At 58.1% G+C, this 55,141-nt stretch carries 57 protein-coding genes (1 of these 57 running past the window's edge); 30 read left to right on the top strand and 27 right to left on the bottom strand.

Annotation, left to right across the window (positions count from 1 at the left end; genetic code table 11):
• Nucleotides 1-152: 152 nt before the first annotated feature.
• Both AC2FIS_RS04245 and AC2FIS_RS04240 read left to right on the top strand, forming a co-directional pair.
• Nucleotides 153-1,364: an NADH:flavin oxidoreductase/NADH oxidase family protein gene (locus AC2FIS_RS04245; protein ID WP_496772064.1), complete on the top strand. Its 1,212-nt coding sequence runs from the start codon at nt 153-155 to the stop codon at nt 1,362-1,364.
• A 271-nt stretch (nt 1,365-1,635) separates the two neighbouring features.
• Entirely contained in the window at nt 1,636-2,682 is a 1,047-nt protein-coding gene (locus AC2FIS_RS04240) for an aldo/keto reductase (protein WP_496772063.1), read from the top strand.
• Between the two features lie 69 nt (nt 2,683-2,751).
• Here the strand turns inward: AC2FIS_RS04240 and AC2FIS_RS04235 are convergent, their stop codons facing one another.
• Nucleotides 2,752-3,738: a GlxA family transcriptional regulator gene (locus AC2FIS_RS04235; RefSeq protein ID WP_496772062.1), complete on the bottom strand. Its 987-nt coding sequence runs from the start codon at nt 3,736-3,738 to the stop codon at nt 2,752-2,754.
• 132 nt (nt 3,739-3,870) lie between these two features.
• On the opposite strand from AC2FIS_RS04235, the gene bcoG reads away from it, so the two are divergent.
• The 4 genes from bcoG to AC2FIS_RS04215 all read left to right on the top strand — a co-directional run bounded on the left by bcoG (nt 3,871) and on the right by AC2FIS_RS04215 (nt 7,413).
• On the top strand, nt 3,871-4,785 hold the full coding sequence (gene bcoG / locus AC2FIS_RS04230) for a 3-dehydrocarnitine:acetyl-CoA trimethylamine transferase BcoG (RefSeq protein WP_496772061.1): 915 nt from the start codon (nt 3,871-3,873) through the stop codon (nt 4,783-4,785).
• A 65-nt stretch (nt 4,786-4,850) separates the two neighbouring features.
• Nucleotides 4,851-5,180, top strand: a complete 330-nt coding sequence (locus tag AC2FIS_RS04225; RefSeq protein WP_496772060.1) for a hypothetical protein — start codon at nt 4,851-4,853, stop codon at nt 5,178-5,180.
• Nucleotides 5,181-5,188: 8 nt separating this feature from the next.
• The gene (locus tag AC2FIS_RS04220) at nt 5,189-6,655 is read left to right on the top strand and encodes a carnitine 3-dehydrogenase (RefSeq protein WP_496772059.1); all 1,467 of its coding nucleotides are present in this window, start codon (nt 5,189-5,191) and stop codon (nt 6,653-6,655) included.
• The gene (locus AC2FIS_RS04215) at nt 6,652-7,413 is read left to right on the top strand and encodes an SDR family oxidoreductase (protein ID WP_496772058.1); all 762 of its coding nucleotides are present in this window, start codon (nt 6,652-6,654) and stop codon (nt 7,411-7,413) included. The genes AC2FIS_RS04220 and AC2FIS_RS04215 overlap by 4 nt, the downstream gene beginning before the upstream one ends.
• Here AC2FIS_RS04215 and AC2FIS_RS04210 read toward each other — a convergent pair.
• Complete coding sequence (locus AC2FIS_RS04210; protein WP_058271838.1) at nt 7,410-7,592, bottom strand: hypothetical protein; 183 nt, start codon at nt 7,590-7,592, stop codon at nt 7,410-7,412. The two genes, AC2FIS_RS04215 and AC2FIS_RS04210, sit on opposite strands and share 4 nt — an antisense overlap.
• A gap of 94 nt (nt 7,593-7,686) precedes the next feature.
• Entirely contained in the window at nt 7,687-8,550 is an 864-nt protein-coding gene (locus AC2FIS_RS04205) for a helix-turn-helix domain-containing protein (protein ID WP_058271837.1), read from the bottom strand.
• A gap of 106 nt (nt 8,551-8,656) precedes the next feature.
• On the opposite strand from AC2FIS_RS04205, the gene AC2FIS_RS04200 reads away from it, so the two are divergent.
• The 3 genes from AC2FIS_RS04200 to AC2FIS_RS04190 are packed head-to-tail and all read left to right on the top strand — an operon-like array spanning nt 8,657 to nt 10,661.
• On the top strand, nt 8,657-8,860 hold the full coding sequence (locus tag AC2FIS_RS04200) for a DUF2061 domain-containing protein (protein WP_496772057.1): 204 nt from the start codon (nt 8,657-8,659) through the stop codon (nt 8,858-8,860).
• Nucleotides 8,853-9,737, top strand: a complete 885-nt coding sequence (locus tag AC2FIS_RS04195) for a fatty acid desaturase (protein ID WP_496772056.1) — start codon at nt 8,853-8,855, stop codon at nt 9,735-9,737. Before AC2FIS_RS04200 ends, AC2FIS_RS04195 begins: the two co-directional genes overlap by 8 nt.
• Nucleotides 9,738-9,758: 21 nt before the next feature.
• On the top strand, nt 9,759-10,661 hold the full coding sequence (locus AC2FIS_RS04190; RefSeq protein WP_496772055.1) for an EamA family transporter: 903 nt from the start codon (nt 9,759-9,761) through the stop codon (nt 10,659-10,661).
• Here AC2FIS_RS04190 and AC2FIS_RS04185 read toward each other — a convergent pair.
• The 4 genes from AC2FIS_RS04185 to AC2FIS_RS04170 form a co-directional block, all read right to left on the bottom strand.
• Complete coding sequence (locus tag AC2FIS_RS04185; protein WP_496721663.1) at nt 10,658-12,073, bottom strand: DEAD/DEAH box helicase; 1,416 nt, start codon at nt 12,071-12,073, stop codon at nt 10,658-10,660. The two genes, AC2FIS_RS04190 and AC2FIS_RS04185, sit on opposite strands and share 4 nt — an antisense overlap.
• A gap of 184 nt (nt 12,074-12,257) precedes the next feature.
• Complete coding sequence (locus AC2FIS_RS04180) at nt 12,258-13,187, bottom strand: glycosyltransferase family 2 protein (RefSeq protein ID WP_496772054.1); 930 nt, start codon at nt 13,185-13,187, stop codon at nt 12,258-12,260.
• Nucleotides 13,184-13,939 (bottom strand): hypothetical protein, encoded by a 756-nt coding sequence (locus AC2FIS_RS04175; RefSeq protein WP_496772053.1) that lies wholly within the window; start codon nt 13,937-13,939, stop codon nt 13,184-13,186. The genes AC2FIS_RS04180 and AC2FIS_RS04175 overlap by 4 nt, the downstream gene beginning before the upstream one ends.
• A gap of 21 nt (nt 13,940-13,960) precedes the next feature.
• A complete protein-coding gene (locus AC2FIS_RS04170; RefSeq protein WP_496772052.1) occupies nt 13,961-15,568 on the bottom strand; it encodes a peptide chain release factor 3 in 1,608 nt (535 codons plus the stop codon).
• A 109-nt stretch (nt 15,569-15,677) separates the two neighbouring features.
• Here AC2FIS_RS04170 and AC2FIS_RS04165 point away from each other — a divergent pair, with 109 nt between their 5' ends.
• From AC2FIS_RS04165 to AC2FIS_RS04130, 8 genes are all read left to right on the top strand, one after another.
• Nucleotides 15,678-16,040, top strand: coding sequence for a SnoaL-like domain-containing protein (locus tag AC2FIS_RS04165; RefSeq protein ID WP_496772051.1), 363 nt, complete (start codon nt 15,678-15,680; stop codon nt 16,038-16,040).
• A 68-nt stretch (nt 16,041-16,108) separates the two neighbouring features.
• Nucleotides 16,109-16,888, top strand: coding sequence for an SDR family oxidoreductase (locus AC2FIS_RS04160; RefSeq protein WP_496772050.1), 780 nt, complete (start codon nt 16,109-16,111; stop codon nt 16,886-16,888).
• A gap of 2 nt (nt 16,889-16,890) precedes the next feature.
• Entirely contained in the window at nt 16,891-18,003 is a 1,113-nt protein-coding gene (locus tag AC2FIS_RS04155; protein WP_496772049.1) for a YhaZ family DNA alkylation repair protein, read from the top strand.
• A 105-nt stretch (nt 18,004-18,108) separates the two neighbouring features.
• Nucleotides 18,109-19,155, top strand: a complete 1,047-nt coding sequence (locus tag AC2FIS_RS04150; RefSeq protein WP_496721670.1) for a methyltransferase domain-containing protein — start codon at nt 18,109-18,111, stop codon at nt 19,153-19,155.
• 80 nt (nt 19,156-19,235) lie between these two features.
• Nucleotides 19,236-20,321 (top strand): ABC transporter ATP-binding protein, encoded by a 1,086-nt coding sequence (locus AC2FIS_RS04145; RefSeq protein WP_234416518.1) that lies wholly within the window; start codon nt 19,236-19,238, stop codon nt 20,319-20,321.
• A 120-nt stretch (nt 20,322-20,441) separates the two neighbouring features.
• A complete protein-coding gene (surE, locus tag AC2FIS_RS04140; protein WP_109311890.1) occupies nt 20,442-21,224 on the top strand; it encodes a 5'/3'-nucleotidase SurE in 783 nt (260 codons plus the stop codon).
• Nucleotides 21,221-21,871: a protein-L-isoaspartate(D-aspartate) O-methyltransferase gene (locus tag AC2FIS_RS04135; RefSeq protein ID WP_058271826.1), complete on the top strand. Its 651-nt coding sequence runs from the start codon at nt 21,221-21,223 to the stop codon at nt 21,869-21,871. The genes surE and AC2FIS_RS04135 overlap by 4 nt, the downstream gene beginning before the upstream one ends.
• Nucleotides 21,872-21,934: 63 nt before the next feature.
• On the top strand, nt 21,935-23,104 hold the full coding sequence (locus AC2FIS_RS04130) for a LysM peptidoglycan-binding domain-containing M23 family metallopeptidase (protein ID WP_282118277.1): 1,170 nt from the start codon (nt 21,935-21,937) through the stop codon (nt 23,102-23,104).
• A gap of 61 nt (nt 23,105-23,165) precedes the next feature.
• On the opposite strand, the gene AC2FIS_RS04125 is transcribed toward AC2FIS_RS04130, so the two are convergent.
• Nucleotides 23,166-23,837, bottom strand: coding sequence for a helix-turn-helix transcriptional regulator (locus tag AC2FIS_RS04125; protein WP_108858442.1), 672 nt, complete (start codon nt 23,835-23,837; stop codon nt 23,166-23,168).
• A gap of 15 nt (nt 23,838-23,852) precedes the next feature.
• Entirely contained in the window at nt 23,853-24,161 is a 309-nt protein-coding gene (locus AC2FIS_RS04120) for a hypothetical protein (RefSeq protein WP_496772048.1), read from the bottom strand.
• Nucleotides 24,162-24,378: 217 nt separating this feature from the next.
• Here AC2FIS_RS04120 and AC2FIS_RS04115 point away from each other — a divergent pair, with 217 nt between their 5' ends.
• From AC2FIS_RS04115 to AC2FIS_RS04100, 4 genes are all read left to right on the top strand, one after another.
• Nucleotides 24,379-24,594, top strand: a complete 216-nt coding sequence (locus tag AC2FIS_RS04115) for a twin-arginine translocase TatA/TatE family subunit (RefSeq protein WP_058271822.1) — start codon at nt 24,379-24,381, stop codon at nt 24,592-24,594.
• A 6-nt stretch (nt 24,595-24,600) separates the two neighbouring features.
• Nucleotides 24,601-25,059: a Sec-independent protein translocase protein TatB gene (tatB, locus tag AC2FIS_RS04110; RefSeq protein WP_058271821.1), complete on the top strand. Its 459-nt coding sequence runs from the start codon at nt 24,601-24,603 to the stop codon at nt 25,057-25,059.
• Nucleotides 25,056-25,931, top strand: coding sequence for a twin-arginine translocase subunit TatC (gene tatC / locus AC2FIS_RS04105; RefSeq protein ID WP_108858444.1), 876 nt, complete (start codon nt 25,056-25,058; stop codon nt 25,929-25,931). The genes tatB and tatC overlap by 4 nt, the downstream gene beginning before the upstream one ends.
• 116 nt (nt 25,932-26,047) lie before the next feature.
• The gene (locus AC2FIS_RS04100) at nt 26,048-26,890 is read left to right on the top strand and encodes an ATP-binding protein (protein WP_496772047.1); all 843 of its coding nucleotides are present in this window, start codon (nt 26,048-26,050) and stop codon (nt 26,888-26,890) included.
• Nucleotides 26,891-26,949: 59 nt separating this feature from the next.
• On the opposite strand, the gene AC2FIS_RS04095 is transcribed toward AC2FIS_RS04100, so the two are convergent.
• The 3 genes from AC2FIS_RS04095 to purF form a co-directional block, all read right to left on the bottom strand.
• On the bottom strand, nt 26,950-27,594 hold the full coding sequence (locus AC2FIS_RS04095) for an SDR family NAD(P)-dependent oxidoreductase (protein ID WP_496772046.1): 645 nt from the start codon (nt 27,592-27,594) through the stop codon (nt 26,950-26,952).
• 41 nt (nt 27,595-27,635) lie between these two features.
• Nucleotides 27,636-27,884, bottom strand: coding sequence for a hypothetical protein (locus AC2FIS_RS04090; protein ID WP_058271935.1), 249 nt, complete (start codon nt 27,882-27,884; stop codon nt 27,636-27,638).
• A 268-nt stretch (nt 27,885-28,152) separates the two neighbouring features.
• A complete protein-coding gene (gene purF, locus AC2FIS_RS04085) occupies nt 28,153-29,676 on the bottom strand; it encodes an amidophosphoribosyltransferase (RefSeq protein ID WP_108858447.1) in 1,524 nt (507 codons plus the stop codon).
• 979 nt (nt 29,677-30,655) lie between these two features.
• Here purF and AC2FIS_RS04080 point away from each other — a divergent pair.
• Complete coding sequence (locus AC2FIS_RS04080; RefSeq protein WP_496772045.1) at nt 30,656-30,991, top strand: hypothetical protein; 336 nt, start codon at nt 30,656-30,658, stop codon at nt 30,989-30,991.
• Between the two features lie 204 nt (nt 30,992-31,195).
• On the opposite strand, the gene AC2FIS_RS04075 is transcribed toward AC2FIS_RS04080, so the two are convergent.
• From AC2FIS_RS04075 to alr, 8 genes are all read right to left on the bottom strand, one after another.
• On the bottom strand, nt 31,196-31,795 hold the full coding sequence (locus AC2FIS_RS04075; protein WP_058271814.1) for a CvpA family protein: 600 nt from the start codon (nt 31,793-31,795) through the stop codon (nt 31,196-31,198).
• Nucleotides 31,796-31,834: 39 nt separating this feature from the next.
• On the bottom strand, nt 31,835-33,196 hold the full coding sequence (gene radA / locus AC2FIS_RS04070; RefSeq protein ID WP_496772044.1) for a DNA repair protein RadA: 1,362 nt from the start codon (nt 33,194-33,196) through the stop codon (nt 31,835-31,837).
• 119 nt (nt 33,197-33,315) lie between these two features.
• Nucleotides 33,316-34,098 carry a DNA repair protein gene (locus AC2FIS_RS04065; RefSeq protein ID WP_496772043.1) on the bottom strand — a complete coding sequence of 261 codons (783 nt, stop codon included), beginning with the start codon at nt 34,096-34,098 and terminating at the stop codon, nt 33,316-33,318.
• A gap of 147 nt (nt 34,099-34,245) precedes the next feature.
• Nucleotides 34,246-34,695 (bottom strand): paraquat-inducible protein A, encoded by a 450-nt coding sequence (locus AC2FIS_RS04060; RefSeq protein ID WP_496772042.1) that lies wholly within the window; start codon nt 34,693-34,695, stop codon nt 34,246-34,248.
• 4 nt (nt 34,696-34,699) lie between these two features.
• The gene (locus tag AC2FIS_RS04055) at nt 34,700-35,146 is read right to left on the bottom strand and encodes a hypothetical protein (RefSeq protein WP_496772041.1); all 447 of its coding nucleotides are present in this window, start codon (nt 35,144-35,146) and stop codon (nt 34,700-34,702) included.
• A 2-nt stretch (nt 35,147-35,148) separates the two neighbouring features.
• Complete coding sequence (locus AC2FIS_RS04050) at nt 35,149-35,895, bottom strand: ABC transporter ATP-binding protein (protein ID WP_496772040.1); 747 nt, start codon at nt 35,893-35,895, stop codon at nt 35,149-35,151.
• The gene (locus AC2FIS_RS04045; RefSeq protein WP_472723887.1) at nt 35,892-36,674 is read right to left on the bottom strand and encodes an MlaE family ABC transporter permease; all 783 of its coding nucleotides are present in this window, start codon (nt 36,672-36,674) and stop codon (nt 35,892-35,894) included. Before AC2FIS_RS04045 ends, AC2FIS_RS04050 begins: the two co-directional genes overlap by 4 nt.
• Nucleotides 36,671-37,705, bottom strand: a complete 1,035-nt coding sequence (alr, locus tag AC2FIS_RS04040; RefSeq protein WP_496772039.1) for an alanine racemase — start codon at nt 37,703-37,705, stop codon at nt 36,671-36,673. Before alr ends, AC2FIS_RS04045 begins: the two co-directional genes overlap by 4 nt.
• Before the next feature lie 230 nt (nt 37,706-37,935).
• On the opposite strand from alr, the gene AC2FIS_RS04035 reads away from it, so the two are divergent.
• Nucleotides 37,936-38,475, top strand: coding sequence for a GNAT family N-acetyltransferase (locus AC2FIS_RS04035; RefSeq protein ID WP_496772038.1), 540 nt, complete (start codon nt 37,936-37,938; stop codon nt 38,473-38,475).
• Nucleotides 38,476-38,478: 3 nt separating this feature from the next.
• On the opposite strand, the gene AC2FIS_RS04030 is transcribed toward AC2FIS_RS04035, so the two are convergent.
• The 6 genes from AC2FIS_RS04030 to AC2FIS_RS04005 all read right to left on the bottom strand — a co-directional run bounded on the left by AC2FIS_RS04030 (nt 38,479) and on the right by AC2FIS_RS04005 (nt 44,456).
• On the bottom strand, nt 38,479-39,969 hold the full coding sequence (locus tag AC2FIS_RS04030; RefSeq protein WP_496772037.1) for a replicative DNA helicase: 1,491 nt from the start codon (nt 39,967-39,969) through the stop codon (nt 38,479-38,481).
• A gap of 223 nt (nt 39,970-40,192) precedes the next feature.
• A complete protein-coding gene (locus tag AC2FIS_RS04025) occupies nt 40,193-40,873 on the bottom strand; it encodes an orotate phosphoribosyltransferase (protein WP_496721686.1) in 681 nt (226 codons plus the stop codon).
• A 143-nt stretch (nt 40,874-41,016) separates the two neighbouring features.
• Nucleotides 41,017-42,198 (bottom strand): ammonium transporter, encoded by a 1,182-nt coding sequence (locus tag AC2FIS_RS04020; protein WP_496772036.1) that lies wholly within the window; start codon nt 42,196-42,198, stop codon nt 41,017-41,019.
• A gap of 160 nt (nt 42,199-42,358) precedes the next feature.
• Complete coding sequence (locus AC2FIS_RS04015) at nt 42,359-42,835, bottom strand: CinA family protein (RefSeq protein ID WP_496772035.1); 477 nt, start codon at nt 42,833-42,835, stop codon at nt 42,359-42,361.
• Entirely contained in the window at nt 42,832-43,329 is a 498-nt protein-coding gene (locus AC2FIS_RS04010; protein ID WP_496772034.1) for a phosphatidylglycerophosphatase A family protein, read from the bottom strand. The genes AC2FIS_RS04015 and AC2FIS_RS04010 overlap by 4 nt, the downstream gene beginning before the upstream one ends.
• Nucleotides 43,326-44,456: a bifunctional 2-C-methyl-D-erythritol 4-phosphate cytidylyltransferase/2-C-methyl-D-erythritol 2,4-cyclodiphosphate synthase gene (locus AC2FIS_RS04005; protein WP_496772033.1), complete on the bottom strand. Its 1,131-nt coding sequence runs from the start codon at nt 44,454-44,456 to the stop codon at nt 43,326-43,328. Before AC2FIS_RS04005 ends, AC2FIS_RS04010 begins: the two co-directional genes overlap by 4 nt.
• Before the next feature lie 184 nt (nt 44,457-44,640).
• Between AC2FIS_RS04005 and dusB the strand changes: the two genes are divergently transcribed.
• The 5 genes from dusB to ntrX all read left to right on the top strand — a co-directional run bounded on the left by dusB (nt 44,641) and on the right by ntrX (nt 51,885).
• On the top strand, nt 44,641-45,624 hold the full coding sequence (dusB, locus tag AC2FIS_RS04000) for a tRNA dihydrouridine synthase DusB (protein WP_496772032.1): 984 nt from the start codon (nt 44,641-44,643) through the stop codon (nt 45,622-45,624).
• Nucleotides 45,621-46,685, top strand: a complete 1,065-nt coding sequence (locus tag AC2FIS_RS03995) for a two-component system sensor histidine kinase NtrB (protein ID WP_496772031.1) — start codon at nt 45,621-45,623, stop codon at nt 46,683-46,685. Before dusB ends, AC2FIS_RS03995 begins: the two co-directional genes overlap by 4 nt.
• A gap of 38 nt (nt 46,686-46,723) precedes the next feature.
• The gene (locus tag AC2FIS_RS03990) at nt 46,724-48,091 is read left to right on the top strand and encodes a response regulator (protein WP_496772030.1); all 1,368 of its coding nucleotides are present in this window, start codon (nt 46,724-46,726) and stop codon (nt 48,089-48,091) included.
• 99 nt (nt 48,092-48,190) lie between these two features.
• Nucleotides 48,191-50,479 (top strand): sensor histidine kinase NtrY-like, encoded by a 2,289-nt coding sequence (locus AC2FIS_RS03985; protein WP_496772029.1) that lies wholly within the window; start codon nt 48,191-48,193, stop codon nt 50,477-50,479.
• Nucleotides 50,476-51,885: a nitrogen assimilation response regulator NtrX gene (ntrX, locus tag AC2FIS_RS03980; RefSeq protein WP_113790139.1), complete on the top strand. Its 1,410-nt coding sequence runs from the start codon at nt 50,476-50,478 to the stop codon at nt 51,883-51,885. Before AC2FIS_RS03985 ends, ntrX begins: the two co-directional genes overlap by 4 nt.
• A 12-nt stretch (nt 51,886-51,897) precedes the next feature.
• On the opposite strand, the gene AC2FIS_RS03975 is transcribed toward ntrX, so the two are convergent.
• Nucleotides 51,898-52,380 carry a hypothetical protein gene (locus AC2FIS_RS03975; protein ID WP_113790140.1) on the bottom strand — a complete coding sequence of 161 codons (483 nt, stop codon included), beginning with the start codon at nt 52,378-52,380 and terminating at the stop codon, nt 51,898-51,900.
• Between the two features lie 96 nt (nt 52,381-52,476).
• Here AC2FIS_RS03975 and trkA point away from each other — a divergent pair, with 96 nt between their 5' ends.
• Both trkA and AC2FIS_RS03965 read left to right on the top strand, forming a co-directional pair.
• Complete coding sequence (trkA, locus tag AC2FIS_RS03970) at nt 52,477-53,853, top strand: Trk system potassium transporter TrkA (protein WP_109311769.1); 1,377 nt, start codon at nt 52,477-52,479, stop codon at nt 53,851-53,853.
• Nucleotides 53,853-55,141, top strand: the 5' portion of a protein-coding gene (locus tag AC2FIS_RS03965; RefSeq protein WP_496772028.1) for a TrkH family potassium uptake protein. The gene runs 250 nt beyond the window's last position; 1,289 of the gene's 1,539 nt are visible here — the first part of the coding sequence; the start codon lies at nt 53,853-53,855; its stop codon lies off the right edge, out of view. The genes trkA and AC2FIS_RS03965 overlap by 1 nt, the downstream gene beginning before the upstream one ends.

Genomic DNA, 55,141 nt, shown 5'->3' with positions numbered 1-55,141 from the left:
CCGGAGCCGCTTTCCGGAAGGCGTGGTGGTGATTGCGCAAAGATGTGCGATCAGAAATGCCTCAATGACTGGATTGAAGCCCAAATTGACGGATGCGGTGCAAGGCAAAAATGACTGCTTTCAATTGTTAAGGCAAAAGTTTGAGGAACCAAATGTCCAATAGAACCCAGTCTCTCTTGCGCCAGCCGCTCATTCTGCCCTGCGGCGTAACTCTTAAAAACCGAATTGCTAAATCGGCGATGTCTGACTCGCTTGGTGACGGCAAAGGCAATCCAAGTGATGATCAAATCAAGCTCTATGAGCGTTGGGCAACTGGCGGCCTCGCCCTGTCGATCATTGGCGAAGTGCAGGGCACACCTCATTTTGCAGAGAAGCCCGGCAATTTGGTTTTGAACGATCAATCCGATTTCGCATTTCTAAGAAAACTTGCACAGGCAGGGGCAACCAACGACGCTCATTTGTGGCCGCAACTTGGACATGCAGGTGCGATGGCGGATGCTCCGATCAGCTCGCCGAAAGGTCCGAGTAGACTTGATTTGCCCGGTCTGAAATGCGACGCGCTGTCCTTGGATGAGATCCATGCGCTACCGGCCGAATTTGCACGCACGGCAAACCTTGCCAAGCAGCTCGGGTTCGGTGGCGTTGAGTTGCATGCGGCCCATGGATTCTTACTTAATCAGTTTCTGTCTCCGCTATTCAACAAACGCGAAGATGCCTATGGCGGTTCATTGCAAAACCGGATGAGACTGCTGCTGGAAGTGATTAGCGCCGTGCGCGATGCCGTTGGCCCGGATTTCCCTGTGGGCATTAAATTGAACGCTACAGATCAACTTGAAGGCGGCTTCGCTGAAGATGAATCTCTTGAGGTCATTGCGGCATTAGACAAAACAACAATTGATCTGATTGATGTCAGCGGTGGCACATATTTTCCGGGTGCTGCGTCATCATCGGATCGTGCGGGTTCCGGCGCCTATTTTCTAGATTTTGCTGCGCGTGCGCGTGCGAAAACGAACATTCCCTTTATGGTGACGGGCGGTTTCAAGACGCTTGCACACGCCAAAAGCGCCATTGCAGAGGGAAAAGCCGATCTCGTTGGATTGGCGCGCGCATTGGTCGTTGATCCAGAATTGCCATCATTTTGGCTTTCCGATCAACGCGACGAGCCGCAATTCCCACGTTTCAAAAACCCTCCGGAAGGCGGTGTGACTGCATGGTACACGATGCAAGTCACGCGGATCGCCAGAGGTGAGGACGCGCTTGAACCAGATGATCTAGACGAAGCAATAGCGGCATACGAGGCCAGAGATGAGGTTCGACGAGAGGTTTGGAATTCTCATTTCAGCGGAACCTCACGAGCAACCTAAAGCCGGCATTGGCGCAGCTGCAGTGACCGGAAGCATTGGTCCGCATGGCGGACCAAAACTTTGAAAGGAAAGCGCATTCGCTGGAATCGGCATGGATACCCGTATCACAGGGGGCAGAAACGCCGTGTGCTGCGTTTGGCTTTATTCCGCTTTTTGCAGAGAGGTTTGAATAAGCCCAACCCCTTGTTGCACCGGAATTGATCGCCTGCACCCTTGCTCTGACGGTTCTCTGCTTTAGGGTGCGCGGCGTTGCGAGCAGAAGGATTTTGAGATGAAAAAGAACCCATTGGGGCGCACTGGTATTGAAGTGACGGATCTGTGCCTTGGCACCATGACGTTTGGGACGCAGACCTCTGAAGCGGATGCACACACCCAGATCGACATGGCGCTGGAGGCTGGGATCAATTTCGTTGACGCGGCTGAGATGTACCCGGTGAACCCGGTCTTGAAAGAGACCGTGGGGCGGACCGAAGAAATCCTGGGCAACTGGAACGCGGTGAACCCTGCGCGGCGGGCGGAGTATATTCTGGCGACCAAACACTCCGGTGCAGGTTTCGCGCATGCCCGCGACGGGGCACCAATTTCTGCGCAAACGATTCCCGAAGCGATCGAGGGGTCTCTGCGTCGATTGCAGACGGATTGCATCGATCTGTATCAGTTTCACTGGCCCAATCGCGGCAGCTACATGTTTCGGCAGAACTGGGACTATGCGCCGTCTGGTCATAACACCGATGAGGTACTGGAGAATATGGAGGAGTGCCTTGTCGCTCTGCAACAGCAAGTCGATAAGGGCAATATCCGCGCGTTCGGCCTGTCGAATGAAAGCGCATGGGGCACCACGCAATGGCTGCGGCTGGCCGAACAGATAGGCGCGCCACGGGTCGCTTCGGTCCAGAATGAATATTCTCTGCTGTGCCGCCACTTCGACACCGATATGGCCGAGCTAAGCGTGCACGAGGATGTCGGCCTGATGGCGTTTTCTCCGTTGGCGGCAGGGTTTCTGACGGGCAAATATCAGGGCGGAGCGGTGCCTAAGGGCTCGCGCATGGATCTTGTTCCGACCATGGGTGGGCGAAAGTACGAGCGTGTGTTTGGGGCCGTCGATGCCTATCTGGAGATCGCGCAGCGGCATGGCCTGGATCCGGTGCATATGGCGCTGGCATGGTGCCGGACACGCCCGTTCATGATGTCTGCTATTTTTGGCGCGACCACAATTTCGCAGCTGGCCCATATTCTGGGGGGCACGGAGGTGGTGTTGGCGGATGATGTCCTGGCGGATATCAGTGCCGCGCATCGCGCGCATCCGATGCCGTTCTAGGGGGCTCTGCATCCGTCGCTCTTTGCGCGACTCCGCCGGGATATTTTTAGCCAGATGAAGCGGATCCGGTCAGTGATGTGTGGGCTGGATCCGGTCCTGACGGAGGTCTCTGGCCGACAGACCGTGAGCGGTGCGGAAGGCACGGGCAAAGCTGGATTGTGAGGCAAAGCCTGTGGCGAGTGCCACGTCCATCAGTGGCATGTCGGTGTCGGCAACAAGGCGCCGGGCTTCGGCCAGGCGCAGTTGCAGGTAGTGATCCTGCGGCGTCGTGTTCAGGCGCAGGCGGAACTGCTGTTGCAGGGTACGCGGGCTGGTGCCCAAGGTGTCGGCGATGTCGGCCAGGGGAAGCGGGTCCTCAAGAGACCTTTCCATGAGCGAATTCGCCTTTGCTGTCAGAGCGGTATGGCGATGCGGCGCGCCTGTGCGGCTTTGTGGTTTTGTCGGGCTTGGTGCGCCCTCGTAGAGGAACAGGCCGGACACGCGGGCAGCAAAGCCAGCGCCGTGGCGCGCGGCGATGATGTGCAGCATCATCTCAACCGCCGGGATTGCGCCACCAGAGGTCAGGCGGTTGCCGGAAACAGTGAACCGGTCGGGGCGCACATCGACCTCGGGGAAGCGGGTCGCGAAATTGTCCAGGTCTTCCCAGTGCGTAGTGGCGGAGTGGCCGTTGAGCAGGCCGGCTTCGGCCAATAGCCAGGGGCCGCCATCAATGCCGGCCATGGTGGCCCCGGTGCCTGCAATGCGGCGCAGACCGGCGAGCAGGCTGGGTGTGGCGTGGCGGGCCAGCTGGAATCCCGCGATGACAATCATCAGGTCGCAGCCCTGCAGCCGCGCCAGCGGTGTGCCCGGAACATTTAGGGCACTGGTCAGCATCGCCGGTTCCGCTGTGGCCGTCACATAATCCCAGTCAAAGGCCGGGCGGTCCGCCAGACGGTTGGCGGCGCGCATCGGATCAACGGCCGAGGCAAAGCTGAGCGTGTTGCATTCATCCAGAACCAGCACGGCCGTTTTCAGGGCGCGATGTTCGGGCTGCAATATGTTTTTTGCGGATTTCATCAAGTTCGATTCGCATTCTGGCAAGTTGTTTCCATAAAGCTGCGCCAGAGTCGGGGATGAACGCAAATCGGAATCCGGGGAGAAGCCTGAGGATAACTTAGGTCAAACCGGGTATAAGTTGGGGAAAACACCATGCCACTGGAAATGAACCGCGAAGTCTTCATCACCTGCGCTGTCACCGGCTCGGGCGGAACACAGGATCGCAGCCCGCATGTGCCGCGTTCGCCAAAGCAAATCGCCGAAAGTGCGATCGCCGCGGCCAAGGCCGGGGCGGCCATCGTGCATTGCCACGTGCGCGATCCGGAAACTGGTGCGCCGAGCCGCCGTCTGGATCTGTACCGCGAGGTAACGGACCGCATTCGCGAGGCCGAGGTCGACGTGGTTTTGAACCTGACCGCCGGGATGGGCGGCGACATGATTTTTGGCCCGACTGAATCTCCGCTGCCGCTGAACGAAGATGGCACGGATATGATCGGCGCGGCGGCTCGGGTCGAACATGTGGCTGAATGTCTGCCCGAAATCTGCACCTTGGACTGTGGCACCATGAACTTTGCCGAAGCTGACTATGTCATGACCAACACGCCGGGCATGCTACAGGCGATGGGCCGGATGATGACGCATCTGGGCGTGAAGCCCGAGATCGAGGCCTTTGATACCGGTCACCTGTGGTACGCCAAGCAACTGGTGAAGGACGGCGTTCTGGACAGCCCGGCACTGGTTCAGCTGTGCATGGGCGTGTCGTGGGGTGCTCCGGATGATCTGAACACCTTTATGGCGATGGTGAACAACGTGCCTGATGACTGGACCTTCAGCGCATTCGCGCTGGGACGGAACCAGATGGCATATGCGTCGGCTTCGGTGCTGGCGGGCGGCAATGTGCGCGTTGGGCTTGAGGACAACTTGTTTCTCGACAAAGGCGTTCTGGCCGAAAACTGGCAGTTGGTTGAGCGAGCGAACACTATCGTTTCAAACATGGGTGCGCGGGTGATCGGCGCGCAGGAAGTGCGTGAGAAGTTGGGGTTGGTGAAGCGGGCACCTAAGGGCTGAATTTTCTCCTTGTAGGAAGTTCGCCTTGCCATGACACCGGGGCATCAACTGAGGGAATGAGACTCATGAAAGTGATGTTGCGGTGTCTGGCTGTCGTTGGAGCGGGGCTTATGGCAGCTTGCCTTCCGGCGGATGAAAAGGCGGAGGCGGCTTCTGTGAACAATGGGAGGCAGGCTTGCGAAGCCAAAGGTGGTGTCTACGAGGTTGCAGGCAAGGCCCAGCAATATGTGTGCGTTCTGCCGTTGGCAGATGCGGGCAAGACCTGTGAAAAAGCTTCGGACTGTCAAGGCTTTTGCCTGTCCGAGACCAAACAATGCAGCGCGGTCACGCCGCAGTTCGGGTGCATTCCTCATCTGGATGAGACGGGACGCGAGCTGGTGATCTGTATCGACTAGGAAAAGAAATGACACAAACAGCAGCAATCATCGGTGGTGGTGTAATCGGTGGCGGGTGGGCCGGGCGGTTCTTGCTTAACGGTTGGGACGTTCGGGTTTTTGATCCGGACCCTGAGGCCGAGCGCAAGATTGGCGAGGTGCTCGATAACGCGCGCCGGTCTCTGCCGGGGTTGAGTGATGTGCTTTTGCCGTCTGAGGGCGCGCTTACCTTCCACGATGATCTGACTGACGCCGTGCAAGGCGTCACCTGGATTCAGGAAAGCGTGCCCGAACGGCTGGATCTGAAGCTGAAGGTTTACAAAAGCTTGCAAGAGGCCTGCAATCCGGAGGCGATCATCGGGTCGTCAACCAGCGGGTTCAAACCGTCCGAGCTGCAGGAAGGCGCGTTGCGCCCTGAACAAATCGTGGTGACACACCCGTTCAACCCGGTCTACCTGCTGCCGCTGATCGAACTGGTGCCGACCGACAAAAACACGCCCGAGATGGTCGACCGCGCGAAGGACCTGTTGAAATCGGTGGGTTTCTTCCCTCTGCATGTCAAAAAAGAGATCGACGCGCATATTGCTGACCGGTTCCTTGAAGCCGTCTGGCGCGAGGCGCTGTGGCTGGTCAAGGACGGCATCGCAACGACTGAAGAGATCGACGAAGCAATTCGCATGGGCTTTGGTATTCGCTGGGCACAGATGGGTCTGTTCGAGACCTACCGCGTGGCCGGTGGCGAGGCGGGGATGCGGCATTTTATGGCGCAGTTCGGACCTGCGTTGCAATGGCCCTGGACCAAGCTGATGGATGTGCCCGAGTTCACCGATGAGCTGGTCGACATGATCGCGGATCAGTCTGACGCACAATCGGGCATGCACTCGATCCGAGAATTGGAGCGTATTCGCGACAATAACCTCGTTGGGATGATGCGGGCGCTCAAGGCGCAGGATTATGGGGCCGGTGCTGTTCTGAACCAGCATGACGCGGCGCTGAAACCGGGTGCTTTGCCGACGATGGATCAGGCTGATCTGAGCCAGCCAATTCTGACCATGTCACGCGCGGTGCCGTTGGACTGGACCGACTATAACGGTCACATGAACGAGGCGCGTTACCTTGAGGCCTTCGCCGCGGCGACCGACCGTTTCATGGAGATCATGGGGTGTGATGCGGATTACATCTCCTCGGGCGGCAGTTACTTCACCGCAGAAAACCATATCCGCTATATCGACGAAGTCCACGCGGGTGCCAAGATCGAAGTGCGTACGCAGATGCTGTTGGGGCAGGGCAAGAAACTGCACGTGTTCCATTCCATGTACGAAGGTGACAAGCTTTTGGCCACGGGCGAAAGCTTCCTGCTGCATGTCAGTCTGGAAACCCGTCGCCCGAGCGCACCTTCGGCAGAGATCGAAGACGCTATGGCCCGGATCGCCGAAGCTCAGGCTGGATTGCCTTATCCTGAAGGTGCGGGTGCTGCGATCCGCAAACCGGCATGAGTGGGCGCGTTCTGATAACGGCTGGCGCCTCGGGCGTTGGCCGCGCCATGGCCGAAGCCTTTGACGCAGCTGGTGCGCAGGTCTGGGTGGCTGACGTCAACCCGAAGGCGCTGTCAGATTGTCCGGCCCATTGGCGGCGGTCCGAGGCGAACGTCGCGGACGAGAATGCCGTGGCCACCTTGTTCCAAGACATCGAGGCGGAATGGGGTGGTTTGGACACCCTGTGCGCAAACGCAGGAATCGCGGGACCAACCGCTTCGGTTGAAGACGTTGCCTTGGACGATTGGCGCATGTGCCTTGCAGTAAATCTGGAGGGTGCCTTTCTGTGCGCCAAACACGCCGCTCCAATCCTGAAACGTCAGGGCAGTGGCGCGGTGGTCATTACGTCTTCGACGGCTGGCCAATACGGATACCCAAATCGCGCGCCTTATGCTGCGGCGAAGTGGGGTATGATCGGTCTGGCCAAGACCCTGGCGATGGAGCTTGGCGCGCATGGCGTGCGGTGCAATGTCATCTGCCCTGGCTCAGTAGAAGGCCCACGGATGGAAGGCGTGCTGCAGCGAGAAGCCGACGCCAAGGGCATGACACGTGATCAGGTCTATGAGGGTTATGCCTCCGGCACCTCAATGGGCCGCTTTGTCGAAGGTCACGACATCGCCAATATGGCCGTGTTCCTTGCATCGGATGCGGCGCGGCTGGTGTCGGGGCAGGTGATTGCCGTCGATGGGCACACCGTCAACCCCGACCCGAAAATCTAACCCTGATTGGGTCCGCGAATCTGGCGGATGCTCTGACGAACCGCCTGCCAGTCGCGGGCTTGCTGCATGTTCCCGGCGTCTTTGCATTCGCGCATCTTCTGCGCGGCTTCCGCCTCGGCCTGATCTCCGTGGGCGGAATAAAGCGCCCGTGCGTATTGAGCGGTTTTTAGTGCGTCCATTCCTATGGTCCTCCGTCTGTGATCGGATCGCTCGAAAGTTCGCGCCAAGTGACGATATCACACCTTGGTCGCTTACGCATCTATGAGGCCGTTATCAGGCGGAAATCGTTGATCGCAGTTGTCTGAGATGATCGGGGAAGTCCCGCGCCGTCACATCCGCTTCGCGCACCAACGTATCGAAATGACGGGAAAAAACTTCGATCCTGTCGCGGTCCCGAAAGGCCATATAGTGACTGCCCGCGTAGAACACACACAGCAGCGGGCCAAAAATCGTGACGGGCGCAGAGTAGAGGCGTTTGGCATCAAACAGATAGATGCGCATGCGGGGATAAAGCTGGTCGCTCAGCTCTAACAGGTGGTCGATCTGATCCATCCTGATTTTCGGGCACAGGCCTTCGTAGTATCCGGTCGCGCGGGCAAAACTGTCGATCTCATACAGTGGCATGGCGATCTCATAATCTGATTGCGCGCTGCGCATCCACGTCAGCCGGTCTTCTGACGCGCCGATGGCCTGATCCGCCGTTCGCCCCAGATGCGGGGCGTATTCCCACTCTAGTACGGCGCGGGTTTTCAGCATGTCGGGCAGTGTGGCAGGTACATAGCGAACCTTGTAGCCAGCCGCCTCTTTGTGCCATTCAAAGATGCGCTCATCGACCAGCGCGCGGGGCGCCTTGGTCATACTCAGAGAAAGCGCCAGAAGCTCTGCAGCGCTTTCTGGCCGATCCGATAAGCTCAGCAGCCAGTCAGCCGAAACACCAAGCGCTGTGGCGCAGCTGCCAACGACATGCGCGTTGGGCAGACGCGCACCTTCACCAGTCAAAAGTTGGGATACGGTTGATCGGTCGACACCGATATCCCGGGCCAGCGCGCTTTGGCTGATGTCACGTTCTTCCATCGCGCGGGCAAGGCGTTGGCGAAACTGCGCAGCGCGATCTCGTTTGTCTAATTTATCCGTCATATGATGATTTATATCATGAGTGATGAGTTTTGTTAATCATATTCAGAATTTTCAACTCGGCCGCGATCCGTAATTCTTAAAACATAACAATAATATGGGTGACGGAATGGAAACGCGACGAAGATCGGTCGTGAAGGCTGTGGTGTGGAATGCGATGGGCCTGGTCATGATGACGCTGGTGGGTCTTATCGCGACAGGCTCTGCTGCAGTTGGCGGGACGTTGGCGATTGTGAACACGGGCATCGGCCTGACGATGTACGTGATTTATGAGCGCTTCTGGGCAGGCATCACATGGGGCCGAAATGTCTGAGCGGCCGGGTCCCGAGTGGGGCACCTTTGCCCTGATCATTGTGTGCTATGCGGCGTGGCTGGCGGTGATATTCACACTTCCCGTCTGGCTGGCCATCCCCGCCATGGGCTTGGTCGCAGCGTTGCATTCATCGCTGACCCATGAGGCGCTGCACGGGCACCCGTTCCGTACGCGCTGGGTGAACGAGGCGCTGATGGCGCTGCCTCTGACCTTGTTCATTCCGTACAACCGGTTCCGCGATCTGCATCTGGCGCATCACAGGGATTCGACGCTGACTGACCCCTATGACGACCCCGAGTCGAACTATCTGGACCCGAAGGTTTGGAATACGCTCAAAAGCTGGCAAAAGCGGCTCTTGAGGGCGAACAACACGTTGCTCGGGCGTATGGTGGTAGGCCCGGCGATTGGTCAGTATATCTTCTTCCGGGATGAGTTGCGTGGCGCCAAACGCGGAGACAGAGCCGTACTGTTGGCATGGGGGCTGCACCTGATTGGGGTGGCCGCGGTTTTGTGGGTGGTTAATGGGTCTCCAATGCCTGTATGGGCCTTTGTTCTGTCTGCTTACATTGGTTTGGGCCTGGTCAAGATCCGGACGTTTCTTGAACACCGAGCGCACGAAAACTCCAGTGCCCGAACGGTCATCGTCGAAGATCGAGGGTTATTGGCTTTTTTGTTTCTGAACAACAATCTGCACGTCGTTCATCACATGAATCCCGGCGCTCCGTGGTACCGGTTGCCTGCGCTTTATCGTGCAGGGAAAGACCGCTATCTGGCCAGCAACGATGCTTATGTCTATCGGTCTTACGGGCAGATTTTCCGATCTTATTTCTGGCGTGCTAAGGACCCGGTCGAGCATCCACTCTGGCCAAAGGGTTGATTTGACGACACAAGGGAATCCATGAGTTTGTGGATTCCCATCACCATCGCCGCCGCGGCATTTCAGACCGTGCGGTTCATGCTGCAAAAGTCGCTGAGCACCGTGAAACTTTCGGCAGCCGGCGCGACTTTTGCGCGGTTTGCCTATTCCATGCCACTGGCCGTTCTAGGCCTGTTCATGGCGATGCAGTTGACTGGTTTCAGCCTGCCGACCCTGACGGGGCGTTTCTGGTTGTTTGCAGTGATCGGCGGGACAACGCAGATATTGGCGACCATCTGCGTGGTGGCCTTGTTCAAACAACGCAATTTTGCCGTCGGCATTACATTCAAGAAGACTGAAGTTATCCAAACCGCCATCGTCGGATTTCTGGTCTTGGGCGATCAGGTGTCCTCGGGTGCGTTGTTTGCGATTGTTCTGGGACTGGTGGCTGTCTTGCTGTTGTCGAAAAGTCCTGGTGGAGAAGGGGCTTGGTGGGCACACCTCACCAACCGCGCATCGCGCCTTGGGCTGGGTTCGGGCGTTTTGTTTGCTTTCTCATCCGTCAGCTATCGCGGTGCCTCGTTGGAGCTTGGGGATTTAGACGCCTGGTTCCGGGCGCTGGTCACTTTGGCAGTGGTGGTTTCGTTCCAATTCCTCAGCATGGGGCTGTGGTTGCTGTGGCGCGACCGGGCTGAGCTGCACGCAGTTTGGGACACACGCCGAACGGGCGTTTTTGTCGGGCTAACCAGTCTATGCGGTTCGTTCTGCTGGTTTTTTGCCTTCACGCTGCAAAACGCGGCCTATGTCAAAGCTCTGGGGCAGGTCGAGCTGATCTTCAGCCTGTTCGCCTCGATCTTGTTTTTCCGCGAAAGAATCACCCGGCGCGAGATCGCCGGGATGACGTTGCTTGGTGCCTCGATACTGGCACTGGTGCTTACGATTTAGCCTGCGCGGCGCTCGTCAAAGCTGAGGGCGATGAAGCTGGGCAGGTGATCGCCCATGCCGACAACTGCAGGGCCCCTGTCGTCTCTGCGGCCGCGACCTTTGGACTCTTTGTCCTTACGGGGCTCTCTATCCTTGCGCGGTTCTCTATCCTTACGAGGCTCTCTTTCCGTGCGTGGCTCGCTTTTGCGCCGATCGGACTTTTTGGTGTCCGCCGCTTTGGGCTGATTCTCGGTTTTTGGGGTATCGGCTTTGGAATCATCCGCCTCAATCGGGTTGTTCAGGCGGGGAATTTCCTTCTGAATCAACTTCTCCACCGCCGCCAGCGCCTTTTCATCGCGGGAAGAGCAGATCGTGATCGCCTTGCCCTCACGCCCGGCGCGACCGGTGCGGCCAATGCGGTGGACGTAATCCTCGGGGTGGCCGGGGACGTCGAAATTGATCACATGGCTGACGGATGGCACATCCAATCCGCGCGCGGCCACGTCCGAGGCCACGAGTAGGCGCAAAGACCCGTCCCGGAAGCCGTCGAGTGTTTTCGTGCGCTGGGATTGATCCAGATCGCCGTGGATAGCGGCGGCGTCATAGCCGTATTTCTTGAGAGACTTGGCGCAGATATCCACATCGGTCTTGCGGTTGCAGAAGATGATGGCGTTGGTGCACTTCTCGCCTTCAGCGTCGATCAGCGCCCGCAGGACATTGCGTTTCTGGCTGGCCTCACGATCCCGACGACCGCCTTTGAACATGACAACGCCCTGTTCAATAGTTTCCGAAGCGGTGGCTTGACGCGCAACCTCGACCCGCGTGGGTGCAGACAGGAAGGTGTCGGTGATCCGCTCAATCTCGGGGGCCATAGTGGCCGAGAAGAACAAGGTCTGGCGCGTGAACGGCGTCAGCGAGAAGATGCGTTCGATATCGGGGATGAACCCCATGTCCAGCATCCGGTCAGCTTCGTCGACAACCATGATCTGAACACCGGTCAAAAGAAGCTTGCCGCGTTCGAAATGGTCCAGCAGGCGACCCGGCGTGGCGATCAGGACGTCAACGCCCCGGTCGATCAACGCGTCCTGTTCTTTGAAGCTGACGCCGCCGATCAGCAGCGCTTTGGTCAGTTTCAGGTGCTTGGCGTAGGTGTCGAAATTCTCGGCCACTTGCGCGGCCAGTTCCCGGGTCGGGCACAGCACCAGCGAGCGCGGCATCCGTGCACGGGCGCGCCCACGGGCCAGCAAGGTGATCATCGGCAGCGTAAAGCTGGCCGTCTTGCCGGTACCGGTCTGAGCAATGCCCAGAACATCACGACCTTCAAGGGCAGCGGGTATCGCGCCTTCCTGAATTGGCGTGGGCGTTTCGTATCCGGCTTCCTCAATGGCTTTGAGGACCTTCGGGTTCAGGTTCAGTTCGTTGAATTTTGTCATGTATGTCCGGTTCATGCGGACACTAGACCTAGCCCGCGCGTCAATGGAATGCCGGGCCCGGATGGCCATACGCTGTCGGGCGCATTGCGGCTTTGCGCGGACATAACAAAATCATGGGGCAGGGTCAAATGAAGAGCCCTTAACCTGACGTCGCTAGCGCCCACTGCTGGTTTTCCGCAACAATTCAGCAACTTCCGGGAAAGTGTTTCGCAACTTTCGCGTCCAGATCCAGCGGTCTGTGCCGGATCAACCCATATTCTTCGAGACGTGCGCGCACGTCGGGATCGGCACCGTTGATTTCGTCGTAGAACGCACGCAAGCCGTCCTGGCCCTGTTCTGTCTCGATCCAGTTGAACAGCTCATTCTTGTTCAGACCGCCCAGTTCGCGGGGAACGTTCGGGGACATGCCGGGTTGATAGGACCCGCGCGCCATCCGAAATTGATAGTGGGCAAGCCAGTGGTCCCAATCCGGGGCATGGCGATGACACAGCTCTAACCCCGGCAGTTCAAATTTGCACGGCAAAGGTTCTTTGTTTTGAAATACGTTGTGGATGCGAAAGTTCAGCTTTTCCATGCCTGTGCGGACGAACAGCTTACCTTGAACGTGGCTGAGAAACCCGCCCAGAACAAAGCCGCCATAATTGGGATAGATCGACTGCACCATGGCCGAGCGGTCCGGGCCGCTGGGGATATACGCCTTAAACAGATCCTCGCCGCCTGCCATTTCCTCCATCGGGCGGACGCGAACGGCAGGGGTTTCGGAAGGGACGGATTGCAACTGCTCCCGGATTGGTTTTGAGGACCACAGAAACTCATCCACGTCGATATGGGCCAGCCAGTCCAGTTCGGTGTTGCGATAGGCGAATGTGGCATGAAGCGTCTGGCGAACCTGATGGCGGTCCGGGCGGTCACGTTTGCGATTCTCCCAAAAGGCATCATCACAGATTCGCGCCCTGACTTTCGGGTGTTTCCTCAGCGTCTGGTGCGCCTCATGATTGGGTTCGTCCAGATAGATGTACAGATAGTCCGCACCCAGATCGAGGTGATGGGCCGCGAACCTCAATATGTTTTCGGTCGGCCCGCGGACCATGGACACGATACCCCAGGTCGTCATTCGCGAGCTTTCCTACGCGTTGCACGAGTCTCACTCATCTTGACCAAACGCCGGAACACTGTGCCGGGATCGCAGTTCAAAGCCTTGAACAGATGATCGGCGAGGGGGGCAATCGTGTCGTCCGTCAGCGCCTGCGTCCAGACCGGAGTCAGGATGTTGACTTCCAACCCGCCATTCTCGAGCGAGAAACCGTTCATCTCCAGTGGCAGTTCAGCATTTGCTTTGCGCCTGAATGAATGGGGTTGATTGGGCGAATGGCCGGAAAACAAACGCTCAAATTCGTAAAGTTTCATAAGGCCGAACAGCATACGCATTGCGTGCCCGACTTCACGTTGTGTGGGTGTGGCACCGTGATCGGCAAATGTCTGAATTGACGACACCTGCCAACGCAGATCAAGCTGTTGCAACAGATGATCCGAATGCTCGGCCCACAACCGGCAAAACAAGGCGGGGGCGTGGTTCGGCCAGGATCGCTTTCGCAGGTTCGAGATAAGCTGCGCGTTCAGAAACGCCAGTTCAGATTTTCCGACGAATTCCTGCGCGATGTGTCGGCGTTTGCGCGTCCAGGATGTATCCGCCTGACCGGGTTGCAGCCGTGTTGCGCTTTCAGGAACAATCTGACGCGTCAAATGGGTCAGATCGACATCTTCTGCCGGCAGTACCTCGTCCGAGAAGTCGAAAGGCGCCCGTCGCCTTTCGAACCTGTCTTGCAGGGCGGGCAAGCCACCCGAATACGTTAGATCATCATCCATTCGTGCTTTCGGCCCGTGCCATCACGCCATCATCTCTTTCGTGGCCGTCAGGTTCAGTTCGGGGTAGTCGCGGACGACCCGGTCGATGTCCCACTGCAGGCGCGTCAGATAAACGATATCGCCGTCATGATCATGGGCGATATGCTGCTTGTTGGCGTCGACGAACTTCTCGACCTCGGCCTTGTCGCCGCTGACCCAGCGGGCCGAGGTGAATTGCGACGCCTCAAAGCGCACGGGCAGGCCGTACTCCATCTCAATCCGGCTGGCGAGCACTTCGAATTGCAACGCACCCACGACGCCCACAATAAAGCCCGAACCGATTGAGGGTTTGAACACCTTGGCCGCGCCTTCTTCGGCGAATTGCATAAGCGCCTTTTCCAGATGCTTGGCCTTCATCGGATCGCCTGGGCGCACTGTTTGCAGCAGTTCCGGCGCGAAGGACGGGATGCCGGTCACCCGGATCGCTTCGCCCTCGGTTAGCGTGTCGCCGATGCGCAATTGCCCGTGGTTGGGGATACCGATGATATCACCGGCCCAGGCCTCTTCGGCCAATTCACGGTCGGACGCCAGAAACAGCACAGGGTTCGAAATCGCCATCGGCTTTTTCGACCGCACATGAGTCAACTTCATACCACGCTTGAAATGGCCCGATGCCATACGGACAAAGGCAACGCGGTCGCGGTGCTTTGGGTCCATATTTGCCTGGACCTTGAAGACAAATCCGGCGACCTTCTTTTCATCCGGTGCGATTTGACGCGGTTCGGCAGACTGGATCTGCGGCTGCGGGCCATAAGCGCCGATGCCCTCCATCAGTTCTTTGACACCGAACGAGTTGATGGCCGACCCGAACCAGATCGGGGTCATATGCCCCTCAAGCACCGCCTGCGGGTCCATGGCGGGCAGCAGCTCGCGGGCCATCTCAACCTCTTCAAGGAACTTTTCCAACAGGTGCTCGGGCACGTGTTCGGCCAGTTTCGGGTCGTCCAGCCCGTTGATCTCGATGCTTTCAGCCACCTTGTTACGGTCGGCGCGGTCCATCAATTCCAACCGATCGCGCAGCATGTCATAGCAGCCGATGAAATCGCGGCCCACGCCGATGGGCCAGGCAGCAGGGGTGACGTCGATGGCCAGCATTTCCTGAATTTCGTCGATAATCTCGAACGTATCGCGGCTTTCGCGGTCCATCTTGTTACAGAAGGTCAGGATCGGGAGGTCACGCAGGCGGCAAACCTCGAACAGTTTCTGCGTCTGGCTTTCCACGCCTTTCGCGCCGTCGATCACCATCACGGCGGCGTCCACGGCTGTCAGTGTGCGATAGGTATCCTCGGAAAAGTCTGAGTGACCGGGCGTATCCACCAGATTGAACCTGAAAGTGTCATAGTCAAAGGACATCGCCGATGCGGAAACCGAGATACCGCGATCCTTCTCCATCTGCATAAAGTCGGAACGGGTGCGCCGGGCTTCGCCCTTGGCGCGCACCTGACCGGCCATCTGAATAGCGCCCCCGTACAACAGGAACTTTTCAGTCAGCGTCGTTTTGCCCGCATCCGGGTGCGAGATGATGGCGAATGTCCGGCGCCGGGCGATCTCGGGCGGCAAAACGGGTTGGTTCGAGGCGGTATCAAGCATGAACGCGCGTATATGCGGGGAATTCTGCCGAGGCAAGACAAAGGGGGTGTTCAGAATCGCCTGATAATGGCAAAAAGAACATATAGTGAACAAATGATGGAGAGGTGTGATGAATTTAAAAGAAATCGCAAACGAACTGGTCGCTGGTTGCCGCGAGGGCCGGGCCAAAGCGAATTTGGATAAGCTCTATGCAGACAATGCCGTTTCTGTCGAAGCTGTGGATTACTCGGGTATGGGGCGCGAAGTTGCCGGGCGCGACGCGATCCGCGGCAAACACGAATGGTGGGAAGGCGCACATGATGTAACCGAAGCTTCGGTAAGTGACCCATTTGTGCATGGTGAGGACCGCTTTGCCGTAATTTTCGAAGTGAAGGGTACTGTGGTGGAAAGCGGTGACAGCTTTGATATGCGCGAAGTCGCCATTTACCACGTCGCGGATAGCAAGATCGTGCGCGAAGAGTTCTTTTACTAACGTGTTTTGGTTTCTGGTCTTCCCTGAAAGGCTGGTGCTAGATGTGCGGCAAAGACAGGGAGGATCAGATGGATCTTGGGATCAAAGGTAAACGTGCGCTGGTTTGTGCCAGTAGCAAAGGTTTGGGTCTGGGTTGTGCCGAGGCATTGGCCGCGGCGGGTGTTGATCTGGTGATGAACGCGCGTGGGCCCGAGGCTTTGGAGGAATCGGCTGACCGCATTCGCGCTGAGCATGGCGTACAGGTTCAGACTATCGCCTGCGATGTGACTTCGGCGGAGGGGCAGGCGCAGGTAATCGAAGCCGCGCAGGGTGTTGATATCCTTGTGACAAATGCCGGAGGCCCGCCCCCGGGTTTGTGGTCGGACTGGGATCGCGATGATTTCATCAAAGCGCTGGATTCCAACATGCTGACGCCAATTGCGTTCATGAAGGTTTTGTTGCCTGGGATGATGGACAAAGGCTGGGGCCGGGTGGTGAATATCACCTCGCAATCTGTGCGCGCACCGATCCCCGCACTGGGTCTGTCGAACGCGGCCCGCACCGGATTGACAGGCTATGTTGCCGGAACTGCGCGTCAGGTCGCACCAAAAGGTGTGACGATCAACAACTTGCTGCCGGGCATTCATGCCACTGACCGGGCGGACTCGTTGGATGGTGGCGTGGCTGCGCAAAAAGGAATTTCGATGGACGAGGCGCGCGCTGAACGCGCGGCAACCATCCCGGCACGACGGTATGGAACGCGTGAAGAGTTTGGCGCAGCCTGTGCGTTCCTGTGTTCGCAGAATGCCGGTTTCATTGTCGGGCAGAACATACTGCTGGACGGTGGCGCCACCAACCTGACGATGTGATCATGGCTCAAAATTTCTCGCTTAAAGATCAACTGTTTAATGTCGAAAAGACCCGCTATTTGGCGGGGCTTTTCGCGGGCGCGGACCCTTCCTTTGATGCCGAGGCGTTTGAGGCGCAGGTCATGTCGCGTCTGCTGGATCTGGAGCTGAAAGAGAGGATGGCCTGGATCGCCGAATGTCTGCAACAGGCGGTGCCGGGCGACTTGCCTCAGATCGCACCTACGCTGCTGCGCGCCTTGCCGCCGCCTTTGGATCCCGGCAAAACGGATGATGATTTTGGTGATTTCATCTTTGCTCCGCTGGGTGACTGGGTTGTTGCCGTGGGGCTGGATCATCCGAGGCAGTCATTGGATGTGCTTGAGGAACTGACCCAAAGATTTTCAATGGAATGGGCCATACGTCCGTTCCTCAATACCTATCAGGAACAGGTGCTGGCGCGGATGCAGGAGTGGTGCGCACACGACAGTTACCACGTGCGCCGGTTGGTCAGCGAAGGCACAAGACCGCGTTTGCCTTGGGGGCAAGCGGTGGGACTGTACCTGACCGATCCGCTGCCTCTACTGGACCGGCTGCATGCCGATGAGACGCGCTATGTCACCCGGTCGGTGGCCAACCATCTGAATGACATCACCAAGAAAGACCCCGATCTGGTTTTGGGCCGGTTGCGGGATTGGGGCAGGAACGGGCGGCAGGATCAGGCCGAGATGGACTGGATGACCTCGCACACCTTGCGCGGGCTTGTGAAAGCAGGCCATCCGCGCGCCATGAAAATGCTGGGCTTTGACCCGGATGCGAAGGTTTCGGCCGATGTTACCATAAAGGGTGATGCAAGGATCGGCGGCGCGTTGGAATTCGATGTAATGCTGAGTGGTAACGGTGACCAACCTGTTTTGGTGGATTACATTGTTCATTTTCAAAGGCCTGGGGGTAAAACCTCAGCTAAAGTGCACAAGCTGAAACAGTCCGCTTTGGTAGATGGTGCTCTTACCCTGACCAAAAAGCACAAGCTTAAAGGTGATGCGACCACGTTCAAACTGATCCCCGGTGCGCACCGGCTTGAGATACAGGTGAACGGCAAACTGCGCGCGGGCGTTGATTTCGAACTGTTGGTATAACCCCTACACCCCCTCACGCTTTCGTCAGATTATAAAGGCCCGGATTGCGCCAAGCCCCAGTCTGCATTAGCTGCTATGCTGCCATCAGACAGAAGGATAGCCGCGATGAAGCATGAGGCAGTGCAGAATTACTATGGCGAGGTCCTGCAGGGCAGCTCGGACTTACAGACAAACGCGTGTTGTACGCCCGATGATATGCCGGATCATGTCAAAAAGATCCTGTCGAAAATTCATGACGAAGTTCTGACGCGCTACTATGGCTGCGGTTTGATCGCTCCGCACGACCTTGAGGGGATGAGCATTCTGGATCTCGGCTGTGGTGCGGGACGTGATGTTTATGCCCTGTCTGCCATGGTAGGTGAAAAGGGACGGGTTGTCGGCGTGGACATGACGCCGGAGCAATTGGACGTAGCGCGCGCGCATCAGGATTATCACGCGCAAGCCTTTGGGCATTCTGACAGCAATGTGGAATTCCACCATGGCTATATCGAAAAGCTGGATGAGCTTGACCTGGAACCCGGTTCTTTTGACATTATCGTCTCGAACTGCGTGATCAATCTGGCCACTGATAAAGAGGCTGTTTTGCGTGGGGCGCATCGGTTGCTGAAAGACGGGGGCGAGATGTATTTCTCGGACGTCTACGCCGACCGCCGAGTGCCTAAAGAGATGGCCGAGGATGAGGTCTTGTACGGTGAATGCCTGTCCGGCGCGTTGTATTGGAACGATTTTCTGTCGATGTCGCGCAAAGCGGGCTTTGGCGATCCGCGCCGTGTCACGCATCGTCCGCTGACTATTGAAAACGCGGTGCTCGAAGAGCGTGTTGCGCCTCTTAAATTCCTGTCCGCCACCTACCGTCTGTTCAAGCTGCCCGAGTTGGAACCTGCGTGTGAGGATTATGGCCAGGCCGTGATCTACAAGGGCACCATCCCGAACGCCCCGCATCTGTTCGAACTGGATGATCACCACGCGATCGAGGCAGGCAAGGTCTTTCCTGTCTGCGGCAACACTTGGATGATGTTGAAAGACACCCGTTTTGCCCGGCATTTCGACTTCATTGGCGATTTCTCGACCCATTACGGGATATTCGAAGGCTGCGGTGGTGAAAGCCCGTTTGAAGCCACGGGCGAGGCCCCATCAGGCGGCTGTTGCTGATCTCTTGCACCTGAGGGGCGGGGTTGTTATCCCCGCCTAAGCCCGATGGAATTGATCGGGAAAGGCAACGGGGCCCATCGGTGACAGAAAACGCTACTCCTCCTCGGTTGGAAATCCGAAATCTGATCGCCCGGTATGAGGGGCGGGTCGTTGTGGATGACGTCTCGCTGACGGTGCGGGCGGGGCAGGTGACCTGTCTGTTGGGGCCTTCGGGCTGCGGCAAGTCGACAACCCTGCGCATGATCGCCGGGGTCGAGATGCAGGAATCCGGTGAAATCTATGTCGATGGCAAGTTGATCTGTGACACGGTGTTTCGTGTGCCGCCCGAACGGCGTGAAATAGGGCTGATGTTTCAGGACTTTGCCCTGTTTCCGCATCTCAGCGTTGCCGACAATGTGGCCTTTGGCCTGAAGGGGCATAAGGACGAAAAACGCGCCCGCGTCGAAGCGCTGCTGCGCAAAGTCGACCTGATGCGTTTCGTCGACGACTACCCGCATCATCTGTCAGGTGGCGAGCAGCAACGTGTGGCACTGGCCCGCGCATTGGCCCCACGTCCGCGGATCATGTTGATGGATGAGCCTTTCTCGGGCCTCGACAACCGGTTGCGGGACGGCATTCGGGATGAAACGCTTGCGATCCTCAAGGAAGAGGACGCCGCTGTTGTTCTAGTCACGCATGAGCCGGAAGAAGCGATGCGCATGGCGGATGAAATCGCCCTGATGCGACGCGGTAAAGTCGTGCAACAAGGCGCGCCCTACAACGTCTTTACCCGCCCGGCGGACAAGGCGGCGGTGGCGTTTTTTAGTGATATCAATGTTTTACCATCCAAAGTGAATGGAGCCTTGGCGGAAACGCCATTCGGGCAATTTCTGGCACCCGGCGTTCCGGACAATACAGATGTCGAGATCGTATTCCGCCCGCAGCACGTGCGGCTGGACTTTGACCGTAACGGCAAGGGGCCGCTGCCGACACCGACCGACGGCGTTGCCGCGCGGGGCGTGGTTGAGCGGGCGCGGTTTTTGGGCAACGAAAGCCTTGTTGAATTTCGGATGGACCATGACGGCTCGATCCTGAGGGCGACGGTGCCCAATGTCTTTGTTCCCAGTCCGGGACGGGTCATGTGGCTGACCATCCGCCGTGACAGGTGTTTCGTTTTCCCGGTTTAGGCTGGAAAGTCACAGTTTAGCGCCAAGTGGTGCGCGAAAGCATCAGATTGGACGCGCGCTTTGCTTGCCGCGACGCGGGGGCGGGTCTATCAAGGGCAAAACGCCGGGTGGATGGGGCTTATGCGTATACTTCTGACCAATGATGACGGGATCAATGCCCCGGGGCTGATCGCACTTGAGGCGATTGCCGCCGATCTGGCAGGCCCGGATGGTGAAGTCTGGGTCGTCGCGCCTGCATTCGAACAATCGGGTGTCGGCCACTGCATCAGCTATACCCACCCGATGATGGTCGCCAAGCTGGGCGAACGCCGCTATGCCGCCGAAGGCTCACCCGCTGACTGTGTGTTGGCCGGGCTGCACGACGTCATGAAAGACACGCCGCCCGATCTGGTGTTGTCCGGTGTGAACCGCGGCAACAACTCGGCCGAGAACACGCTGTATTCCGGCACGGTGGGTGGGGCGATGGAAGCCGCCCTGCAGGGTATTCCTGCAATTGCCTTGTCGCAGTATTTCGGGCCGCGCAACCTGGGTCTGGATGATCCTTTTGAGGCTGCAACGCGTTACGGGGCCGACCTTGTGCGGCGAATACTGAAAGCAACGCCTGAAGAGCAGGGCGATTACCGCCTGTTTTACAACGTGAATTTCCCACCCGTGCCGGCGGATGAGGTTCTGGGGACGCGCATCGCGCCGCAGGGTTTTCGCCGGGATACCAATTTCTCGGTTGAACCGCACAGCTCGCCCTCGGGTCGGCGGTTCCTGTGGATCAAGGGCGGCTATCAGCACAATCCGACAGCACCCGGAACCGATGCGGCGGTAAATCTTGGGGGCTACATCTCGGTCACACCGATGCGTGCGGACCTGACGGCCCATGACGTTCTGGAACAACTGAAGTCGATCGAATGAGCGGACTTGATCCAGAAACAACCATGCAGTTCCTCTTTGCCCTGCGGTCGCGCGGAGTAACGGATGCGCGCGTTCTCGCTGCGATGGAACAGGTCGATCGGGGCCGTTTCGTCAAGGGTCTGTTCGCCGAGCGCGCTTATGAGGATACGCCGTTGCCGATTGCCTGCGGTCAGACGATCAGCCAGCCTTCGGTAGTGGGGTTGATGACGCAGGCGCTGGATGTGCGCCCTCGTGACACGGTGCTGGAGGTTGGTACAGGCTCGGGCTATCAGGCCGCGGTTCTGTCCAAGCTGGCGCGCCGGGTCTATACGGTCGAACGTCATAAACGTCTGGTGCGCGAAACCGGCGAGCTGTTTCGAGAATTGGGAATGACCAATGTGACGGCGATGCTGTCGGATGGGTCGTTCGGTTTGTCGGAACAAGCCCCGTTTGATCGTATCATTGTGACGGCCGCTGCCGAGGACCCGCCCGGGCCGCTCTTGGCGCAGCTCAAAATCGGCGGTATCATGGTTTTGCCGGTGGGACAGTCGGATGCGGTTCAGACCCTGATCCGGGTCAGACGCACTGAGACCGGCCTGGACTATGATGAATTGTTGCCCGTTCGGTTCGTGCCCCTGCTAGAAGGGCTTGGCAAAGACGGAGCGTAAAGAAATATTTCGCGATAAGCGCTGGAACCCCGGACAACAGGGGCAGGCGGTGAGGACAGTAAAATGAGAGCAGTTTCCAAATCAGCAGTCGCAGCAGGTGTTGCGTCCTTGGCGTTCCTCGCGGGATGCGAGGGCCCCATAGATTATGACCTGCGAGGCAACGTCGGCGGGTTTTCTACGGCCGATGCGGCGCAGGCGGCCACCGCGAACCGGCCTGCTCCGGATGCGCGTGGCGTGATCACCTATCCCAATTATCAAGTGGCCGTTGCGCGCCGGGGCGACACGGTTGGCGATGTCGCCGCCCGGGTTGGATTACCGGCAGCGGAAGTCGCGCGTTTTAACGGATTGCAAGCTGCAGACCAGCTGCGTGATGGCGAGGTGGTCGCCTTGCCCCGTACCGTCAGCGCGGCCAGCTCTGTCGATATCGCGACAATTGCAGGCACTGCGATTGACGCAGCTCCGGCGGATGGGTCGGTGCGCACATCGACGCTGGAACCGGCACAACCAACCGCCGCGCCTGCTCCGGCCTCTGCGCCGGCGGGACCCGAACCCATTCGCCACAAGGTCAAGCGCGGCGAAACCGCGTATACGATCGCGCGCCTGTATAACGTGCCGGTAGATGCCTTGGCCGAGTGGAACGGGCTGGGGTCTGACTTTACCGTGCGCGAAGGACAGTTTCTGCTGATTCCCATCAAGAACCAGCCTGCGCCCCGTCAGGAGGCGGCCGCCGTGACAACAGTCCCTGCGACTACGATCACCCAACCTGGGCAGGGATCGCCGACACCGACGCCGCCCAGCGCGACGCAACCTCTGCCGGATGAAGTCATCAAGCCCGCCGAGCCCGCACCTGACGTGACCGCCGAAGCGCCGACTACGCAAAGCAATTCTGCGCTTGGACTGCCTGTCACAGGAACGATCATCCGCACCTATAAAAAGGGCTCGAACGAAGGCATCGACATTGCGGCCTCGCCGGGTAGCCCGGTTAACGCTGCCGCTGCGGGCACCGTCGCCGCAATCACGGCCGACGCAGATCAGGTGCCGATCATTGTGGTAAAGCACAACAGCGATCTGTTGACCGTCTACGCGAATGTCGAGAACATCACTGTGAAAAAGGGTGCTCGCGTCAAGCGCGGCCAAAAGATCGCCTCCTTGCGCGGCGGCGACAATGCCTACGTCCATTTCGAGGTGCGTAAAGGGTTCGAATCTGTCGATCCGGAACCCTATCTGCGGTGAGGGTTATGGCCCTGAGCGGGCCGTACCTCCTGCCAGAGTATTTGAGAAAAGATGAAGCCCGTCACGCGTGCGGATCATAATCGCTTAGGCTCTTGCCGGGCTCGTCTGCGAAGACCTCGGGCAGGGGCAAGATTGTTTCGATCAGGTCTATGCGAAAAACACGGAACCCCTGACGTAACTCGCACCATGCCGTCAGGGTCCAGACGCGCCCCCAGTATTCCATGTGCAGCGGGCGTATGACCCGATCAGTCAGAACGCCGTCGATCCGACGGTAAGACAGACGGAGTTTCTGGCGGGATTTGATGGCGGCGCGGATCGGGGCCATATGCGCCAGCCCACGCGCCGCATCGGCAAAGGGATAGACTGCAAATTTCCAACTGTCAGCCTCGGCCACGACCTGCGTGGGCAACACGGCGTCGATCTTGTCGGCCAGCGACGTGGCTGCGGCCTTGAGGTCGGGGTCTGCGGCTTCGGCTACGATGGCCATACCGAGGTTCAACGCCTCAAGCTCGGCAGGGGTCAGATTCAGCGGGGGCAGGGTGATCTGCTCACGCACCATGTAGCCCACACCGCGTTCGCCCTCGACCGGGACGCCCGAGGCAACCAGCGTATCCATGTCGCGATAGATGGTGCGAACCGACACCTCAAGCCGGTCCGCGATGTCCTGCGCACGGTGAAGTTTACCGTCGCGCAGGATCTGGATGATATCGAACAGCCGGTCAGAGCGGCGCATGGGATGTCCTGTGTGTCATGACGCTCCGATGGTCCAATAGATTGCATCATGGCGCATAGTCACCGTGTCCGGCGCGATTGCAGCCATCACCGCGGGGGCAAAATCCTGCTTGGGGAAGGCAACGGCGGCGGATTGAGCGCAATCCATGTCTGTCCAGATGACGGTGTCGGTCCAAAGCCCATCATCCCCTGCGCTGAGGCGCCGAAAGACAAAGCCGTCCGCGTTCCGAACAAAGGATTCGGTGCCTTTCATGATGTTCACGAAATCCTCCTTTGTTACATCGGCTGCGAGTTTGAAGGTTACGGTTTCTGCGATTTGTGTCACGTCATGCTCCTGTTTTGATGAGACAGGGCCTTTCTACGTGCTCTCAACTGACATAAACCTGTCAGTTGAGAATTGCGAGTCCTCAAAAATCGCGTGATCCGTTCATTTTTGGGCACAGAACCGGGCCGACACGCTTTTGCGCTGGACCGCCCGCGCGTAAACACGGTGCCAGATCACATTCCCGGCGCGCGTGCGCCGACTTCAAAGGAGAAGAGACATGCTTAACAATATCGGACTTCCCGGTCTTCTGCTGATTGCCGTTGTGGTGCTGGTGCTGTTTGGCCGCGGCAAAATCAGCTCACTCATGGGCGAAGTGGGCAAAGGCATCACCTCGTTCAAGAAGGGCGTCAAAGAAGGTGCGGACGAGCTGGAGCAGGACGCGTCCGAAGTGGCCAAAGACGTCACGCCCGAGACAGACAAAGACAAGGTCTAAGCGCAGATGTTTGATCTGGGCTGGACCGAGCTTCTGGTCATCGGCGTTGTTGCCCTGATCGTTGTGGGGCCAAAGGATCTGCCGGTATTGTTCCGCAATGTCGGCCGCTGGGTTGGCAAGGCCCGTGGCATGGCGCGCGAGTTCAGCAGCGCCATGAACGAGGCAGCGGATCAGGCGGGAGTGAACGAGATCAAGAAGGGTCTGAATGCGGCTACCAATCCTGTGAACACCGCCATGGACGGCGTCAAAGAAGCCGCACAGGAAATGGCCAAGAGCATGGACCCGACCAAGTTCGACCCCGACAGCGAAACCGGCAAGCTGGCTGCTGAACGTGCCGAGCAGGCCAAGAAGATCCAGGCCTCGACCGCGCGTGCCGCTGCCGAGCGTAAGGCCAAAGAAGCTGCGGATGCGCTAGCCAAGGCTGAAGAGGCCGAAGCCGCGCTGAATACTGAAAGCAAGACATGAGCAATACCGACGAGATCGAAGACAGCTCGGCCCCATTGATCGAGCATCTGGCAGAACTGCGCACGCGGTTGATTCACTGCGTCGTGGCGTTCCTGATCGGGATGATAATCTGTTTCACGGTCGCTACGCCGCTGTTTAACTTCCTGACGAATCCCTTGTGTCAGGTACTTGCTGATCGCGGACAGGATTGTGGGCTGATCTTCATCTCACCGCAGGAAGGTTTCTTCGTCGCCATCAAGGTCTCGCTGCTGGGCGGCTTCATACTGGCGTTCCCCTATATCGGGATGCAGATGTGGCGGTTCGTGGCACCAGGCCTGTACCGGACAGAAAAGAATGCGTTCCTGCCGTTCATGCTGGCGTCGCCGTTCATGTTCCTGCTCGGGGCAAGCTTTGCGTTTTACGTGGTCACGCCACTAGCTTACGACTTTTTCCTGGGTTTCCAGCAGTTCGGAGCGGAAGGCGAGGCAGTGGTTGACGGCACCGCCACAGCGCCGCTGAGCGTGGTCTTCCAGGGCTCGGCACAGGAATACCTGAACCTGACGATCAAATTCATCGTGGCTTTTGGGCTGTGTTTCCAGCTGCCGGTTCTATTGACCCTGATGGGCAAAGCCGGGTTGGTAACTGCCGAAGGTCTGGGGGGCGTGCGCAAATACGCTGTGGTCGCCATTCTGGTTCTGGCCGCGCTGGTGACACCGCCTGACGTGATCACGCAAGTCATCCTGTTCGTGGTTGTCTATGGGCTGTACGAGATTTCGATCTTCCTGGTCGCACGCGTTGAGAAAAAGCGCGAGGAGCAACTGCGCGCCGATGGATACTATGACGACGAAGAAGAAGCGGATGAAGAGATCATTCAGGAAGAAGAAGGCAAGTAATCCTGGTGATCGGTAACAATCAGGCGCGCCCGTCGGGGCGCGCCTTTTTTGTGCGCGGCTCTTGTTGCGCCCGGCGGAACATGGTTTGAAACCAGCAAAACCGACCGGAGGCGCCTATGAACGACCAAGCCCTGAACCGTATCGCTGACGCCTTGGAACGAATGGCACCGGCCCCATTGGCCGCGCCCGACTTCGAAGCTGCCCCGGCTTTTGTCTGGCAAGTCGAGCCGGACCGGCTTGAGCCGGTCAAACAGGTCAACAGTGTCGATCTGGACCTGCTGGTAGGCATTAATCGCTCACGTGATACGCTGCTGGACAACACGCGCCGCTTTGCGGCCGGGTACAAGGCCAACAACGCACTGTTGTGGGGCGCACGGGGCATGGGTAAATCCAGCCTCGTCAAAGCCGTCCACGGTACGTTGCAGGCGGATTTTCCGGACCTCAAACTGGTCGAACTCCAGCGTGAAGACATGGGTTCGGTCGCGCGCCTTCTCAACCATCTGCGCGCAGCCCCACACCGGTTCATCCTGTTCTGCGATGACCTGTCGTTCAGCCACGATGATCAGCATTACAAATCACTCAAGGCGGTGCTGGACGGAGGCATCGAGGGCCGCCCCGAAAACGTTGTTTTCTACGCGACGTCGAACCGCCGTCACCTGATGCCGCGGGACATGATCGAAAACGAACGCTCCAGCGCAATCAATCCGTCAGAGGCGGTCGAGGAAAAAGTCTCGCTCTCTGACCGGTTCGGCCTGTGGCTGGGCTTCCACCCCTGCGATCAGGATGAATATCTTGCGATGATCGATCGGTATTGCGCGGCTCATGGTGTGTCCGTCGACGCCGATATCCTGCGCGCCGAGGCCATCGAATGGCAAGCCACCCGGGGCGGACGTTCGGGTCGCGTGGCGTGGCAGTTCTTTGTCGATCTGGCTGGGCGCAACGGCGTACATATCGCGTAGACCGCCCGCTACATCTGGCCAAAGTATCCCCACCGGAGGCATGGCCTAAAGGGCTATTCCTACAATAGCGTCAGAATTCGGGCCGCCTCATCCGCAGGGCTGGTCAACACATCGCGGTCTTCGCCGGGATGGAACCGGGCGCGCACAGCCGTGGGCATTGGCGCGGGTTCCACGATCGACACGCGCGGACCCGTGCGTTCGGTCTCCACCGCCCAACTGCGGGCAAGCGCCAATTGCGCGGCCTTAGTTGCTCCATAGATGCCATAGAACTTCTCACCTGCTTTGGGGTCGTCAAAAAACACCGCATGGCCGCTGTCGCCCAACAGGGGCGCAATATACGGGATCAGAACCGACGTGGCTGTGGCGTTGATGTTGACCGCCTTCGTCCATTCCTTGGGGTCCACGAAATGCGCAGGCGTCAGGGCCGAGGTGTGGACGGCGGTGTGCATCCACAGATCTACTTTGCCCCATCGGTCATGAATGCCCCGGCACAGGGTCGCCATGGCGTTCGGATCCGCGATGTCCATCGGCGCAAGCGTGGCGGCACCACCCTTGGCTTTGATCCGGTCGTCCAGCTCTTCCAACCCACCAGTAGTGCGGGCGACTGCGACGATGTGATACTCGGGTGCCAAAGCTTCGGCCAGGGCAGCACCCAATCCGCGCGAGGCCCCGGTGATGAGGGCAATTTTGGTCTGATCGGTCATAAGGGCGGTTTGAACCCATGCGCGCAGGGCGTCAAGACAGATTAACTTCCGGGGATTACGATCCGCTTGGTCTGGCCGCTTTGTCGCAGCATGACGCCTTCGTCATCAATGGCAATCACAGTGCCCGAGGACACCCGGCTGCCGGGCTTGACCTCTTTGACCCGGCCTGACGACAGGCGCACCAACGCACGCATGTCAGCTTTTGGACCAAAGACGCCCAGCACAGAGACTGAATTCTTCTTTAGCGCGCCCGTCTGTGTGGCCGCGTTTTTGACGTTGGCGTTTGACATGATTTTCGGCCTGGCCACGTTGGCCTGACCCCTTGTTTTATGAGTGGTTCGGCAAATGCGCTATCAAACGAAGGACAGGAACTAAAGAGGCGGGGATTGCGCGATAGCGCGGCTGAATAGCTGCGTCGCCGAAGTTCCTGCAATTGCGGTTTCTTCATCGAAAAGTTGTGCGCGAAAACCAACCGATCAGGCGTGGCCCATACGTGAAAAGGCCCGCATCGCAATTGCGAAACGGGCCATCACTGCAATCTGATTCGCGTGCTTATTCTTAGCCGGACGCCAGTTTGGCCGCATTCCAGGACCCGCCGGGCACCTGCATGTCCTGTTTTTTCTTACTGACCCGGCTGCTGTTTTCGAGGCTGTCCAAATAGTCTTCGCTGACGCTTCCGGTGATGTAGTTACCGTCAAAGCACGAGCAATCGAAGGATTCGATATCCGGGTTACCTTCTTTGGCGGACCAAATCAGGTCATCGAGATCCTGATAGAACAGGGCGTCTGCGCCCAACTCCTGCCGGATATCCTCAATGTTCTTACCGTTTGCGATCAGCTCATGCTTGGTGGGCATATCGATGCCGTAAACGTTGGGAAATTTCACCGGTGGCGAGGCGCTGGCGATGAACACCTTCTTGGCCCCGGCTTCGCGGCACATCTGAACGATTTTTTTGATCGTGTTTCCGCGTACGATGGAATCGTCGATCAGCAATACGTTGTGACCTTTGAACTCCAACGGAACGGCGTTCAGCTTGCGGCGCACGGATTTCTGCCGCTCTTCCTGACCGGGCATGATGAATGTGCGGCCTACATAGCGGTTCTTGACCAGACCTTCACGGTAAGGAATGCCAGTGGCCTTCGCGACCTCCAGCGCAACAGGGCGCGCGCTGTCCGGCACAGGGATGATGCGGTCGATCTCAAGGCCCGCAGCCTCAATCTGGCGCGCCAGCGTCTGGCCCATACGCATCTGGGTTTTGTAGACCGAAACACCATCCAACAGCGAATCCGGACGGGCCAGGTAGACGTATTCAAAGATACAGGGGGTAAGCTGACCTTCAACCGCCTGGAACGTGTGCATGTTACCGTCGAGGTCAATCAGGATGGCCTCACCCGGTTTCACATCGCGCAGCTTTTCAAATCCGTTGATACCGAAGGCGACATCCTCCGACGCAAAGGCATAATCGTCGCCGTCCCCATCCACATCGCGCTTGGCAACCGACAGGGGGCGAATGCCGTAGGGATCGCGGAACGCCAGCATACCAACGCCGGCCACCAGACAGATCACTGAATAGGCACCCTGAACGCGTTCCATCGTCATCTTCACACCGGCAAAGATATTGCGGATCGGTTCGGCGTTGCCATTGACTTTGATCGCGTCGGCCACTTTGTCCGCCAGAACATTCAGCATAATCTCGGAATCCGACGTGGTGCGCAGGTGGCGGCTGTATTTGGCGGTAACTTTCTCGCGCTGCTCGGCGGTGTTGGTGATATTGCCGTTATGGACCAGATAGATGCCATAGGGCGCGTTGACGAAGAACGGCTGCGCCTCAGCTGCGCTGAGCGATCCGGCCGTAGGGTAGCGCACATGTCCCATACCGACCTGTCCCAGCAGGGTCTCGGCGTCACTGGCGTTAAAGACGTCTTTGACCAACCCGTTGGCTTTCTTCTCACGGAAGAATTCGCCGGTATAGGTCACGATCCCCGAGGCATCCTGACCCCGGTGCTGCAACATCAGCAGTCCGTCATAGATTTCCGCGAAGACATCATGTGTCCTGCTTGCGATCCCTAAAATGCCACACATATACGGGCTCCAATTTCCATGACGTGTTTATGTTGATTAGGTGTGCGGGTCGGACCGCCTGGACAACGGTATCTGTACGCGTTGTCGCCCGGTCGGTTGGCGGCGCACACACGCCAGCGTCGTAAGGGCAAGCGCGTAAGAAAACAGATACAGCAAGATCGGCAGCTCCGATTCCATGTCAGTTCGCCACTCACATAATGCCTAAGCGCGCCTGTGTCATCAAAGGATCACATTCGCGATTTGACGCATGCGGATTTTGCCAAAAACAACATGAAAAGGTGGCAGGGGCCGCAGGCTTGTGCTGTCATGGTCGACATAGTGAGTTTTCGACAATGATAAAGGTTCGATCGGATACCCGCCATGTGGCAGCACAAACAAGGAAACAAGAAAGAAGAACCGGTAAAGCGCCGGTGTCACCGATGCAGGGGCATGGGGCGGGCACCCTGTCAGATCTGCAATGGATCGGGTGAGGTTATCAAAAGCCGCGACATCCACGGAAAGCCGATTTTCAATCGCTGCGACGGCTGTTTCGGTTTGAAGACGATCAGATGCACGGTTTGTGCAGGCGAAGGGTTCGTTTGAGTCCGAAGACTTTCTAAGCAAAAAAACCGACTGTAGCTGCGAACCAGTACCCCTTTCTTGTTGAAACAAGATCTCGAAAACTCTTGAGCTAATTGTTTTTGTACAGGGCTCTGACAAGCGGATATCCGGTGACTTTGGTCAAGCGTCCGGAACGGGACCGGATTAGACGTGAGATCCTTCCACAGTGCGCCATCAGCGTCAGTTTTTGGGGTTTTGATGGCATTATGATACAATCCTAGCGTTGAGACTTTCTGGTAGCTCAACGGGGAAAGTAGTCATTATAATCTCGGATTTGTCGAAAAGGATGTGTTTCATGTCTTACGGACTTTGTAATTTTCAACTCAAAAGTGTGCGTTCAATTCTGGGCATAGCAGTCATTGCAGCAGGCTTTGGAGCCATGACGTCGACAACAGCGTTTGCGCAGGTGTTCATGACTCAGGAAGAGCTTCTTGCCACAATACCTGGCGGCCAGTTGTCTGGCGTCTCTAACAATGACGGAAAGACGCCGTGGGTTCAGGCATACAGCAAGGCAACAAGCAAGAAGAACGGCAAACTCAACGGGCTTTGGGATGGTAAGGACAAATACACGGGGGACTGGTTCGTCAAAGACGATCAGTGGTGTGAGAAAGGGAATTGGGGGCAAAAGTGCTGGAGCGTCGAACGCATCGGCGCAAACGAGTTTCGGATCTACGAAAACGGACAACCGAAAAAGAACACTTGGAAACTCAAGTAGAAGTGCGCTTTTGGGAGGGTTTTAATCGGGATGTGTGGGTTTTTTGAAGATCCATCAAGACACCCAAGAAGTTCTTAATGACAATCGTTCAGCGAAAGATCTTCCAGACAATTACAAAAGCACGGGTACAAACGAATACGAGCCGCCGGCAAAGCGGCGGCTCGTTTCAACAATTGCAGCATGGGTGGGACCCGTGCCAGGCATTTATTCCGTAGTCGTGGGGGCCGTCAGATCCTCGGCCGGTGCGGAACCTTCCGCGCAGCTGGCGACCAGTTCTTCATATTGGCGGGTAACCCAACCAAGAGCCGCCTCGGGGTTCTGTTCTTCGATCTTGTCGCTGAACTGCTCGAACACCTTGGCCGAGCGGCTTTCGTCGACGATCGTGTAGGATTGGCCGGTCATGACCGTGTCGTAGACAAAGAACGCGATGGCAACCAACAGGATGCCGCGGGCGATGCCGAAGAAGAAACCAAGTGCCTGATCCAGACCACCCAGCGCAGATCGCTGGACGATCGACGAAAACAAGGGCGTAAAGATGCTGACAATAATAAGTGCGACTGCGAACACCGCAGCAAAGCCCGTAATGACGGACAATTCGCAGCTGTCGCGCAGGAAATCCCCGACAACCGGGATCTCTTTGACCAGTGGCACCGCTTGTGGTGCAAAAATAAAGGCCAGCACTGCGGCTGCGACCCAGCCTGCGATGGCCAGAACCTCACGTAAGAAGCCGCGCGAATAGGCAAGAATGCCTGAAACGACGACGATCAGGGCAACGACCCCGTCAATTATTGTAAAACCTTCCATGGCCCTCGCCTGTTTTTTTCTGCCCCTCAGGGGGCGACTTTAACCTGCTCCGAAGGTTTCGCCAACAAACCCAACCAAATCAGAGGGTCGGGTGAGTGTCAGACCTGCCACAGTACCGGTTTTGCCGCCCGCCGGAGCGATTGCCGATGTGAAACCAAGTTTTTGGGCTTCTTTCAACCTGTTTTCGGTCTGCGGGGCCGGTCTAAGTGCCCCAGATAACGAGATTTCTCCGAAAACAACGGTATCTGCGGGCAGGGCTGTGTCTTCTCGGGCACTCAGCAGGGCTGCCGCAACGGCCAGATCTGCGGCGGGTTCGCCGATTTTCAATCCGCCTGCGACGTTGAGGTAGACATCGAGACCCGCAAAAGGGATGCCGCAGCGTGCTTCGAGAACGGCGAGGATCATCGCCAACCTGCCACTGTCCCAACCGACAACGGTCCGGCGTGGTTGTGAATGTGGGGACGGGGCCACAAGCGCTTGTAATTCAACCAAAACGGGGCGTGTGCCTTCGATCCCGGCAAATACGGCTGACCCAGGGCTGGGTGTGCCACGCTCGGACAGAAACAAGGCCGAAGGGTTTGTGACCTGTGCCAGCCCTTTGCCCGTCATCTCGAACACGCCAATCTCATCCGCAGGGCCGAAGCGGTTCTTGACCGCCCGCAGGATGCGGAACTGATGGCCGCGCTCGCCTTCGAAGTATAGGACTGTGTCGACCATATGTTCGACCACGCGGGGACCTGCGATTTGGCCTTCTTTGGTGACGTGGCCAACCATGATGATTGAAACACCGTGTCGTTTCGCAAACGTGGTCAATTCATGCGCCGCGGCCCGGACTTGTGACACCGAGCCCGGTGCGCTGTCCACATTGTCGGCCCACATGGTCTGAATCGAGTCGATGATGGCCAGACCGGGTTTCTCTGCCTCAAGCGTCGTCAGAATGTTCCGCAGGTTGGTTTCGGCGGCCAGTTGGACCGGTGCGTCCTCTAGCCCCAGCCGGCGCGCGCGCATGCGCACCTGAGCGCTGGCTTCTTCGCCAGACACGTAAATCGTCTTGACGCCAGCACGTGCAAACCGCGCGGCGGCCTGCAACAGCAACGTCGACTTGCCGATACCTGGATCGCCACCAACAAGCAGGGCCGAGGCCGGGACCAGACCGCCACCCAAAACGCGGTCCAGTTCTTCTACGCCGCACAATGTGCGCGGCGGCGGTGTTTCCTCGGTCGACAGGTCCGTGAGTGTCATGGACTGGCCACGTTTGCCGCCAAGGGATTTCTTTGCAGGGCCAGCCGAAAGAGGCACGTCTTGCGTGATTGTGTTCCATTCACCGCAGCCGTCGCACCGCCCGGACCACCGGGAATGCGTTGCGCCACAGGCCGAGCAGGAGAAAGTTGTCTTTGCCATTCGGCCTTGGTGCCCGAGCGCGGGCAGTTCTTCAAGCCCTAGCAGGGCTTTCATCTCTGCCGGTGGCGCGCCGCGTCCTCAGGCCTATGGGCCATCGTCCCCGGCGGGCGCTGTCGCGCCTATTCCGCGGCGCGGGGCGGCGACATTGCTACGACGCTCGATTTCTTGGGATCGCGGTCGTCGACGGGCGATTGCAGCTGTGCCGACAATTCGGGCAGCAGTTCAAACAGTTCGTCCCGCAAACGTGCCAGCTGCGATTTGGCAATGGATTCTTCCATCTCGATATCGTGGGTCCATTGGCGCAGCTCATGCTGGATGACCTGCGCTTCTTCGATCCGTTTCTGGAACGTTTCGATCTCTTCCTGACGTTGCTGCAGGAACGTGCGGGCACGGCTGACGCGGGCATCGCCATAGGTTTCTGCCAGCTCTTGGCTGACATGGCTCATTTGTGCCGCCAGCTCCAGGATTTCGGGTTCGAGCGATTGCAGGTCGGGGTGGTGGCGCAGGAAGGCCATCCTTTCCTTGACCGCATCGAACTCGGAGGACAGCAGAAACGTTTCGCCGCGATCCGCTGAATGGGCCAGATGGTAGGCCTGAGCCACGTCGTGCATGTTTAGCGAGAACTTACGATGTGACGTTTCAAGCGCCATCATCCGGGCATTAGCGGGCAGATAGAACGCCAGCATGAGAATCAGCACGGTCAGGCCGATCTGGATGTACATGCCCGCGTCCATGGCCGGATCGTTGCCGAAACCGGCCTGCATGGACAGCCAGGGCAGAACCCCCAAAGCGGATAAAAGACAGGCACTGACCAGGAACAATGCCGCAGTGCAAATGAGGAAAAAAGTCAGTCGTAAAAAGGCATTCTGAAATTGCAATGTAATGTTGTGGAGGGCAGTCATCTTAGACGAACTCCTTTTGAAACCGGAACACACCGGCCCAAAGCGGGGAACACCTAAAACACACAGAATGATCCGCTCAGGACCGAAACTACAAAAATTTTCTGCTCGAAATATAAAGATGATACTCAGATAAGCGTTTTCAATCAATTACGTCTGAGGATTTCGTGATCCGCGTGTCATTTCGGTAATGTGACCCAATGCGATCGAGGCCAGAATGCACGCCGTAAACAGATAAAGACCCCACGCGGTCTCAACGGTGGCGTAAGAGATTCCCTTGGCCAGCGAGATGTAAAGCGCGATGAGGAAAATGTCGGCCATGGCCAGTTTCCCGAGGATGTTGAGCGCGGGTTGGACGCGCGGGTCCAGCATGTCCCATTGGATCAGGGCGGTGCCGATTGTTTTGATATACGGCGCAAACAAGGCGAAGATGGTGACGATCAGCGCGAGGAAGATGTCTGATTTCCACAGCGACTGCAGGCCGGTGATGACGCTGATCTCGCTGAGGCCGAAGATCGGCAGAAACCCTGCGCGCATCAGCGGGGCGAACCACGCGATGGGGTAGAGGATCAGGAGTGAGAGGGTGGCGAGGCGTAGCATGAATCTATATTTGGGTAATCAAAATAAACAATCCAACCAGAAAGCTTGCAAAGTCGATTTTCCATGCTTTTCCAGCCCATTTTCGCAAAAACAGTCTGCGGCAGTTAAGCCCTAAAAAGATGCACGTAATTCCCAGAGTGATATTCAGTGCAGGGATTTGTGCATTTTCTGCCCAGCGCAATCCAAAGTAGGCCACCGCGATTAGAACAACTACCGCTATCCAAGTCAGAGCGGTTGCTTTGGCATTGCTCTCGTCTTCGACTAACAGTCCGAAACTCCAGCCGAGCTGTTTTCTTTGAATAAGGGTCTGAGACTCGTCGTATTTGCTGTTCGAAAACTGTGACTTCGCGAAGGCGGGAAAAACGCCGGATGTAGAGATCACAATACCCGCCAAATACGCAAGGCCCAAAAGCCTTATGAAATCTGATAGTTCTATCAGGCTGACGTTCATCTTTATCTTACCGCCTCAATCGGCCCTTCCGCACTCCCACTGATGAACTGCTCGACATAAGGATCACCCGAGGTATCCATCTGGCTGACCGGGCCGGTCCACTGGATGACGCCTCCGTGCAGCATGGCCACGTTGTCGGCAATCGCACGGACCGAGCTCATGTCGTGGGTGATGGTCATCGCGGTGGCGCCCATCTCGGTCACGATTTCGCGGATCAGGTCGTTGATGACGCCAGACATGATCGGGTCGAGGCCGGTGGTGGGTTCATCGAAGAAAATGATTTCGGGCTCGGCCGCGATGGCGCGGGCAAGGCCCACGCGTTTCTGCATGCCGCCTGACAGTTCGGACGGAAAGCGGTCGGCCACGTCGGATTTTAGGCCCACGCGGCGCAGTTTTTCGATGGCGATCTCACGCGCGTATTCGGCGGGGCGCTTCAACGGACCGCGCAGTAGGCGGAAGGAAACGTTTTGCCAGACGGGCAGGGAATCGAACAAAGCCGCGCCCTGAAACAGCATTCCGAAGCGGGCCAGAAACTTATCACGATCGCCCTTGGCCGCGTCTTTGCCGTTCACGTAGATCATGCCGCTGTCGGGTTTGATCAGGCCCAGAATGCACTTCAGCGCCACGGACTTGCCGGTGCCCGAACCACCGATGATGACCATCGAGGTGCCTTTGGGGATCTCAAGGCTCATGCTCTGCAGAACCTGATTGTCGCCAAAGGCTTTTGATACGTTCTCCATCCTGATCATACCGAGAAGAACACCCCTGTGAGAATGAAGTTGGCGGCCAGGATCATGATCGCGGCGGATTCGACCGAGGACTTGGTCGCTCGGCCAACGCCTTGCGCACCCCGACCCGAGTTCATGCCGTAGTAACAGCCCATGATGGCTGCGATCAAACCAAAGGCCGCGCCTTTGACCAGCGATGACACGATGTCTTTGGTTTCAAGGAAATTGACCGTGTTTTGCAGGTACGTCGCCGCGTTGAAACCCAGATTTTGGGTCGCGACCACATAACCGCCTGCAATGCCGATGATATCTCCGATACCGACCAGCAGGGGCACCGTAATCAAGGCGGCCAGAACACGCGGCGCCGTCAGGTATTTCATCGGGTGGGTAGACAGGGTGACCAGCGCGTCGATCTGCTCGGTCACTTTCATGGTCGCGATTTCGGCCGCGATGGACGAGGTCACGCGCGCGGCGATCATAAGGCCAACCAGCACCGGCCCGAGTTCACGCACCATGCCGATGGCGACGATCTGGGGTACCACGGCCTCGGCGTTGAAACGCGCGCCGCCCGCATAGATTTGCAAGGCCAGCGCACCACCAGTGAAGATTGCGGTCAGGCCAACAACCGGCAGCGACAGCCAGCCGACATTCATCAGGGCAACGGCAAACTCGCGCGGATAATAGGGAGGCCGAAAGATGTGTGAGATCGCGTCCAGCGCGAATATTCCCACCTTGCCAAAATTGGCAAGCATGGACAGGACAGCACGTCCCAACCCACCCAGCACGGCCAAAGGGTTCATTCGACGTATCCCCGGGAAAAACGCGCGCCCAGCGACGTCAGGATTTCATATCCGATGGTGCCGGCGGCTTCGGCCAGGTCGTCGACTGTTTGATGTCCGTTCAGAATGCGCAGGCGTTCGGGATCTTCGGGCAGATCGGTGACGTCTACCGTGATCAGATCCATCGAGATGCGTCCGACAACAGGGCAAGGCTGGCTGCCGGAAAACGCGTCGATCCCACCGCCGATGGCGCGGTGCAAACCGTCTGCGTAACCAGCGGCAACGGTCGCAATGCGAGAGGGGCGGCGCGCGATCCAGCTGTTGCCGTATCCGACCGATTCACCGACCTCGACCGGGCGAACTTGGATCACCGGCAGGTCAACCGTCACCACCGGTTTCGCTTCGGCAAAAGGCATGCCGCCGTACAGGCCGACGCCGGGGCGGCAGAAATCAAAGTGGAATTCGGGTCCAAGAAACGTACCGCCTGTGGCCGCCAGCGACCTTGGTGATGCAGTGCCATCAGTCATCTCGCGGAAGGTCTTTAGTTGCTGGCGATTCATTGGATGATCGGGTTCGTCCGAACAGGCCAGGTGCGACATCATTACGACGGGGTTCAGTGCCTCGGCCTTTGGGCGCAGTTCAGCCCAGTCAGCAGGTTCCAGACCCAGGCGGTTCATGCCGCTGTCCAGCTGAATACCAAAGGGATGATCCGGAAGCGCCTGTTGATGGCGCATGAATTGCTCGGGCGCATTGATCAGCGGCGTCAGATCATGATCGCGCAGCAGATCGGTGTCACCTTCCATATGACCCGAGAATACAGCGATCATCGGTCCGGGGCCGATGGCCTTACGCACGGCAACCCCTTCTTCGGCAACTGCAACAAAGAATTTGCGAACGCCTTCCTCTGCCAGGGTCGCGGACACAGGCTCGGCCCCCAGGCCGTAGGCGTCAGCTTTGACCACGGCGCCGGTTTCGACATCCGTTTTTGCATCGAGCGCGCGCCAGTTGCTGGCCAGCGCCTGAAGATTAATCGTCAAACGTGCGGTACTCATGGAACCGTTCATGACATTGGATCACGGCAGGTCAAGGGGGTAGGCGGCGATTAATGCAAACTTGTCCGCGTTCATGGGCAACTATTGGCCAACGGTGCAAGGCATTGGCGTAAAAACATGTTCGGCTCGCCTCTGCATCGCCATTGTATCCGTCCTATGTTCAACCGAGTGCATCGGCGTGTAATCGTTGAACCAGAAACAGACCCACGGACGATTGGAGAGAGTTCACCATGGAATTCACGACAGGGAAAGATGAATGGGAGGCCGCGCTGCCCGGCTTGTTCAGGAGGGTGTTCACGGCTTCGGAAAGCGATGAAGAAGGGACCGCGATCGGCGCGTTGGTTTCGGACCTGTTGGCCACAACGCCTGACGGCGATTTGAGTGCAGCCATTGCCCATGATGGCCCCCAAGTGCTGGGTTGCATCCTGTTTTCGCGGCTGCGCTTTGACCAAGATCCGCGACAGGTGTTCCTGATGTCGCCGGTTGCCGTGCGTACGGATCGCCAGAAAGCGGGGATAGGGCAGCGACTGATCGCGTTTGGGTTGGACGAGCTGCGCCGTGACAAAGTGGATTTTGTGGTGACTTACGGCGATCCGAACTACTATGGCAAAACCGGTTTTTTTCCGATTTCAGAAAAAGTCGCCCAAGCTCCTCTGCCGTTAAGCCATCCGCACGGGTGGTTGGGGCAATCGTTGACAGGGGCTGAGATGGCGCCGTTCAAGGGGCCATCCCACTGTGTCAGTGCATTCAATAAACCCGAGCTGTGGTGAGGGTTAATAGCCCTCAATCTGCCCGTCCTGTTGCCAGGGTTTGACCAGATTTCCAAAACGGGTGAACTGCGCCTCGAACGAGAGGTCAACCGTTCCGATGGGACCGTGGCGCTGCTTGCCGACAATGACTTCGGCCTTGCCGTGCAGACGTTCCATGGCCTGCTTCCACTCTTCCATCTTTTCAAGTTCGTGATCGCCGGGCTTTTCGCGTTCTTTGTAATATTCCTCGCGGAACACGAACATCACCACGTCGGCGTCCTGTTCGATCGAGCCTGATTCCCGCAGGTCGGACAATTGCGGTCGCTTGTCGTCGCGGTTTTCTACCTGACGCGAAAGCTGGGACAGGGCGATCACCGGAATTTGCAATTCCTTGGCGATGGCTTTCATGCCCATCGAAATCTCGGCAATTTCGTTGACGCGGTTTTCGGCCATGCCCCGGCACAGCTGCAGGTAGTCGATAACGAGCAGGTCCAAACCATGTGTCCGCTTCAAACGGCGTGCCCGGGCCGCCAACTGCGAGATCGGCAGGGCAGGCGTGTCGTCAATGAAAAGCGGGCAGGCTTCCAGTTCTTTGGCCGCGTCGACAAAGCGGCGGAACTCGGACTCGGTCATGTCACCCTGGCGGATCTTATGGGATGAAATTTCGGAGGCTTCGGCCAGAACTCGGCCTGCCAGCTGTTCGGCACTCATTTCCAATGAGAAAAAGCCAACAACGCCGCCGTCAATCGCGCCCTCGGAGCCGTCTGGTTTCAGCCCACGTTTGTACGCCTTGGCGACATTGAATGCCACGTTGGTCGCCAGAGAGGTTTTTCCCATCGACGGACGACCGGCAAGAATGATCAAGTCAGACGGGTGCAGCCCGCCAAGCTGCTTGTCCAAGTCGGCCAGACCGGTGGAAATCCCCGCCATGCCACCACCGCGCTGGTACGCTTCGTTGGTGACGTTGACAGCTTCTGTGACCGCCTTGAGGAAGGATTGAAATCCCTGTTCGGTCTGGCCCTGCTCGGATAACTGATAAAGCTGTTGCTCGGCTTCGACGATTTGTTCTTTTGGTTCGCTGCTGATGTCGACCCGCGCCGCCTTGTCCGAGATATCGCGGCCCAGGCGGATCAGCTCGCGCCGGATTGCCAGATCATAAATCATCTGGGCATAGTCATGCACCGCAAAGGCACTGATCGATGCACCCGCCAGTTTGACCAGATAGGCCGGGCCACCCAGTTCCTGCAGGCCCTCATCCTCGGCCATGAAGGATTTCAACGTCACGGGCGAGGCCAGCGCATTCTTGGCGATCCGGGTCGAGGCGACCTCATAAATCCGAGAGTGAACCGGGTCATAGAAATGCTCGGCCCCGATGATCGAGGCGACCCGATCGTAAAGATCGTTATTGGTCAGGATCGCACCCAGAAGCTGCTGTTCGGCCTCAATGGAATGCGGCATGGTTTCGGCGTTCTGAATCCGAGCTGCTGCCTGCTCGATACTGCTGATCTCGTTCATTTTGTCCCCGCTGCCCTGCGGCTTTCTACACGCTATCTCGGCGTGTCGGCTATCTGGAAATACCTGTGGCTAACTATGGATAAAGCCTTGGGATAACTTTCCTGACAGTTTGGATACCTGTGTATGCGTAGCTTATTATGTAGGAATTGGGGAAAAAGTCACCAGATATCGTGGCCGGTCGACCGATTCTTCCGGGCTTATCCCCAATCTGTCCACAAGAGGTTTACGTGGATTTATTTGCTTCTTGCCAGCCACGCGGGTCTTTCAGGAAGGCTTCGACACCCTCAAGTGTTTCCTGATCAAAAGCTTTCTGCGCTTTGGCCTCGGCCAGAACATCCCACCATGTGCACAGGTGATGCAGTTGGATGCCATGGTCGCCTAACGTTTTTTCGGTCTCGGGGAAGATGCCATAGTAGAAGATGACCGCCGTGTGCCCGCAAGTGGCACCTGTTTCGCGGATCGCGTCCACGAAGGACAGCTTGGACCCGCCATCGGTGGTCAGATCCTCGACCAGCAGCACGCGCTCTCCCTCGCTCATCGCGCCTTCGATACGGGCGTTGCGGCCATAACCCTTTGGCTTTTTGCGCACATAGGTCATCGGCAGCGCCATACGCTCAGCCACCATTGCCGCGAATGGAATGCCCGCGGTCTCGCCGCCGGCGATATTGTCGAACGCCTCGAAACCCGCGTCGCGCATCACGGTGACGGTCAGGAAATCCATCAGGGTCGACCGGATTCGCGGGTAAGAGATCAGCTTGCGACAGTCGATGTAAGTCGGGCTGGGCAAGCCGCTGGCCAGTGTGAAAGGCTCGCGCGAATTGAAATGGACGGCTTTGATCTCCAGCAACATCCGCGCGGTCAGGCGGGCGATTTCGGTGCTATCGGGGAAGGAACTGGGGATCATGGTGTAACCTCGGGACAAAATGACGTTGCGGGCTGATAGCCTGTCCCCCGTCCCAGAGTCGAGAGGGGTGTGCGCAAAAGAAAAGCGGACCTCACGAAGAGGCCCGCTTTGGCCCTTACGGGCACAAGGCAGCCAAGGTGGGCTTAGCTGCTCATGTCATAGGCACGCTCGCCGTGTACCGAAAGATCGAGCCCGTTTGTCTCAGTTTCTGCATCTACGCGAAGCGGGGTGATCAGCGCAACCACCTTGATCAACACAAATGTGACAACTGCCGTAAAGACACCTACGATGACCAGCCCGCCCAACTGCGCGGTCCAGGTGCCAATGCCGAATACAGCGATCATGATGGTGCCAAAGATGCCGCCTATGCCGTGCACCGCGAACACATCCAGAGTGTCGTCGATGTTCAGCGTGTTACGGATGATATTTACGGCCTCCTGACACAGCACGCCTGCTACGGCACCGATGATCAACGCCTGAACCGGATCGACATAGCCTGAGGCCGGAGTGATCGAGGCCAGACCCGCAATCGTACCTGTAACCAGGCCCACCATCGAAGCTTTGCCGTATTTGATGCGTTCATACAGCGCCCATGTCAGCGATGCGGTTGCAGCCGAGATATGCGTAACTGTTATTGCCATTGCGGCACCGCCATCTGCCGCCAATTGTGAACCGCCGTTGAAGCCAAACCAGCCAACCCAAAGCATCGCGGCACCGATCATGACATAGCCCGGATTGTGCGGCGGGGTCGTACGGTTGCGGCGCGGGCCAAGGACCACGGCGATGATCAGCGCGGCCAGACCTGCGGTTTCGTGCACCACGATGCCACCGGCAAAGTCACGCACGCCGATCTCGCCCAGAATGCCGCCATCGGTCAGAATACCGCCGCCCCAAATCCAGTGAACGACGGGTGCGTAGCACAGCAGCATCCACAAGCCTGAGAAGATCATGACAAACCCGTAACCCACACGCTCGACATATGCGCCGATGATCAGGGCGGGGGTGATGATTGCAAAGGTCATCTGGAAGGCAAAGAACAGAACCTCGGGCAGGGTTCCCGACAGGCTATCGACATCAACTCCGTTCAGGAAGGCTTTGCCCAGACCGCCCCACAGACCCGATCCGCCGTCACCAAATGCGATCGAATATCCGGCGACCAGCCACAGGATGCTCATCAAACAAGCGATGCTGAAGCAGTGCATGAAAACACTCAGCACGTTGCGGGCGCGCACGAGGCCGCCATAGAACAGGGCGAGGCCCGGCAATGTCATGAATAGGACCAGTGCAGTTGCAACTATGATCCAGGCGGTATCGGCTCCGTTCATCAGCCGGTCTCCTCTGTGGCGTCTTCAGCTTGCGTGGCTGGCGTTGAAGCGGAGAGAGGGCGGGGAAAAAAGAGGCGGAGGCCGTTTTTGACGCCTGTTTTAAGGGCCTTTTGTGAACCGGTGATTAAATGAGCGCCAAAATGAGTGGGGTGCTAGATTATTAAGCAATTAACGAAAGGCCGCGTGACAGCAGGTCCAAGGCATGATCACGGGCGGCCAGCCGGACCTTGTCGCGCCCCAACGCGCCAAATTCCACGGCTTGGGTTGTCGTCGATTGCCCGTCCACCGCCAATCCAAAGCACACGCGGCCTTCGGGTTTGAATTCGGATCCGCCAGGGCCTGCGATGCCGGTGATGGACACTGCAAGTTGCGCTTTTGAATTTCTCAACGCGCCATCGGCCATCTGCTGTGCCACTTCTTCGGACACCGCGCCATATGCGTCCAGCGTTTCGGCCTGTACGCCCAGCATCTGCTGCTTGGCGTCATTGGTGTAGGTGACAAACCCGCGATCCACCACGGCCGAGCTGCCCGGGATATCCGTCAGCGCAGCAGCGACCATGCCGCCGGTGCAGCTTTCAGCTGTCGCGATCATCACGCCTTGCGCCTTGGCGCGATCAAGCAAGGCGGCGACACTCATAGGCCCAGAACACCGTGTGAGATGCCGGCAAGAACCAGAACGCCGATCCCGGCAAAGACGCCGGCGATCACATCGTCCAGCATCACGCCCATCGCGTCACCTTTGCGGTCTGCCCAGCCCACCGGGCCGAGTTTCGTGATGTCGAACAGGCGAAACAGCAGGAAACCAGCGATCCATCCGGGCCAAAGGGCTGTGATATCAATTCCATGCGCCCAAGATGGGTAGGAAATGGCCCAAAGCGCGATGAACTGCCCGGCAACTTCGTCGATGACGATTTCGGACGGGTCGTGATCTTCCTGCCCAGCGGTCATCACTCTGGTTGCCCACAGGCCGCCGACAAAAACGGCCACAGTGGCGATGACCAACAAGGGAAAACCGCCCAGCGTATGCAGAACCCAGGCCAGGGGCAGGGCTGCCAGAGATCCCCATGTTCCGGGTGCAGGGCGTAGATATCCGACGCCGCAAACGGTCCCGATCAGGCGCGCGGCGTTCATGACTTCACCAGGCAAGCTGTCGCCAATGAGGCGATGCCTTCGCTTCGCCCGGTAAAACCAAGGCGTTCGGACGTGGTCGCCTTGACCGAGATCTGATCGACGCGCAGCCCCATAATGCGCGCCATTTCTTCACGCATCGCGGGTGCGTGCGGACCGATCTTTGGGTATTCGCAGACCAGCGTGCAATCGACATTGGAGATGCTGTAACCCATCTGGACCGACAACTCGACCGCGTGCCGCAGGAAGATCTCGCTTGCTGCGCCCTTCCATTGGGGGTCCGAGGGAGGAAAGTGCTGGCCAATATCGCCCTGCGCCAGCGCGCCATAGATTGCATCAGTAACCGCATGCATGCCAACATCCGCATCAGAATGGCCCTGTAGTCCCCGGTCATGCGGAATTTTGACGCCGCACAGGATCACGTGATCTCCGTCACCAAAGCGATGCACGTCATAGCCGTTGCCCAGTCTTACATCCATGTCCGTCCCCAATATGCGTTCCGCCCGGGCAAAATCCTCGGGCCTGGTGATTTTGATGTTATCGGCATCGCCTGGCACGATCACCACGTTCAGACCTGAGGCGCGGGCGACCTCCACATCGTCTGCCGCGCCGCCAGAATGGGCCGCGTGCGCCGCGACAATCGCGTCATAGCGAAAACCCTGTGGGGTCTGCGCCGCAAAAAGACCCGTCCGGTCCTGCGTTCCGGTCACAACGGCTTCGTCACCGGTCCAAAGCGCATCTGTAACAGCCAGACCGGGTGCCGCAGCCTCATGCTTGGTCAGGGCGGTCAGGACGTCCTTAATGGTCTGGCTGCTCACGCAAGGGCGGGCGATGTCGTGAATCAGGACATGTTCGACCCCCAGGCCATCCAATACATCAAGCCCGTTCCGTACCGAACCGGCGCGATCGCTGCCACCTTTTGCCAGCAGCAGATCAGTGCCTAAAAACTCGTCCCAAGCGGTCTGATCATCCTCGGAAAGCACCAGAACAATATGATCGACCTGATCGCGAAAGCGGTCGATGGTCCAATCCGCAACTCTGCGTCCGACCAATGGTCGCCATTGCTTGGGATTGCCGCCTCCGGCGCGCAACCCGCGTCCTGCGGCGACGATGATGGCGGCGGTGGTCATTGGGCGAATTCTCCGATGATTTGAGCGCAGTGTTTAAGCTGCGGTGAATGTAGAGGCAATCACCCGCGTCAAGTTGCTTAAAAAATAGGCAATTGATGATTTAGCAAGCTTGTTTCCTGCCGTTTTGTTGTTCATATGCGCCGAATTCGATATCTAAGTCGCAACTGCCCAAGGATTAAGCACGTTGACCCTGCACCTCGCCGACAAAACACTGAACCCGCCGGTCATGCTGGCCCCGATGGCCGGGATCACCGATCGACCGTTCCGCGATCTGGTGATGCGCTTTGGCGCGGGCATGGTCGTCAGCGAAATGGTCGCTAGTCAGGAAATGGTGCAGGCCAAACCGGGCGTGCGGGAACGGGCCGAGCTGTCTGCTGACGTTGAAAACACCGCTGTTCAACTTGCAGGGCGCGAGGCGCATTGGATGGCCGAGGCTGCGCGTCAGGTGGCCGATCGTGGCGCGCGGGTGATCGACATCAATATGGGCTGCCCGGCAAAGAAGGTGACGAATGGCTATTCCGGTTCGGCGCTGCTTAAGACACCGGATCACGCGCTGACACTGATTGAGGCCGTGGTCGAGGCCGTCGACATTCCGGTCACTCTGAAAACCCGTCTGGGTTGGGACGACAACCTGCTGAACGCGCCGGACGTGGCGCGTCGAGCGCAAGGTGCGGGCATCCAACTGGTCACAATCCACGGGCGTACGCGGTGCCAGTTCTACAAGGGACGCGCGGACTGGCAAGCGATCCGTGCGGTGAAAGAGTCGGTCTCGATCCCCGTCATCGCGAACGGGGATATCGTAGATACTGATGCAGCGCGCACGGCTTTGGATCAATCAGGCGCTGATGGCGTCATGGTTGGGCGTGGGGCGCAGGGTAAGCCTTGGCTGCTGGCCCAGATCTGCCACGACTTGTATGGCGCACAAGCGCCGGTCATCCCCGCTAATGGCGACCTGATCGACATGGTGCGCGGTCATTATGAGGCGATGCTGGACTTTTACGGCACCGATCTGGGTCTGCGCGTGGCACGTAAACATCTTGGCTGGTACATGGATGAGGCCGCGACCCCGGCAACCCTTCGCCGTGCGGTATTGACCTCGCGGGATACCGCCGAGGTGCTGCGCCTGTTGGGCGATGCCCTGCACGGCGACGCAGAGGCAGCAGCATGACCTCGGACCAAAACATCTGGGCATCGCTGCCGGTTCCGGCTTTCATCATTGATGCCGATGACCGGATCACTGATGTGAATTCCGCCGGAGAGGGGTTCCTGAATGCGTCCCGCAATGCAGTTATCGGTCACCCGGTCTGGGACCAGATCGCCGTGGATGCCCCACTGGAAGAAGCGTTTTTGCGCGCACGCCAACAGGGCACACCGCTTTTCGTGAATGATGTCGATGTGGGGTCAGGCAATCGGGCGCCGCTGCAATGCGCTTTGCAGATTGCGCCGCTGCTTGGGCATCCGGGGTCGATGATCATGACCATGTCCCCACGCGAACTGGCGGGGCGGATGACACGGGGCAACACAGTAAAGTCGGCTGCCCAATCCGCAATTGGCATGGCTGAGATGCTTGCGCATGAAATCAAGAACCCGTTGGCGGGGATCACCGGGGCCGCGCAGCTTCTGAGTATGAATATCAGCCAGCAAGACCTTGAACTTACAGATCTTATCGTTGCTGAAAGCCGTCGGATCGTGAAGCTGTTAGAGCAGGTCGAGCAATTTGGGAACCTGACCCAGCCAGATTTCAAACCGGTCAATATCCATGACGTTCTGGACCGTGCGCGGCGCTCGGCGCTGTTGGGTTTTGGCGCGCATATGACGATCATCGAAGATTACGACCCCTCGTTGCCGCTGGCGTATGGTGACCCGGATCAACTTTTGCAGGTGGTGCTGAACCTGCTCAAAAATGCATCCGAGGCGTCCCCCAAGGGCGGTACAATCCGCCTGCGGACGTATTTCGAACATTCCTTCCGGCTGCGCCGCAGCGACGGTTCGGGGCATTCTTTGCCCCTGCAGATCGAAATCATCGACGACGGTCCAGGGCTGCCGGACAAGATCCGCAGCGACATTTTCGATCCGTTTGTTTCGGGCAGGGAAAACGGCACCGGTCTTGGGCTGGCGCTGGTCAGTAAAATCATCTCGGACCACGACGGCTGGATTTTGGCCGAGTCGGTTCCGGGACACACCGTATTCCGCCTGTCCATCAGGCGCGCACCGCGCGACGCGACCTGAGATGGACAACCGGGCAGAGATAGTAAGGAGAGCACCTGATGGATGGCACAGTACTGGTCGCAGATGACGATCGCACAATCCGAACCGTACTGACTCAGGCCCTGACGCGGGCCGGGTGCAAGGTGCATGCGACATCCTCGCTGACCACTCTGATGCGCTGGGTCGGCGAGGGCAAAGGGGATGTTGTTATCTCGGACGTCGTCATGCCGGATGGTAACGGGCTCGAGATGTTGCCAAAAATCGCACAAGACCGTCCGGGTTTGCCAGTTATCGTGATCTCGGCGCAGAACACGATCATGACCGCCATTCAGGCGGCCGAGGCGGACGCATATGACTATCTTCCCAAGCCTTTTGACCTGCCGGACCTGATGAAGCGGACCGCACGGGCGTTGGAGCAAAAGCAACGCGTGCAGGCGGATGCGGTCGTACCGGCCGAAGACCGTCCTGAAGAGCTGCCGCTGGTTGGGCGCACGCCGGGGATGCAGGCGCTGTATCGCCTTGTGGCACGCGTGATGAATACCGATCTTTCGGTCATGATTTCCGGTGAAAGTGGCACCGGCAAGTCCTTGATCGCACGCGCTATTCATGATTTTTCGGACCGGCGCACGCTGCCCTTCGTCACTGCGACCGCCGGTGATCTGCGTGACCTCGAAGGGCCTGCGCGCATTATGGCCAGGGTACGGGGTGGCACCTTGTTGATTGATGAGATCGCTGATATCGAAGATGAGGTCCAGGCACGTATTGTCCGGATGATGGACACGCCCGGCGATCATCTTCCACGCTTCATGGCGACCAGCCAATCGGATCTGACCGAAGCCATGGAAAACGGGCGGGTGCGTCAGGATCTGTATTATCGACTGTGCGGCGCGACGATCCATGTACCTGCGCTGCGCGAGCGGGTGGACGATATCACCCTGCTGGTTGATCACTTCCTTGCCCGCGAGGAACGGGAACATGGCACAAAGCGCTGGCTCAGCTCCGAGGCGGTAGAACTGGTGCGGCGGTATTCCTGGCCCGGCAATGTGCGACAACTGGAAAACGCGATCCGACGTCTGAGTCTGACCAGCCGGGCCGAAGAAATATCGAAAGCCGAGGTTGAGATGGTTTTGGGCAGTCAGCCCGAAGCGGAACCGATTCTTGGTGACGGCGAAAGGGAGAAACTCTCGGCCTCTGTGGCCCGTCATTTGCGTCGCTATTTCGATCTGCACGGCAATTTGTTGCCACCTCCTGGCCTTTATCAACGCATCCTGCGCGAGGTTGAGGGCCCCTTGATCGAGCAGGCACTGGACGCAACCGGCGGAAATCAGGCGAAATGTGCGGATTTGCTGGGGATCAACAGGAATACGCTGCGCAAAAAAATCACCGATCTCGATATTCAGGTGACACGCCGACGCAAACTGATGTAATATCGCCACACAAAGCGTGGCATCCGGGTACAAGCCCGGCAACGACCACGAGATATGGCGGTACGCCGCGTAAGCGGCACATCAGGATGAGGGCAGACGGTGGCAACCCGAGCACAGAGCGGGCTGATCCTATCGATTGATCGGTGGCGGAAATCCCGAAAACTGCGCAATTTTAGCACCTTGGGGCTGGTCCTTTTGGGTCCGCTTCTGGCGTTGGCCACGTATCTGGTCATCGGTCCGTTTGATTTGGGTTCGGCAGCGCCCACGCTGCGGCTGATTCTACTTGCCGATCTGGTCTATGTGCTGGTCGTCGCGGCGTTGGTGTTGGGACAGGTGTTCAGTCTGATCGCTGCGCGCCGGGCAAAATCTGCCGGGTCACGTCTGCACCTGCGGCTGATCGGGGCGTTCACCTTGCTGGCCTTGGTACCGACAGTGACCGTCGCGATCTTTGCCGGCCTTACAGTGAATATCGGGCTTGAGGGATGGTTTTCGGATCGGGTCCGTCAGGTTGTCGGATCATCCCTGTCGGCGGCCGAGGCCTATGAGCTTGAGCACCGCAGCGGACTGACACAGGACGCAATCGTTCTTTCCCGGTTCCTCGACAATGCACGAACGCTGGACTTTTACATTTCGGACGCCGAACTGCGCGAGGTTCTGGCACAGGGGCAATCGCAGATTCAGCGGGGCCTGCGCGAGGCATATGTCATTGATGGCAGTGGCGAAATTAAATCCCGCGGCGACCGGTCCTACTTGTTCAACTATGAACCGCCGACACCGGAGCAGATGGTTGAGGCAACCGACAGTGACCTTCTGATCATTGCGGATTGGCAAAACAACGAGTTCCGCGCGCTGGTGCCGTTGCAGGCTTATCTGGACCGGTATCTGTATGTTAGCCGCGAGGTGGATGGCGAACTGCTGAAATTGCTGGATGACACCAAGGAAACGGTACAATTCTACCAACAGCTTGAAAGTGAAAGGGGCCGGGTTCTTTTTGAATTCGGGCTCTTGTACTTGGGCTTTGCAGTCATTCTGATCCTTGCCGCGATGTCTTTGGGGATGTGGTTCGCCGAACGCCTGTCGCGCCCGGTTGGCCGTCTGACTACAGCCGCACAAAGGGTCGGCGCCGGGGATCTGAGCGTTCAGGTCATCGAAGAGGCCAGCGATGACGAAATCGCCATGTTAGGTCGTTATTTCAATCAGATGACGCGGCAACTTAAAGGGCAGCGCGAAACGTTGTTGGAAAACACGCGTCAGATCGAACGCCGCCGCCGCTTGTTCGATTCGGTGCTTAGTTCGGTGACGTCCGGTGTAGTCGGCGTCGATTCGGATGGATGTGTCACATTCGTAAACCGCTCGGCCGAGCGTCTTCTGGACTGGTCGCGCGGTGAAGAACAACTGGCAATCGGCATCGCGGTTCCCGAATTCCTTCCCTTGTTCGAAAATCTGAAAGCCAGCGGTCAAGAGGCCGTGCAGGGTGAGGTTAAGGTCACGCGTAAGGGGCGGTTGGAAAACTTGCTGGTGCGAATGGCGATCCGGCGCGGCGAAGATGGAGGGCTGGAGGGCTACGTGGTGGCCTTCGATGACGTGACCGATCTGGTCAGTGCACAGCGTATGGCGGCCTGGGGCGATGTGGCCCGCCGTATTGCCCATGAGATCAAGAACCCGCTGACGCCCATCCAGCTTAGCGCGGAACGGATCAAGCGCAAATTCTCGCGCAAACTGGACGAAGAGGATTGCGACAGCCTTGTATCCATGACCGATGTGATCGTGCGGCAAACCAACGATTTGCGGCGGATCGTGGACGAGTTTTCAAAATTCGCGCGGATGCCTGAACCGGTTCGGCGCGAGGAAGACGTTGTTAACCTGGTGCGCGAAGCCGTGTTGTTGCAGCAAGCCGGACAGCCGGACGTGCAGATCGACGCGACGTTGCCGGACAAGCCCATCCTGGCGGATGTCGATGCGACGATGTTGAACCAGGCGTTGACGAACTTGATAAAGAACGCGGGTGAGGCCATTGAAACACTTAAGAAAAAAGGTCCGCCAGAAAATTTGAAGCCACAGATCAAAGTGGACATTTCCAACGATGATGCGGGGACGGTCATTACAATAGCGGACAATGGCATTGGGCTGCCCGAAGATCGGGCGCGGTTGTTTGAACCCTATGTCACCACGCGCGACGAAGGCACGGGTCTGGGCCTGCCCATCGTCAAGAAAATCATAGAAGAACATGGCGGAGCGCTGACCCTGGAAGACGCGCCCGTATTCGACGGACAGGACCATTTCGGTGCGATGGCTGTGATCCGTTTGCCGGGGGGCAAAATTTCCCAGACTGCAGCGCCACAAAAGCAGGCAATTCATACTAACAAACTGAAAGCAGGCCAAAGATGAGCGACATTCTGATCGTAGATGACGAACGCGATATTCGCGAACTGGTGTCCGACATTCTGGAGGACGAAGGCTATTCAACCCGGCTGGCGGCAAACTCGGACGAGTGTATGTCGTCGATCAATTCCGAGCCACCGGGTCTGTTGATCCTTGATATCTGGCTGAAAGACAGCCGTATGGACGGGATCGATATCCTGAAGTCGGTTAAACGCGACAACCCCGACGTGCCGGTGGTGATCATTTCCGGTCACGGCAACATCGAAATTGCTGTGGCCGCCATCAAGCAGGGCGCTTACGATTTTATCGAAAAGCCGTTCAACATTGATCAGTTGATGGTCGTGATCCGCCGCGCCATGGAGACCTCGCGCTTGCGCCGTGAGAATGCTTCGCTCAAGCGGCGTGAGGTCACCAACTCGGACATGATCGGCAAATCGGCCTCGTTCCGGGCAATGCAGAGCCAGTTGGACAAGGTCACCAAGTCGAACGGCCGCGTGATGTTGAGCGGGCCAGCCGGGTCGGGCAAAGAGATTGCCGCGCGTTACATCCACGCCCATTCCAACCGTGCCAACGCTCCTTTCGTCACCGTCAACTGCGCCGGGGTCGAACCAGAGCGCGTCGAAGAGGTGCTATTCGGGCGCGAGTCATCGGAACGCGGGATCGAATCCGGCTTGCTGGAAGAGGCCCATGGAGGCGTGATCTACTTTGACGAAGTGGCTGACATGCCCTTGGGGACGCAATCCAAGATTCTGCGAGTACTGGTCGACCAGCAATTCCAGCGGGTAGGCGGGTCAGACAAGGTGCGTGTGGATCTGAGGGTCATCTCGTCGACAAATCGCGATCTTGATGCCGAAATCGAAGCTGACCGGTTCCGTGAAGAGCTGTATCACCGCCTGAACGTTGTGCCGATCGCCGTGCCTTCGATGGAGGACCGGCGCGAGGATATTCCGGTTCTGGCGCAGCATTTCATCGAAATGTGCAACGAATCCCAAGGCTTGCCAATTCGCGAGATCTCGGAAGAGGCGGTGGCATTGTTGCAGACCATGACCTGGCCCGGCAATGTGCGTCAGCTGAAGAACCTGATCGAGCGTGTCCTGATCCTGGGCGATGGAACGGGCCCGATCGAAGCACGCGAATTGCCAACCGAAGAAGAGAAAACCGACGACTCGGGCCGCGTTGTTTTGTCTGGGGCACTGGCAACCCTGCCGCTGCGCGAAGCACGCGAGGCGTTCGAGCGTGAATACCTGCTGACCCAGATCAACCGCTTTGGTGGCAATATCAGCCGAACCGCCAGCTTTGTTGGCATGGAGCGCAGCGCGCTGCACCGCAAGCTCAAATCGCTTGGTGTTGTGACCTCGAACAAATCCGGGGCACGGGTGGCGCAAATCGACGAACCGGAACCGGCGGAATAATCCGCCGGGGCATTACCCTGCCTGTCCCGGGTTGATGATCTGAAATGAACCGTCGTCGAACTTCACATAGCAGGATTGGGTTCCCAACGGCGGCAATTTCGTTGTGCGCGCAGGTGGAACCTGAGACTTTACGCTCTGTTTGCAGGGCGGCAGGCTGATCGGACGAAAGCCTTTTTTCGCCATGCATTGTGCCTCGACCTGATTGCGCAGACCGGCATTCACGTCGACCGTATAAACGCGCCCGGGTTCCCACCAACCAGGCGAGCGATAGCAGTGCCCCCGGTTGTCGCAATAAGTGCGTCCCGGCCAGTATGTGGGCGGGCTCTGCCGCACCTGATTGGCGACGGGAACGTCATTTACCGCCTTAACCTGACATTGCGTGGTCTCGGACTGCGCGCGCGACACGCTTTCACCTTCGCGGTAGTACAGCGAAAGTGGGCCGCTGCATGCGGACAGGACGGTCAGTGGAATTAGTAAGTGAAGCACTGATTTCATAGGGTTATCTTGCCCCAGCTTTGTCTGAATGACAATTCAATTGACCGCTATAGGGGCATCTGTCATTCAAGGATTTCAGGCAGAAGGGCCAGAAACATGAAGGTCATCATATGCGGTGCCGGTCAGGTCGGCTGGCAGATCGCACGTCACTTGTCGGGCGAACTGAATGACGTAACGGTGGTGGACAACAATCCCGATCTGGTGCGCCGGGCGACGGAAACGCTGGATGTTCAGGGGATTGCCGGATTTGCCAGCTATCCTGACGTGCTGGAACGCGCAGGCGCACGTGATGCCGATATGATCATCGCAGCGACCCATTCGGACGAGGTGAATATGGTCACCTGTCAGATGGCGCATTCGATCTTTTCCATCCAGCGCAAGATCGCTCGGTTGCGGGCGAAATCGTATTTGCAGGCGATCCATTCGGATCTGTTCCGTCGTGACCACTTGCCCATCGACGTCGTGATCAGCCCCGAACGCGAAGTGGCGGCAGCCGCCATGCGCCGCCTTTCGGCCCCGTCCGCCTTTGATACTGAGATGTTCATGGATGGACAGGCGCAGCTTCTGGGCATCCGTATCGACGAAGATTGCCCCATCGTGAACACACCTCTGCGGCAGCTCACGGACCTGTTTTCGACGCTCAGCTCAATCGTTGTCGGTGTTCGGCGCGATGGCACGCTGTTTGCGCCTGAATCCGAAGATCAGCTGTTTGTCGGCGACGAATGCTATGTCTTTACCAATGTCAAAGACGTAGACCGCACGATGGAGGTTTTCGGCAAGACCCACAAAAAGCAGGACCGCGTGGTAATTGTGGGCGGCGGCAATGTCGGGTTGGAAGTAGCACGGACGTTGGAAGAGCGTGAAAGCCGCGTGCGCGCCAAGGTGATCGAGCGTGATCGCCAAAGCGCTGAAATAGCCGCCGAAACATTGGAACGGACGATTGTCCTGAATGGCGACGGGCTGGATGCCGCCTTGTTGCGCGAGGCCGGGATCGAACGCGCCGACGCAATGCTGGCGGTCACCGATGACGACCGCGCCAACATGCTGGCTGCGGTACGGGCCAAGGCCGAAGGTTGTGCCTTGGCGATTGCCTTGATCAATGATCCAAGCATGGTGGCGCTGATGGGGCCACTGGGGATCGACGCCTACATAAACCCACGTGCGACCACTGTCAGCTCGATCCTGCGCCATATTCGCCACGGGCGGGTGCGGCAGGTCTATTCTATCGGGGATGCCGAGGCAGAAGTGATCGAGGCCGAGGTGCTGTCGACCTCACCCATGGCCGGGCAGAAGCTGCGGGATATCGATTTTCCCGAAGGCGTTCTGGTAGGTGCCGTCCGAAAAGGCGATGAGCTTTTGCGCCCGACAGGCAGCCTGCGGATCGATGAAAAGGACGTGGTGGCAATCTTTGCGATGGCCAAGGACGTGCCCGAGGTCGAGCGCCTGATGCAGGTTTCAATCGATTTCTTCTGATGGCGCGCGCTCTGAGACAACAGATCACTTTGATACAGCGGCTGCCGCTGTTTCTGTTGATCTGGGGAATTGCCGCGTTATCGATGTGGATTCCGGCGATTTACGCGCTGGCCTTGGATGATCACGACACGTCGCGATCGTTTTTCTATTCCGGTCTTCTGGGAATGTTCGTGGTGTCCACGATTGCTGTGGCAGCATCAAACCGCGTGCCGCGACGTGGGACGCTGGGGCAACTGGCCGTGTTGCTGGGGTGTTTTACCGTTCTGCCGCTGTTTCTGGCGATTCCGCTGCATGATGCCTTGGGCACCACCACCTTTTTGAACGCGTATTTTGATATGGTCAGCGCTGTGACCACCACCGGCGCAGATCTGTTTCCGGACCCCGATCGCCTGACCGCACCACTGCACCTGTGGCGCGCTTTGGTCGGCTGGATGGGTGGCTTGCTGATGTGGATTGCCGCGGCTGCAATTCTGGCGCCCTTGTCGCTGGGTGGGTTCGAGATTACGGCGCGCGGCCAGCCCGGTCGCCCGGTGTCGGGCGTCGCACAAAGCGAAGAGGTCGACCCCCGCGGCCGTCTGATCCGTGTGACCCGGACCTTGACACCAGTCTATACCGGTCTGACCGCAACCATATGGATCCTGCTGCTGATCGCCGGAGAAAACGGCCTGACTGCCGTGTGTCACGCCATGTCAACCATGGCCACGTCGGGGATATCTCCGGTCGGCGGGCTGGAGGGGGCGCAGGCCGGAATAACGGGCGAGGCGATCCTGTTTCTGTTCCTGTTCTTCGCCTTGTCGCGGCTGACCTTTTCGACCGATACGGCAACAACAGGCTATTCCCGGCTGGACCAAGACCCCGAATTCCGGATTGGCCTGATGATCGTTGGTTTTGTGGCGGCTTTGTTGTTCGCGCGCGTCTGGGCCGGCGTTCTGGAAATCGGCAATCAGCTGGAACCGCTTCAGGCACTCAGCGTGATCTGGGGTATGATCTTTACGGCGTTGTCTTTCCTGACCACAGCCGGATTCGAAAGCGCAAACTGGAATGATGCCCAGCAATTGTCCGGCCTTGGCACCCCCGGGCTGATCCTGATGGGTCTCGCCCTGATCGGAGGAGGGGTGGCCACAACGGCGGGCGGGGTCAAACTGCTGCGGGTCTTTGCCCTGTACCTCAATGGCGCGCGCGAGATTGATCGGTTGATCTATCCCTCATCCGTTAGTGGCATTGGCGGCGGTAACCGTCGCATTCAAAGCGACGGGGCCTTTATTGCCTGGATCTTCCTGATGATGTT

The organism is Ruegeria sp. CDSB113, assembly GCF_059611045.1.
The sequence above is the reverse complement of the archived record's forward strand: the minus strand, read 5'-3'. Positions and strand labels throughout refer to the sequence as shown.

What these genes read in the sequence shown, in the direction of transcription:
- AC2FIS_RS04090 (WP_058271935.1), bottom strand. Translation starts at nt 27,884, where the DNA reads ATGTCAAACGCCAACGTCAAAAACGCGGCCACACAGACGGGCGCGCTA.
- AC2FIS_RS04015 (WP_496772035.1), bottom strand. Translation starts at nt 42,835, where the DNA reads ATGAGTGTCGCCGCCTTGCTTGATCGCGCCAAGGCGCAAGGCGTGATG.
- AC2FIS_RS04135 (WP_058271826.1), top strand. Translation starts at nt 21,221, where the DNA reads ATGAGCGGACTTGATCCAGAAACAACCATGCAGTTCCTCTTTGCCCTG.
- AC2FIS_RS04010 (WP_496772034.1), bottom strand. Translation starts at nt 43,329, where the DNA reads ATGAACGCCGCGCGCCTGATCGGGACCGTTTGCGGCGTCGGATATCTA.
- AC2FIS_RS04030 (WP_496772037.1), bottom strand. Translation starts at nt 39,969, where the DNA reads ATGAACGAGATCAGCAGTATCGAGCAGGCAGCAGCTCGGATTCAGAAC.
- AC2FIS_RS03975 (WP_113790140.1), bottom strand. Translation starts at nt 52,380, where the DNA reads ATGAAATCAGTGCTTCACTTACTAATTCCACTGACCGTCCTGTCCGCA.
- alr (WP_496772039.1), bottom strand. Translation starts at nt 37,705, where the DNA reads ATGAGTACCGCACGTTTGACGATTAATCTTCAGGCGCTGGCCAGCAAC.
- AC2FIS_RS04005 (WP_496772033.1), bottom strand. Translation starts at nt 44,456, where the DNA reads ATGACCACCGCCGCCATCATCGTCGCCGCAGGACGCGGGTTGCGCGCC.
- AC2FIS_RS04195 (WP_496772056.1), top strand. Translation starts at nt 8,853, where the DNA reads ATGTCTGAGCGGCCGGGTCCCGAGTGGGGCACCTTTGCCCTGATCATT.
- AC2FIS_RS04190 (WP_496772055.1), top strand. Translation starts at nt 9,759, where the DNA reads ATGAGTTTGTGGATTCCCATCACCATCGCCGCCGCGGCATTTCAGACC.
- AC2FIS_RS04080 (WP_496772045.1), top strand. Translation starts at nt 30,656, where the DNA reads ATGACGTCGACAACAGCGTTTGCGCAGGTGTTCATGACTCAGGAAGAG.
- AC2FIS_RS04115 (WP_058271822.1), top strand. Translation starts at nt 24,379, where the DNA reads ATGCTTAACAATATCGGACTTCCCGGTCTTCTGCTGATTGCCGTTGTG.
- AC2FIS_RS04150 (WP_496721670.1), top strand. Translation starts at nt 18,109, where the DNA reads ATGAAGCATGAGGCAGTGCAGAATTACTATGGCGAGGTCCTGCAGGGC.
- AC2FIS_RS04055 (WP_496772041.1), bottom strand. Translation starts at nt 35,146, where the DNA reads ATGAACGTCAGCCTGATAGAACTATCAGATTTCATAAGGCTTTTGGGC.
- AC2FIS_RS04210 (WP_058271838.1), bottom strand. Translation starts at nt 7,592, where the DNA reads ATGGACGCACTAAAAACCGCTCAATACGCACGGGCGCTTTATTCCGCC.
- AC2FIS_RS04180 (WP_496772054.1), bottom strand. Translation starts at nt 13,187, where the DNA reads ATGACGACCTGGGGTATCGTGTCCATGGTCCGCGGGCCGACCGAAAAC.
- AC2FIS_RS04160 (WP_496772050.1), top strand. Translation starts at nt 16,109, where the DNA reads ATGGATCTTGGGATCAAAGGTAAACGTGCGCTGGTTTGTGCCAGTAGC.
- AC2FIS_RS04020 (WP_496772036.1), bottom strand. Translation starts at nt 42,198, where the DNA reads ATGAACGGAGCCGATACCGCCTGGATCATAGTTGCAACTGCACTGGTC.
- AC2FIS_RS04200 (WP_496772057.1), top strand. Translation starts at nt 8,657, where the DNA reads ATGGAAACGCGACGAAGATCGGTCGTGAAGGCTGTGGTGTGGAATGCG.
- AC2FIS_RS04220 (WP_496772059.1), top strand. Translation starts at nt 5,189, where the DNA reads ATGACACAAACAGCAGCAATCATCGGTGGTGGTGTAATCGGTGGCGGG.
- AC2FIS_RS04045 (WP_472723887.1), bottom strand. Translation starts at nt 36,674, where the DNA reads ATGAACCCTTTGGCCGTGCTGGGTGGGTTGGGACGTGCTGTCCTGTCC.
- tatB (WP_058271821.1), top strand. Translation starts at nt 24,601, where the DNA reads ATGTTTGATCTGGGCTGGACCGAGCTTCTGGTCATCGGCGTTGTTGCC.
- AC2FIS_RS04100 (WP_496772047.1), top strand. Translation starts at nt 26,048, where the DNA reads ATGAACGACCAAGCCCTGAACCGTATCGCTGACGCCTTGGAACGAATG.
- AC2FIS_RS04240 (WP_496772063.1), top strand. Translation starts at nt 1,636, where the DNA reads ATGAAAAAGAACCCATTGGGGCGCACTGGTATTGAAGTGACGGATCTG.
- bcoG (WP_496772061.1), top strand. Translation starts at nt 3,871, where the DNA reads ATGCCACTGGAAATGAACCGCGAAGTCTTCATCACCTGCGCTGTCACC.
- AC2FIS_RS04205 (WP_058271837.1), bottom strand. Translation starts at nt 8,550, where the DNA reads ATGACGGATAAATTAGACAAACGAGATCGCGCTGCGCAGTTTCGCCAA.
- AC2FIS_RS04155 (WP_496772049.1), top strand. Translation starts at nt 16,891, where the DNA reads ATGGCTCAAAATTTCTCGCTTAAAGATCAACTGTTTAATGTCGAAAAG.
- surE (WP_109311890.1), top strand. Translation starts at nt 20,442, where the DNA reads ATGCGTATACTTCTGACCAATGATGACGGGATCAATGCCCCGGGGCTG.
- AC2FIS_RS04215 (WP_496772058.1), top strand. Translation starts at nt 6,652, where the DNA reads ATGAGTGGGCGCGTTCTGATAACGGCTGGCGCCTCGGGCGTTGGCCGC.
- AC2FIS_RS04095 (WP_496772046.1), bottom strand. Translation starts at nt 27,594, where the DNA reads ATGACCGATCAGACCAAAATTGCCCTCATCACCGGGGCCTCGCGCGGA.
- AC2FIS_RS04065 (WP_496772043.1), bottom strand. Translation starts at nt 34,098, where the DNA reads ATGACTGCCCTCCACAACATTACATTGCAATTTCAGAATGCCTTTTTA.
- AC2FIS_RS04125 (WP_108858442.1), bottom strand. Translation starts at nt 23,837, where the DNA reads ATGCGCCGCTCTGACCGGCTGTTCGATATCATCCAGATCCTGCGCGAC.
- AC2FIS_RS04175 (WP_496772053.1), bottom strand. Translation starts at nt 13,939, where the DNA reads ATGGATGATGATCTAACGTATTCGGGTGGCTTGCCCGCCCTGCAAGAC.
- AC2FIS_RS04025 (WP_496721686.1), bottom strand. Translation starts at nt 40,873, where the DNA reads ATGATCCCCAGTTCCTTCCCCGATAGCACCGAAATCGCCCGCCTGACC.
- AC2FIS_RS04075 (WP_058271814.1), bottom strand. Translation starts at nt 31,795, where the DNA reads ATGGAAGGTTTTACAATAATTGACGGGGTCGTTGCCCTGATCGTCGTC.
- ntrX (WP_113790139.1), top strand. Translation starts at nt 50,476, where the DNA reads ATGAGCGACATTCTGATCGTAGATGACGAACGCGATATTCGCGAACTG.
- AC2FIS_RS04050 (WP_496772040.1), bottom strand. Translation starts at nt 35,895, where the DNA reads ATGATCAGGATGGAGAACGTATCAAAAGCCTTTGGCGACAATCAGGTT.
- AC2FIS_RS04130 (WP_282118277.1), top strand. Translation starts at nt 21,935, where the DNA reads ATGAGAGCAGTTTCCAAATCAGCAGTCGCAGCAGGTGTTGCGTCCTTG.
- AC2FIS_RS03990 (WP_496772030.1), top strand. Translation starts at nt 46,724, where the DNA reads ATGGATGGCACAGTACTGGTCGCAGATGACGATCGCACAATCCGAACC.
- AC2FIS_RS04245 (WP_496772064.1), top strand. Translation starts at nt 153, where the DNA reads ATGTCCAATAGAACCCAGTCTCTCTTGCGCCAGCCGCTCATTCTGCCC.
- AC2FIS_RS04165 (WP_496772051.1), top strand. Translation starts at nt 15,678, where the DNA reads ATGAATTTAAAAGAAATCGCAAACGAACTGGTCGCTGGTTGCCGCGAG.
- AC2FIS_RS04170 (WP_496772052.1), bottom strand. Translation starts at nt 15,568, where the DNA reads ATGCTTGATACCGCCTCGAACCAACCCGTTTTGCCGCCCGAGATCGCC.
- radA (WP_496772044.1), bottom strand. Translation starts at nt 33,196, where the DNA reads ATGGCAAAGACAACTTTCTCCTGCTCGGCCTGTGGCGCAACGCATTCC.
- AC2FIS_RS04185 (WP_496721663.1), bottom strand. Translation starts at nt 12,073, where the DNA reads ATGACAAAATTCAACGAACTGAACCTGAACCCGAAGGTCCTCAAAGCC.
- purF (WP_108858447.1), bottom strand. Translation starts at nt 29,676, where the DNA reads ATGTGTGGCATTTTAGGGATCGCAAGCAGGACACATGATGTCTTCGCG.
- AC2FIS_RS04060 (WP_496772042.1), bottom strand. Translation starts at nt 34,695, where the DNA reads ATGCTACGCCTCGCCACCCTCTCACTCCTGATCCTCTACCCCATCGCG.
- AC2FIS_RS04235 (WP_496772062.1), bottom strand. Translation starts at nt 3,738, where the DNA reads ATGAAATCCGCAAAAAACATATTGCAGCCCGAACATCGCGCCCTGAAA.
- AC2FIS_RS03995 (WP_496772031.1), top strand. Translation starts at nt 45,621, where the DNA reads ATGACCTCGGACCAAAACATCTGGGCATCGCTGCCGGTTCCGGCTTTC.
- AC2FIS_RS04035 (WP_496772038.1), top strand. Translation starts at nt 37,936, where the DNA reads ATGGAATTCACGACAGGGAAAGATGAATGGGAGGCCGCGCTGCCCGGC.
- AC2FIS_RS04225 (WP_496772060.1), top strand. Translation starts at nt 4,851, where the DNA reads ATGAAAGTGATGTTGCGGTGTCTGGCTGTCGTTGGAGCGGGGCTTATG.
- trkA (WP_109311769.1), top strand. Translation starts at nt 52,477, where the DNA reads ATGAAGGTCATCATATGCGGTGCCGGTCAGGTCGGCTGGCAGATCGCA.
- tatC (WP_108858444.1), top strand. Translation starts at nt 25,056, where the DNA reads ATGAGCAATACCGACGAGATCGAAGACAGCTCGGCCCCATTGATCGAG.